Source organism: Paenibacillus sp. FSL H7-0703, assembly GCF_038003485.1.
Classification (GTDB): domain Bacteria; phylum Bacillota; class Bacilli; order Paenibacillales; family Paenibacillaceae; genus Paenibacillus; species Paenibacillus polymyxa_B.
Genome location: NZ_JBBOPF010000001.1, coordinates 3067501 through 3125171, shown reverse-complemented (window position 1 = coordinate 3125171; position 57671 = coordinate 3067501). Strand labels below are relative to the sequence as shown.

57 protein-coding genes, 1 other RNA gene and 1 riboswitch (1 of these 59 running past the window's edge) are annotated in these 57671 nt (G+C 46.4%); of the genes, 37 read left to right on the top strand and 21 right to left on the bottom strand.

Annotated features, from left to right (window positions below; translation table 11 throughout):
- Positions 1-24 precede the first annotated feature (24 nt).
- The 5 genes from MHB46_RS13785 to MHB46_RS13765 all read left to right on the top strand — a co-directional run bounded on the left by MHB46_RS13785 (position 25) and on the right by MHB46_RS13765 (position 3394).
- On the top strand, positions 25-972 hold the full coding sequence (locus tag MHB46_RS13785; RefSeq protein WP_341162606.1) for an NAD(P)-dependent oxidoreductase: 948 nt from the start codon (positions 25-27) through the stop codon (positions 970-972).
- A 379-nt stretch (positions 973-1351) separates the two neighbouring features.
- Complete coding sequence (locus tag MHB46_RS13780) at positions 1352-1693, top strand: hypothetical protein (protein ID WP_061831825.1); 342 nt, start codon at positions 1352-1354, stop codon at positions 1691-1693.
- Positions 1694-1721: 28 nt separating this feature from the next.
- Positions 1722-1892 (top strand): hypothetical protein, encoded by a 171-nt coding sequence (locus MHB46_RS13775; protein WP_007428073.1) that lies wholly within the window; start codon positions 1722-1724, stop codon positions 1890-1892.
- Between the two features lie 72 nt (positions 1893-1964).
- Positions 1965-2120: a small acid-soluble spore protein P gene (locus tag MHB46_RS13770; protein WP_029514956.1), complete on the top strand. Its 156-nt coding sequence runs from the start codon at positions 1965-1967 to the stop codon at positions 2118-2120.
- A gap of 197 nt (positions 2121-2317) precedes the next feature.
- Entirely contained in the window at positions 2318-3394 is a 1077-nt protein-coding gene (locus MHB46_RS13765; RefSeq protein ID WP_165179776.1) for a hypothetical protein, read from the top strand.
- A 115-nt stretch (positions 3395-3509) separates the two neighbouring features.
- Here MHB46_RS13765 and MHB46_RS13760 read toward each other — a convergent pair whose 3' ends face one another.
- Together MHB46_RS13760 and tadA are read right to left on the bottom strand one after the other, a co-directional pair.
- Positions 3510-4076 (bottom strand): GNAT family N-acetyltransferase, encoded by a 567-nt coding sequence (locus MHB46_RS13760; protein WP_165179777.1) that lies wholly within the window; start codon positions 4074-4076, stop codon positions 3510-3512.
- 60 nt (positions 4077-4136) lie between these two features.
- Entirely contained in the window at positions 4137-4637 is a 501-nt protein-coding gene (gene tadA / locus MHB46_RS13755) for a tRNA adenosine(34) deaminase TadA (protein ID WP_061831822.1), read from the bottom strand.
- 329 nt (positions 4638-4966) lie between these two features.
- Here tadA and MHB46_RS13750 point away from each other — a divergent pair, with 329 nt between their 5' ends.
- Together MHB46_RS13750 and rluF are read left to right on the top strand one after the other, a co-directional pair.
- Positions 4967-7243: a PAS domain S-box protein gene (locus tag MHB46_RS13750; RefSeq protein WP_061831821.1), complete on the top strand. Its 2277-nt coding sequence runs from the start codon at positions 4967-4969 to the stop codon at positions 7241-7243.
- A 50-nt stretch (positions 7244-7293) separates the two neighbouring features.
- Positions 7294-7995, top strand: coding sequence for a 23S rRNA pseudouridine(2604) synthase RluF (rluF, locus tag MHB46_RS13745; RefSeq protein ID WP_069290781.1), 702 nt, complete (start codon positions 7294-7296; stop codon positions 7993-7995).
- A 135-nt stretch (positions 7996-8130) separates the two neighbouring features.
- Here rluF and motB read toward each other — a convergent pair whose 3' ends face one another.
- Together motB and motA are read right to left on the bottom strand one after the other, a co-directional pair.
- Positions 8131-8958, bottom strand: coding sequence for a flagellar motor protein MotB (gene motB / locus MHB46_RS13740; protein WP_165179779.1), 828 nt, complete (start codon positions 8956-8958; stop codon positions 8131-8133).
- The gene (motA, locus tag MHB46_RS13735) at positions 8951-9745 is read right to left on the bottom strand and encodes a flagellar motor stator protein MotA (protein WP_025723780.1); all 795 of its coding nucleotides are present in this window, start codon (positions 9743-9745) and stop codon (positions 8951-8953) included. The genes motB and motA overlap by 8 nt, the downstream gene beginning before the upstream one ends.
- Before the next feature lie 187 nt (positions 9746-9932).
- On the opposite strand from motA, the gene MHB46_RS13730 reads away from it, so the two are divergent.
- Positions 9933-10226, top strand: coding sequence for a hypothetical protein (locus MHB46_RS13730; protein ID WP_341162605.1), 294 nt, complete (start codon positions 9933-9935; stop codon positions 10224-10226).
- Between the two features lie 117 nt (positions 10227-10343).
- Positions 10344-10643, top strand: a complete 300-nt coding sequence (locus MHB46_RS13725) for a 4a-hydroxytetrahydrobiopterin dehydratase (protein ID WP_007428083.1) — start codon at positions 10344-10346, stop codon at positions 10641-10643.
- A 78-nt stretch (positions 10644-10721) separates the two neighbouring features.
- Here MHB46_RS13725 and MHB46_RS13720 read toward each other — a convergent pair whose 3' ends face one another.
- The 4 genes from MHB46_RS13720 to MHB46_RS13705 all read right to left on the bottom strand — a co-directional run bounded on the left by MHB46_RS13720 (position 10722) and on the right by MHB46_RS13705 (position 15305).
- Complete coding sequence (locus MHB46_RS13720) at positions 10722-11228, bottom strand: GNAT family N-acetyltransferase (RefSeq protein WP_061831816.1); 507 nt, start codon at positions 11226-11228, stop codon at positions 10722-10724.
- 305 nt (positions 11229-11533) lie between these two features.
- Positions 11534-12034, bottom strand: coding sequence for a C40 family peptidase (locus MHB46_RS13715; RefSeq protein WP_061831815.1), 501 nt, complete (start codon positions 12032-12034; stop codon positions 11534-11536).
- Positions 12035-12039: 5 nt separating this feature from the next.
- Positions 12040-12177: riboswitch (cyclic di-AMP (ydaO/yuaA leader) on the bottom strand.
- Positions 12178-12453: 276 nt separating this feature from the next.
- Positions 12454-13281: a hypothetical protein gene (locus tag MHB46_RS13710; RefSeq protein WP_341162604.1), complete on the bottom strand. Its 828-nt coding sequence runs from the start codon at positions 13279-13281 to the stop codon at positions 12454-12456.
- An 11-nt stretch (positions 13282-13292) separates the two neighbouring features.
- Entirely contained in the window at positions 13293-15305 is a 2013-nt protein-coding gene (locus tag MHB46_RS13705; RefSeq protein ID WP_341162603.1) for a M1 family metallopeptidase, read from the bottom strand.
- A gap of 124 nt (positions 15306-15429) precedes the next feature.
- Between MHB46_RS13705 and MHB46_RS13700 the strand changes: the two genes are divergently transcribed.
- A complete protein-coding gene (locus tag MHB46_RS13700) occupies positions 15430-15936 on the top strand; it encodes a YwhD family protein (protein WP_010346553.1) in 507 nt (168 codons plus the stop codon).
- A gap of 409 nt (positions 15937-16345) precedes the next feature.
- Here the strand turns inward: MHB46_RS13700 and MHB46_RS13695 are convergent, their stop codons facing one another.
- On the bottom strand, positions 16346-16435 hold the full coding sequence (locus tag MHB46_RS13695) for a putative holin-like toxin (protein ID WP_341162602.1): 90 nt from the start codon (positions 16433-16435) through the stop codon (positions 16346-16348).
- A 328-nt stretch (positions 16436-16763) separates the two neighbouring features.
- On the opposite strand from MHB46_RS13695, the gene MHB46_RS13690 reads away from it, so the two are divergent.
- Positions 16764-17270 (top strand): PTS sugar transporter subunit IIA, encoded by a 507-nt coding sequence (locus tag MHB46_RS13690; RefSeq protein ID WP_165179784.1) that lies wholly within the window; start codon positions 16764-16766, stop codon positions 17268-17270.
- A 99-nt stretch (positions 17271-17369) separates the two neighbouring features.
- Here the strand turns inward: MHB46_RS13690 and MHB46_RS13685 are convergent, their stop codons facing one another.
- On the bottom strand, positions 17370-18119 hold the full coding sequence (locus tag MHB46_RS13685) for an MBL fold metallo-hydrolase (RefSeq protein WP_341162601.1): 750 nt from the start codon (positions 18117-18119) through the stop codon (positions 17370-17372).
- 141 nt (positions 18120-18260) lie between these two features.
- Here MHB46_RS13685 and MHB46_RS13680 point away from each other — a divergent pair, with 141 nt between their 5' ends.
- Entirely contained in the window at positions 18261-18806 is a 546-nt protein-coding gene (locus MHB46_RS13680; RefSeq protein ID WP_341162600.1) for a histidine phosphatase family protein, read from the top strand.
- A 55-nt stretch (positions 18807-18861) separates the two neighbouring features.
- Positions 18862-19215, top strand: coding sequence for a YunG family protein (locus tag MHB46_RS13675; RefSeq protein ID WP_165179802.1), 354 nt, complete (start codon positions 18862-18864; stop codon positions 19213-19215).
- 269 nt (positions 19216-19484) lie between these two features.
- On the opposite strand, the gene MHB46_RS26225 is transcribed toward MHB46_RS13675, so the two are convergent.
- The 3 genes from MHB46_RS26225 to MHB46_RS13665 all read right to left on the bottom strand — a co-directional run bounded on the left by MHB46_RS26225 (position 19485) and on the right by MHB46_RS13665 (position 20928).
- Positions 19485-19544 carry a putative holin-like toxin gene (locus MHB46_RS26225; RefSeq protein ID WP_445667611.1) on the bottom strand — a complete coding sequence of 20 codons (60 nt, stop codon included), beginning with the start codon at positions 19542-19544 and terminating at the stop codon, positions 19485-19487.
- A 60-nt stretch (positions 19545-19604) separates the two neighbouring features.
- Positions 19605-20417 (bottom strand): pentapeptide repeat-containing protein, encoded by an 813-nt coding sequence (locus MHB46_RS13670; RefSeq protein WP_341162599.1) that lies wholly within the window; start codon positions 20415-20417, stop codon positions 19605-19607.
- 118 nt (positions 20418-20535) lie between these two features.
- Complete coding sequence (locus MHB46_RS13665; RefSeq protein ID WP_165179787.1) at positions 20536-20928, bottom strand: VOC family protein; 393 nt, start codon at positions 20926-20928, stop codon at positions 20536-20538.
- A gap of 118 nt (positions 20929-21046) precedes the next feature.
- On the opposite strand from MHB46_RS13665, the gene MHB46_RS13660 reads away from it, so the two are divergent.
- Both MHB46_RS13660 and MHB46_RS13655 read left to right on the top strand, forming a co-directional pair.
- A complete protein-coding gene (locus MHB46_RS13660) occupies positions 21047-22096 on the top strand; it encodes a hypothetical protein (RefSeq protein ID WP_341163743.1) in 1050 nt (349 codons plus the stop codon).
- Between the two features lie 135 nt (positions 22097-22231).
- Positions 22232-22696, top strand: a complete 465-nt coding sequence (locus tag MHB46_RS13655) for a hypothetical protein (protein ID WP_028542587.1) — start codon at positions 22232-22234, stop codon at positions 22694-22696.
- A 145-nt stretch (positions 22697-22841) separates the two neighbouring features.
- On the opposite strand, the gene MHB46_RS13650 is transcribed toward MHB46_RS13655, so the two are convergent.
- Positions 22842-24899 carry a transglycosylase domain-containing protein gene (locus MHB46_RS13650; RefSeq protein ID WP_341163742.1) on the bottom strand — a complete coding sequence of 686 codons (2058 nt, stop codon included), beginning with the start codon at positions 24897-24899 and terminating at the stop codon, positions 22842-22844.
- 282 nt (positions 24900-25181) lie between these two features.
- Between MHB46_RS13650 and speE the strand changes: the two genes are divergently transcribed.
- The gene (gene speE / locus MHB46_RS13645) at positions 25182-26009 is read left to right on the top strand and encodes a polyamine aminopropyltransferase (RefSeq protein ID WP_341163741.1); all 828 of its coding nucleotides are present in this window, start codon (positions 25182-25184) and stop codon (positions 26007-26009) included.
- A 272-nt stretch (positions 26010-26281) separates the two neighbouring features.
- A complete protein-coding gene (locus MHB46_RS13640) occupies positions 26282-27574 on the top strand; it encodes an MFS transporter (protein ID WP_341162598.1) in 1293 nt (430 codons plus the stop codon).
- 214 nt (positions 27575-27788) lie between these two features.
- Here MHB46_RS13640 and MHB46_RS13635 read toward each other — a convergent pair whose 3' ends face one another.
- Together MHB46_RS13635 and MHB46_RS13630 are read right to left on the bottom strand one after the other, a co-directional pair.
- The gene (locus MHB46_RS13635) at positions 27789-28370 is read right to left on the bottom strand and encodes an LOG family protein (protein WP_341162597.1); all 582 of its coding nucleotides are present in this window, start codon (positions 28368-28370) and stop codon (positions 27789-27791) included.
- A 13-nt stretch (positions 28371-28383) separates the two neighbouring features.
- Positions 28384-28698 (bottom strand): MazG-like family protein, encoded by a 315-nt coding sequence (locus MHB46_RS13630; protein WP_341162596.1) that lies wholly within the window; start codon positions 28696-28698, stop codon positions 28384-28386.
- 267 nt (positions 28699-28965) lie between these two features.
- On the opposite strand from MHB46_RS13630, the gene MHB46_RS13625 reads away from it, so the two are divergent.
- Positions 28966-29445, top strand: coding sequence for a DinB family protein (locus tag MHB46_RS13625; RefSeq protein ID WP_341162595.1), 480 nt, complete (start codon positions 28966-28968; stop codon positions 29443-29445).
- A gap of 430 nt (positions 29446-29875) precedes the next feature.
- Here the strand turns inward: MHB46_RS13625 and MHB46_RS13620 are convergent, their stop codons facing one another.
- The gene (locus MHB46_RS13620) at positions 29876-31615 is read right to left on the bottom strand and encodes an ABC transporter ATP-binding protein (RefSeq protein WP_341162594.1); all 1740 of its coding nucleotides are present in this window, start codon (positions 31613-31615) and stop codon (positions 29876-29878) included.
- A complete protein-coding gene (locus tag MHB46_RS13615; protein ID WP_341162593.1) occupies positions 31612-33366 on the bottom strand; it encodes an ABC transporter ATP-binding protein in 1755 nt (584 codons plus the stop codon). The genes MHB46_RS13620 and MHB46_RS13615 overlap by 4 nt, the downstream gene beginning before the upstream one ends.
- 153 nt (positions 33367-33519) lie before the next feature.
- On the opposite strand from MHB46_RS13615, the gene MHB46_RS13610 reads away from it, so the two are divergent.
- From MHB46_RS13610 to argS, 3 genes are all read left to right on the top strand, one after another.
- Entirely contained in the window at positions 33520-34410 is an 891-nt protein-coding gene (locus MHB46_RS13610; protein ID WP_341163740.1) for a LysR family transcriptional regulator, read from the top strand.
- A gap of 92 nt (positions 34411-34502) precedes the next feature.
- Complete coding sequence (locus tag MHB46_RS13605) at positions 34503-34937, top strand: DUF1934 domain-containing protein (protein WP_013308207.1); 435 nt, start codon at positions 34503-34505, stop codon at positions 34935-34937.
- A gap of 2 nt (positions 34938-34939) precedes the next feature.
- Positions 34940-36619, top strand: a complete 1680-nt coding sequence (gene argS, locus MHB46_RS13600; RefSeq protein ID WP_028542578.1) for an arginine--tRNA ligase — start codon at positions 34940-34942, stop codon at positions 36617-36619.
- A gap of 111 nt (positions 36620-36730) precedes the next feature.
- On the opposite strand, the gene MHB46_RS13595 is transcribed toward argS, so the two are convergent.
- Positions 36731-37591, bottom strand: coding sequence for a hypothetical protein (locus MHB46_RS13595; protein WP_341162592.1), 861 nt, complete (start codon positions 37589-37591; stop codon positions 36731-36733).
- A 126-nt stretch (positions 37592-37717) separates the two neighbouring features.
- Complete coding sequence (locus tag MHB46_RS13590; protein WP_341162591.1) at positions 37718-38611, bottom strand: LysR family transcriptional regulator; 894 nt, start codon at positions 38609-38611, stop codon at positions 37718-37720.
- Positions 38612-38812: 201 nt separating this feature from the next.
- Here MHB46_RS13590 and MHB46_RS13585 point away from each other — a divergent pair, with 201 nt between their 5' ends.
- From MHB46_RS13585 to MHB46_RS13570, 4 genes are read left to right on the top strand one after another with little or no spacing between them, the layout of a single operon-like run.
- Positions 38813-39811 (top strand): ABC transporter ATP-binding protein, encoded by a 999-nt coding sequence (locus MHB46_RS13585; RefSeq protein WP_341162590.1) that lies wholly within the window; start codon positions 38813-38815, stop codon positions 39809-39811.
- Between the two features lie 20 nt (positions 39812-39831).
- Positions 39832-40902, top strand: a complete 1071-nt coding sequence (locus tag MHB46_RS13580) for an ABC transporter substrate-binding protein (protein ID WP_341162589.1) — start codon at positions 39832-39834, stop codon at positions 40900-40902.
- A 4-nt stretch (positions 40903-40906) separates the two neighbouring features.
- Positions 40907-42577, top strand: coding sequence for an ABC transporter permease (locus tag MHB46_RS13575; protein WP_341162588.1), 1671 nt, complete (start codon positions 40907-40909; stop codon positions 42575-42577).
- Positions 42574-43959, top strand: coding sequence for an MBL fold metallo-hydrolase (locus MHB46_RS13570; protein WP_341162587.1), 1386 nt, complete (start codon positions 42574-42576; stop codon positions 43957-43959). The genes MHB46_RS13575 and MHB46_RS13570 overlap by 4 nt, the downstream gene beginning before the upstream one ends.
- A 14-nt stretch (positions 43960-43973) precedes the next feature.
- Here MHB46_RS13570 and MHB46_RS13565 read toward each other — a convergent pair whose 3' ends face one another.
- Positions 43974-45134 carry a S8 family peptidase gene (locus MHB46_RS13565; protein WP_165179799.1) on the bottom strand — a complete coding sequence of 387 codons (1161 nt, stop codon included), beginning with the start codon at positions 45132-45134 and terminating at the stop codon, positions 43974-43976.
- Positions 45135-45539: 405 nt separating this feature from the next.
- On the opposite strand from MHB46_RS13565, the gene rpoE reads away from it, so the two are divergent.
- The 12 genes from rpoE to recR form a co-directional block, all read left to right on the top strand.
- On the top strand, positions 45540-46091 hold the full coding sequence (gene rpoE / locus MHB46_RS13560; protein ID WP_013308216.1) for a DNA-directed RNA polymerase subunit delta: 552 nt from the start codon (positions 45540-45542) through the stop codon (positions 46089-46091).
- Positions 46092-46493: 402 nt separating this feature from the next.
- Complete coding sequence (locus tag MHB46_RS13555) at positions 46494-48095, top strand: CTP synthase (protein ID WP_341162586.1); 1602 nt, start codon at positions 46494-46496, stop codon at positions 48093-48095.
- 213 nt (positions 48096-48308) lie between these two features.
- Positions 48309-48677 carry a response regulator gene (locus MHB46_RS13550; protein WP_013308218.1) on the top strand — a complete coding sequence of 123 codons (369 nt, stop codon included), beginning with the start codon at positions 48309-48311 and terminating at the stop codon, positions 48675-48677.
- Between the two features lie 247 nt (positions 48678-48924).
- On the top strand, positions 48925-49779 hold the full coding sequence (gene fba / locus MHB46_RS13545; protein WP_013308219.1) for a class II fructose-1,6-bisphosphate aldolase: 855 nt from the start codon (positions 48925-48927) through the stop codon (positions 49777-49779).
- Between the two features lie 227 nt (positions 49780-50006).
- Positions 50007-51260, top strand: a complete 1254-nt coding sequence (locus MHB46_RS13540; protein ID WP_250267150.1) for a UDP-N-acetylglucosamine 1-carboxyvinyltransferase — start codon at positions 50007-50009, stop codon at positions 51258-51260.
- Between the two features lie 259 nt (positions 51261-51519).
- A complete protein-coding gene (rho, locus tag MHB46_RS13535; protein WP_069290792.1) occupies positions 51520-52857 on the top strand; it encodes a transcription termination factor Rho in 1338 nt (445 codons plus the stop codon).
- 102 nt (positions 52858-52959) lie between these two features.
- Positions 52960-54231 (top strand): radical SAM protein, encoded by a 1272-nt coding sequence (locus MHB46_RS13530; protein ID WP_165179800.1) that lies wholly within the window; start codon positions 52960-52962, stop codon positions 54229-54231.
- Between the two features lie 157 nt (positions 54232-54388).
- Positions 54389-54586 carry a 50S ribosomal protein L31 gene (gene rpmE, locus MHB46_RS13525; RefSeq protein WP_165179801.1) on the top strand — a complete coding sequence of 66 codons (198 nt, stop codon included), beginning with the start codon at positions 54389-54391 and terminating at the stop codon, positions 54584-54586.
- A 111-nt stretch (positions 54587-54697) separates the two neighbouring features.
- Positions 54698-54964, top strand: an RNA gene (ffs, locus tag MHB46_RS13520) — signal recognition particle sRNA large type.
- Between the two features lie 158 nt (positions 54965-55122).
- Positions 55123-56874 carry a DNA polymerase III subunit gamma/tau gene (dnaX, locus tag MHB46_RS13515; RefSeq protein WP_134904825.1) on the top strand — a complete coding sequence of 584 codons (1752 nt, stop codon included), beginning with the start codon at positions 55123-55125 and terminating at the stop codon, positions 56872-56874.
- Positions 56875-56917: 43 nt separating this feature from the next.
- Positions 56918-57229: a YbaB/EbfC family nucleoid-associated protein gene (locus MHB46_RS13510; protein WP_013308226.1), complete on the top strand. Its 312-nt coding sequence runs from the start codon at positions 56918-56920 to the stop codon at positions 57227-57229.
- 27 nt (positions 57230-57256) lie between these two features.
- Positions 57257-57671, top strand: partial view of a recombination mediator RecR gene (recR, locus tag MHB46_RS13505; protein ID WP_103050204.1) — the 5' portion only. The gene runs 185 nt beyond the window's last position; the window shows 415 of its 600 coding nt (coding positions 1-415); its start codon is at positions 57257-57259; its stop codon lies off the right edge, out of view.

Below are 57671 nucleotides of genomic sequence, written 5' to 3'. Positions count from 1 at the left end.
TAGGTAATGAAAGGTGGTTTAGCAATGAAGATTCTCATAGTTGGCTATTTTAGCGAGACCTCGAAATCAAATATTGTAAGGTATTTTCCTCAAGAATGGAATGTTGTAATTGTCCCGCCCGGAAAAGAAATGCTGCATCATATTGAAGATTGCCAGGTAATCATCCCTGAACATATTAAAGTGGATCACAGCCTGCTTTCTATTGCGAAAAAATTAAGATTGGTACAGACGGGTGCAGGATTTGATAATGTAGATGTCCCTGCCTGTACACAGCTCGGCATTTGGGTGGCCAATGCTGCAGGAGTGAATGCACAGGCAGTGGCCGAGCACGTAATGGCACTGATATTGTCTTATTATAAAAACATACCGTTTCTTGATACTTTCATGAAAAACAGGATGGATGAAAATCAATTGGACTATACAGGGAGTGAATTAAAAGGCAAAACGATGGGGATTATCGGTTTGGGCGCTATCGGAAAAAAAGTAGCTGCATTTTGCAGGGTTTTTGATATGAATGTGCTGGCTTATGCGAGAAATGCTCTTGTACAATCTGACGGTTTTGTGAGAATGACGGATTTCGATACTCTTGTAAGCACATCGGATATAGTCAGTGTACATGTACCCTTGAATCAGCAAACCAAACAACTGATCAACAAAGCGGCATTCAAGAAAATGAAGAATACCGCTCTTTTTATCAATACAGCCCGCGGCGGGATTGTCAACGAAAGAGACTTGATTGATGCATTAAAAAACGGGGATATTTCAGGCGCATGCCTGGATGTGTTTGAATCTGAACCGCTTCCTATTGACAGTGAGCTCCGGAATCTGGGTAATGTGATACTTACTCCCCATACAGCAGGAATGCCTGATGGTCGAAAATTTCATAAAAAAAGATATGATTTCTTTATAAATAATATAAAACGTGTAGAAAATGGTGAAGAGCCTGAAAGCAAGCTCAATCAGTTATTATAGTTTTGGTGCAATAAAAATGAGCTATCGGGGCAGCTCCGTGCACCTGGTTTCCTCCAGATAATGGAAAGGAGGACACGGCAGCGTTGCAGACAGGCCAGCAGTTGTAGCGGTTCTTGCATTAGACTTCACAAACCCAGTCATACCAAGGCTCGGCGGCTTTTCATAGGTAGTAACGGTCTTGAAAACCGTTAGAGTGCAAGCCCACATGGGTTCGAATCCCATCCTCTCCGTCATATTCTAAAATAAACCAAGCCATTCAAATACGACTAGCTGGTACATTAGGTTTTATATACTAATGATCAGGAATCGTGAAGAATGGCTTTTTTGTTGTATAAAAAGCCTGTTTTTTTCACACGTTATCAGATGTGGAGGTGCTGGCATGAATCGAGAAATGACAGTAGATCAGCAAAAGCTGGTAGAGGCCTGGCAGGAACAACTGCCGATTCTTTTGAATTCAGGGGACAAATCACAGGTACAGGCAGATGAAGCTGACAACCGGGCTATACGGATCCATATCGAGGTAGAAGGCCGACAAATGTACTCCTTTGATTTTGCATGTACTTATGTAGACTCCCGGGAAGTACAGGTTACTTTAGTCGATGTAGAACGGGACGGACAGTCTGTGGATGAACGAACAGATATCATTCAGCAGTTAGTGTCCGATTATACTCGGCATATTCACCAATGTGCCCAAACATTACAGTCATTGACGCACTCGTAGGTCATGAAGGAATGAGGAGGAAGACTACATGACAAAAGCCAAAAACGGTCTGGATAAAAACCTGTCTAACATTGTTGATGATTTGGAGCAACGCCCAGTTAATAGTCATCAGGCACAGCAAGTGCAGCAGGATCGTAATGATCGCCGTCATCAGGATTCACTAAATCACGATAAAACGGAAGATCTACACCATCTATAGTCCTATTTTAAATGGTAATAAACGGATTCGTTGATGTACCACAAATATAGACTGAGAATGGAGGATGCATAAATGGGCAAGCCTAAAGCCATTCCTGTCCCCGAAGCACAGGATTCTGGTGGAAGTAACGAAAAGCGGGAGCGTAGTCATCAGCAGGAGCCGTTATCCGGTTCCAAGAAGGTGAAACAGCGGAATCACGTGGATCATCATAACAGAGAAGGCTCATAAGCAGGCAGACCTTTCTCCTAAAATATATTGCATAGTGTAAGACACCCTGGTAAGAGAGCCAGGGTGTCTTTGTGCTTATTGTAAGAAAATTTTCCAATAAGTGTTTCGCCGGTTGAGAATATGAGTTAAAATAGGAGGTGTGTATTTTTTTGTTAGCATAAAAAAGGGGTTAATTACGAGAGGAGAGAATCTACACAATGAGTAAAAAGTTATCCGTCTTGGTACTCACTATGGTGTTGCTTTTGACGGTAGCCCTGGTAGGTTGTAGCAAGAAGTTAGAACCGAAGGAAGCTGTTACGACTGGTACTGCAAATGCAATGAAGTTGAACTCTTATGAATCCAAAAGTCAATTCACGATTAAGGAACTGACCATTACATCCGCTTCTGTTCCAAGTGAGCAAAGTGCAATGGTAACTAGCATGCTGAAAAATGCTGATATTACGCTGGATGGTGTATACCAAAAAGAACCTTTCCAATCTGAAATGACGCTCGGCATTCATTTGAAAGGTGATCTTTCCACCAGCTTCACGATTCCAATGGTAATGACTAAAGATAAACTGTACGTTAAAATTCCTAATATTCCATTTTACCCACTTCCACAGGATGTTGTAGGTAAATTCCTGGTCATTGATCCACAAGAACTGGCTAAACAATCAGGACAAGAATTTAATCCTGCAGCCATGGATCAGGAAAAATCGCAGAAATTTGCGAATGAAGTGATTGCTGCTATTATGAACGAGTATGATCAAGCTACGTACTTCTTTGATATTGATCCTAAAGACGCTAAATTGCCACAAGGCGTTGAAGCTAAACAAGTCGTTCAATTCAAAATTACGAACGACAATGTGAAGCAAGCTACCAATACATTTATCACTAAGGCGCTTCCTAAAGTCCTTGATGTGATGTCTAAAGATGAATATGCTGGCATGCTTCAAGTGAAGAAAGAAGAACTGGCTGAAGCGAAGAAAGAATTGCAATCCAACACCAGCGAAGTTAGCAAAAAGCTGGATGAGTTGAAAAATTACTTGACAGTGAAACAGTTTGACATTAACACAGCTTTGAACAAGGATAACATTCCTGTGTATCAAGACCTGAATGCGAATGTAGAGATGAATGATCCGGCTACAAAAGACAATGTAAAATTGTCCGTAACAGGCTACACGCAATACAGCAAAATCAATGCTAAAGCAGCATTTAAAGTGGGTATTCCAACAGGTGATCAAGTCCTGACTATGGAACAGCTGCAACAAAAAATGCAAACTGTTGCTCCGTAAGTATGGGATGACATGATTGCAAAACATCATTTTTTTCGAATATGATGTAAGAAAACCGCTCGGCATAAGCCGGGCGGTTTTTTGTTTACTGTTAATGTTGTCCCTGTGCAGTCATTTAGCTCTGCCACACGTCATCCTCAGCTAAAAGTCCAAACATCTGGTGATCCTGCCATGCGCCCTGAATCTGTACAAGCTTGCGAGCAATGCCTTCTGGCTGGAAGCCGCACTTTTTTAATACACGTTGTGAGCGATCATTATGCAAAAGGGTACCCGCTTGGAGACGATGTAGAGATAAGGCACGAAAGGCATATTGTATGATCAACTTTAAGGCTGCGGTCATATGCCCTTTACCCTGTTCATGATGATCCATCATGTAGCCGATATCAGCGAATTGTCCAACTCCACGCACCAGATTGGAAATAGAGATATAACCGATGAGCCGTTCTTCCTTTAAGAGAAAGATACCAAACACGTAACCTTGATCCTCTTCGGCCTGACGCAATTTCTGACGGATATAATCCTGCTGTTTCTCTAATGTGAAAAATGAATCCTCGTAAAGCGGCTCATAAGGCGCATGGGAATCCCTATTACGTTGCCTAAGGGCGAGAAGGGCTTCACTATCCGCTAAGTTAAATGGCCGTAAAAAGATACCTTGAGGCGTATTATACAAGCTCATAGGCATGGGTTGGTCTCCTTCCATGGGGAATTAGCAATGAGATGAAGTGTTTTGGACTTTTCCCCCTCAGGATGAGGATGGGGGAGGAGACAATCTGGCTGCCGCTCTTTTTTGCCGGAGATGCCGAAAAAAGTTCGTTAACAGCGAGGCGCATTCCTCCTGCAGTACACCACTGGTTACTTCTGTACAATGATTGAACCGAGGCTCCTGTAATAAATTCATCAGCGTGCCTGCGCAGCCTGCCTTGGGATCTGTAGTTCCGTATATCAAATGGGGAACCCGTGATTGAACAATGGCTCCGGCGCACATTGGACACGGCTCCAAAGTGACATACAGCCTACAATCCAGCAGGCGCCAAGCACCTAAGTGTTCACTGGCCTGACGAATGGCAACCATCTCTGCATGTGCGGTTGGGTCAGCATCCGTCTCGCGCAAATTGTAGCCGCGACCGATGATTTCATTATCTTTTACGATGACAGCCCCGATGGGGACTTCACCTAACATTTCTGCCTTATACGCTTCCTGAATGGCTTCTTTCATCCAATAGGCGTGATCCATGGTGGTCACTGGGAAAATGCTCCTTTCAAAACGCGGAATTATCCAACGAACAAATATTCCGTTGTTAACATGATGTGAATAAAATTGTGGATAACACGGCACTTGTCCACAGGTTTATCCACAGTTTATAATAAAATCTGTGTATTTGTGGACTACTTGTGGATGATTATCTTCTTATATTGTAGGCAAACCCTTGTCTATTGACAATACTGTACACAAGGTGTGTATTTATGTATATCCGGTAAATGTAAATGCTGGTATCACAGGCGCTATTACGGTATCATTGAGTTAGCAATTGCCAGTAATCGCCAGCATACGGCAAGAGGTGAGAAATCAGTGTGTCGATAAAAATCAGAATAACGATCATTTTGTCGGGGTCCGTCCTGTTTATCCTTTTATTAAACATCGCCCTCAATTATTACACGACCCACGAAAATCTAAGAAGTGACAGTGAAACTAAAATGGTTCTGACGGCTAAAATTATCGGGGGAGCTATCGAACAAACCCAACATAGCTGGGAGGCCGTTGACAAGCAGCTCGGATATAATCTGTGGCTTTCTGCCACGTTGGCTGCTAATCAGCTAGGTCCTGACATTCGAAATATTCAGCAGGAACAGCTTCAAAAGGTGGCCTCACTCCACAGAGATACTAATATTTCTTTGATGATTCGAGATGGGCAGGGGTATAAGGTTGTTAAATCCTCGGATCCAAAAGAAGTAACGCCATCTGATCCATTGACAGGGTATTGGAAAAATGCAGTTGACCAATTATATGAGCACGGACAGGCTGCAATGGCGCAAGGTCAGAAACTGGATCATTTTTGGACCGGATCATTTGACTACACCGGTTCAGGCTCCTCACAGATTAACAAATGGGGATTTTATTATGACCAAAAACGTAACTATTTAATTCGAATTTCCTTTCAGGATACTTCAGTGCAAGATTTCATAACCATCCTGAGCCCAGATGAGATCGTAAAGCAAACCCAACAAGTGGATTATCGCATCATGGAGATTACAGGAATTAACCCTGCAACCTTTGGTGGCGCTTCGATGGACAAGAACGGGAACGATTCGAAATACTATTATATGTACAATAAACCGATCCAATTTGGCACGTATCAACTAACGAGGGTGCAGGAAGATCGTTTGGCCGTGTCCAGAGCTATCCTCTCCGGGGAGAGTATTGTACAAGACTGCTATATCAAAGGCGAACGGGTTCTCGTCAGTTACATACCTTTTTACCCGGCTAACCGCGAAGCCTATGTTATCCGTATTGTTATGAATTATGATACGATTACTTCTGTTATTTCCAAGCAATTGATAAGCTTAATTGCTATTTCTATTGTCCTTTTGGAGGTTGTAATCATTGGAAGCTATGTGCTGGCAAGTCTGTTTGTCCGCCCAATTCAGTCGATTCTGGGGAAAGTGAATGAGATGGCTGATGGTCATTTTGATACACGGCTAGAAATAAAAGGTGGTCATGAGCTTGCACAGTTGGGTGAACGCATCAATGCGATGGCCTACAACCTAGGGATGTACACGAGAAGACTGGAACAGATGTATGAAGAGAACCGTTCTGTAAAGGAGCATCTGGAATCGGTTATTAATCAGACAGCGGATGCGATTCATGTAACCGACGAGGAGGATCGCGTCGTTCGGGTCAATCATGCCTTCGAAGCTTTGTACGGCTGGACCAAGAAGGAATTGGTTGGTCGTAAGCTGGAGTTTGTACCTCCGCAGCAACAGGAGGAGTATGAATTTCAGAAGAAGAGCCTGCTTCAGGGAGAGAGCATCGTATCAAGTGAGACCCTTAGAATGCGTAAGGATGGAAGTACAGTAGAGATCAGTATGAGCACGTCACCTATTCTGGATGAAGAAGGCCAAATTTTGGGGTTTATCTGCGTGTCGCGTGATATTACGGGTCGCAACCGAATGGAGGAGTTGTTGCGCAGATCAGAGAAACTGACAACCGTCGGACAATTGGCGGCAGGCGTAGCGCATGAGATTCGTAATCCGCTAACTACGCTACGAGGCTTTCTCCAACTACAGCAGCAAAATCAAGTGTTGAATATGAAACACAACGATATTATGATGTCTGAGCTGGATCGCATTAATTTGATCGTTAGCGAGTTTTTAATACTGGCGAAGCCACAGGCAGTGCATTTTCAGAAAAAGGATGTTCGCTATATTGTGAGCGACGTGATTTCTTTACTAGATAGTCAGGCGCACCTGCTGGGCATTGTATTCAATCTTCAGGTCACGGACGAGCCTGCCCTGGTATACGCTGAAGAAAATCAGTTAAAACAGGTATTCATTAATTTACTTAAAAATAGCATGGAGGCTATGAGTAAAGGTGGTATCATCACGATTCATTTGTTCTTGGAGGGAGAAAGCGTTAAAATCTCTATACGGGATCAGGGAGCGGGTATTCCCGCAGAAATGCTGTCCAAGCTAGGAGAACCTTTTTTCACAAACAAAGAAACAGGAACAGGACTAGGACTTATGGTCAGTCAGCGTATTATACAGAGTCATAAAGGCACACTGGATATTGAAAGCACAGAGGGAGAGGGAACGACAGCCCTGGTGCAGCTTCCGATTGCCAAGCCGGAGTAACGGGTTGGGCGCAGGAGGAAGTGTGTTAGTAGAAATGGAGGGTACACAGGTTGCGCATTAACAAGTTTATCAGCGAAACCGGTTTTTGCTCGCGCCGCGAGGCGGACAAGCTGGTAGAGAGCGGCCGCGTGACGATTAACGGCGAAGTGGCTGTGCTGGGTAGTCAAGCGGAAGAAGGCGATGATGTTCGCGTGAATGGCAAGCCACTGCGCGAGAAGTCCGATCACGTCTACATTGCATTGAACAAGCCGGTGGGCATTACAAGTACAACCGAGAGCCATATTAGAGGCAATGTTGTTGATTTTGTGGGGCACCCACAGCGGATATTCCCGATTGGACGCCTGGATAAGGATTCGGAAGGTCTCATTTTACTTACCAATGATGGGGACATTGTAAATAAGATTTTACGGGCAGAAGGCAAGCATGAGAAAGAATATATCGTAACGGTGGATCGCCCTGTTATACCGTCTTTTGTGCAGGGCATGTCCAGCGGGGTGAAAATACTCGGCCAGCGGACGCTACCTTGTGAGGTGACGCGTGTATCTGAGTATGTATTCCGTATTATCCTGACTGAAGGCAAAAATCGTCAGATCCGGCGTATGTGTGCTGCCTTCGGTTATGAAGTTAAAAAACTGCAACGGCTGCGAATCATGAATATTCGGTTGGGGTCCCTTCAGAAAGGTGCCTGGCGTGACCTGACAGAGGCTGAGAAGCAGGAGCTTGGCCAGATGCTCGATTATACGCTTAGCTAGTGCCAGAGGGGCTTTGTATAGCCTACAGCGTATGATCCTCGTATATGAAAGTCCAGATTATAGGAAGCACTAAACAAAGAGGCACCAGCTGCATAAAAATGCGGCGGTGCCTTTGTTCATATAACATATGCATAATCAACCTTCATTCGAGCTTGAGGTAGGACTGATGACTTGTGTCCCGTTCTGATATTTGCGGAGAACAGATATTTCAACACGACGGTTTTTGGAGCGTCCTTGGCCATCTTGATTGCTTGCCAATGGACGATACTCGCCATAACCGATGGATACAAACTTGGTTGGATCGAGATCTGGATTGAGCAACAAGATACGCAAGAAATTCAGAGAGCGCTTGGCGCTCAAATCAAAGTTGGACGGGAACTGGCTGTTGGAGATCGGTACATTATCCGTATGACCCGATACGATAACATCATAGCCAGGGAACTGCTGAAGCATACTAGAAATAGACTTGGCCAGCTTTCTTGCTTCCGGCTTTACTTCGGCTTGCCCGGATGAAAACAAGGCATTATCGCTAATGGTGATCATTAGCTGGGATTGGTTTAGCTTGGTATTCAGCAACGGGGTCAGGCCGTTATTTTGAATATATTGATCCATCTGTTTTTTAAGCTTTTTTAAATCTTCTTCTTCCCGCTGGGCAAGCTGTTTTTGCAGTTCAGAGGTAGAAGTAGCCTTCGATTTTAAGGGTTGTGATACTTGTTCTTTATTTTTGCCCATATCCATGGATTGTGACGACGGATTCGCGGCCGAGTGATCCAGCACGCCAGTGCCGCCACTAAAAGCTGAACTCAGGGATTGAGCCATAGTTTCAAATTTTTTGGCGTCGAGCGAGCTCATACCGAATAAGACAATGAAAAGAGCCAACAGAAGGGTCATTAAGTCGGAATATGGCAACAGCCAGCTTTCGTCAGCATGCTCTTCATGCGGTTCATGTCTCTTTTTACTCACTGGAATCGCCATCCTTCTGGGTCATCGTAGCCCGTTCGGTCGGAGTCAGGAAGATCGTCAGTTTCTGACTGATGGCAATTGTCGATATCCCCGATTGAATGGAAAGCAGACCTTCGACCATCATTAATTTAAGCTCCACTTCTTTTTTGGATAACCGTTTCAGCTTGTTGGACATCGGATGCCACAGAACATAACCTGTAAAAATACCGAGCAACGTCGCAATGAAGGCTGCTGCAATGGCGTGAGAGAGCTTTTCCATATCACTAAGGTCAGCCAGAGCGGCGATCAGACCTACAACGGCACCGAGTACCCCGAGCGTTGGAGCGTACATACCGGCTTGGGAGAAGATCAGTGCGCCAGAGCGATGTCGATCCTCGGTAGCATTGATATCCTCCATCAGAACGTCCCGTACGAATTCCTGATCATTGCCGTCAATAATCATTCGCATGCCGCCACGCATAAAGGGATCGTCGATTTCCTCTACCTTAGACTCCAAGGCGAGCAGACCTTCACGACGGGTAATGGATGCCCACTCGGTAAACGTACCGATGAGCTCTTTGCGGTCTAACAGTTTTTGTTCGGTGAAAATAACCTTGAACAGCTTCGGAATCCGTTTGATTTCTGCCATCGGGAAGGCCATAAATATACTCGCTGCCGTTCCGACGAAAATAATCATGTAAGCAGCGGGATTATTGACCAAATTGACGACCGGAGCGCCTTTTAAGATCATCCCGACGACCAGTGACACAATCCCGAGCACAAGTCCGATAATGGTTGAAATTTGCATGATACACCTCATCCATGAGAATAGATTTTGAATCCTTTCATGCCGCCGGGGTCGTCCTTGCCCCAAGCGCGTCATTACAAGACGGATTATAGTATTTATCGACAAAACTCTCTTTTTTGTTAAGTGCGAATTTCCGGTATAATAAGGTGATTATGTATTGAATGGCGGAACCATTGGAGGAAATGGCATGGGAGTAAAGCATGGGCGTGAGTATGAACAAATTTTGAACGATTTTACAGAGGCTGTGGGGCGCATCCCAGATAGCTATGAATTTTTTGAGATGGAAGCAGAAGATTGGGACAGGCTGGACCCGGCGGGACGTCAGGAAGTCAATGAAGCTTTGGCAGAAGACTTATTTTATGCACTGGGTACAGAGCCCACAATCACTGTAGGGAGTAGCGTTGTGATCTATGAGCCGGAGCAGCATCGCATCTATGTACTTATTGGGGACGAGGAGCTGATGTCAGTCCCTTTGATTTGAGGTCCGTCTTATGGATTTATCAACGGGGCCGTGGTAATATGTACACCAATATATCGTAGTTTTGGCCGTATTTAAGCGGTCGAAAGGCTTCCGTATAAACGGGGAGGAGTTCGTAACATGCCTTTTACACAAGAAGAGATTGAAGCACATCTGGAGAAACTGGAGGGCTGGGAACTGGAGGAAGGACGTTGGATCGTTCGAAAATATAATTTTTCCAGTTTTATGAAAGGGATTGCATTCGTGGATGAAGTTGCCGCTATATCTGAAGCATTCAATCATCATCCATTTATTACGATTGATTATAAGACCGTGACTCTGCGTTTGACCTCTTGGGACGACGGCGGTATTATGGCCGTGGATATTAAGGAAGCCCAACAATATAATGAAGCTTTTGAAAAAATGCGCAGCAGTCATTGAGCTTGTAATGATCTGTCGTATGATGATAAAAGCGCCTTCGCTATACAACATCGTGGTTGTATGCCGAAGGCGCTTTTATCATAGAATCTGGGTTGGGTGCTCGGGACGATATACCATACAATAAAATGGTTTTTTGCCATCAGGAGTCTGGCGTTCATAGGTATCTGTAAGCTCAAATCCAGCCGCCTTGTAGGCCCGGATAGCGCGCCCATTCCAAGTGAGCACCTCTAGATCAATTTCATTCTTCGGGTTGCGTCGTTGAGCTTCCTCTGCAATGGCACGGACAAAATCAGAGCCTTTGCCATGTCCGCATCTGTCAGGATGCATTCCAAGACCTAGCCGGGTCACACCGATCATAGGAAAATATTGAGCAAATCCCGTCAGTTTGTTCTCTTTATCCAGTACGGCAACATATTGCTCTTGGCGAAGCGTGGGACTTCCGAATTCGACTTCAAGCGCCTTCATTTGTTCCCAGGGGAGCCAACCGTATATGTTATAAGGTGGATCATAGTGCCACTCACAAATTGCAGCCGCTTGATGCTCGTCCATCGGTACGATCCGATAGTTGGATATTGAGGCCGGCATGTGTTCCATCCTCCTTTTACACAGGTACTTCAATCATTAACAACAGATTGTAGACAAGTTGCAGAGGAATGGCAAGCGTGTTTATTTCATACCTAAGTCGGGTATACATTCAATAAGAAGGAATTACTGCTCATATGCTCCCCCAGCGGTGACGGTAAAACCGACGATGTTCGCTACAATTGAAACCTTTTGAGGTCTCAGTTCGTCAGTAAAGATAATAATTGCTGATGTTGTGGACATAAAAAACCGCAATTCGATTCCGGCCAGAATCAAATTGCGGCTAGGGTTAGCTTGCTGTGCGTTAGTTATTCTACGTTATCGTCATCAGGAATGTCTGAAGCTACAGAATGGTAAGCGTCTGTGCTCATAATTCTTTTTGCACCGACATAGCGGTTAGCGTAATAATTTTCGTTCAGTGAGCTAACTACTACACCACGTGAAGTCGAGGAGTGGGCAAATTTCCCTTCACCTACGAAGATACCTACATGGGAAATGCCTCTTCCTGTGGTGTTGAAGAACACCAGGTCCCCAGGTCTCATTTCATCGCGGGATACAGAAGATCCCATTTTGAATTGTGATCCGGATTGATGCGGAAGTTTAATTCCCAGTTTGTTGTATACGTACATTGTGAAGCCGGAGCAATCGAATCCCTCGAGTGTAGTGCCTCCGCTTCTGTAGTTCGTTCCTTTGGCATCTTGAATGACCTGGTCCATCTTAGAGTCTGCATATGCACTGCCGCCACCGAATGTAAAAGATGTAAAGGCAATGGCAAGACCCATAGCTGCGATCGTTAGCTTCTTCTTCAAAAAAAATATACCCCTTCCAATGCCTGCGAGGTTAGCTTAAGGATTCGGTAGAAGGTTCCCCTATGACCACTCTGTTGCGAGATCAATTCACCCAAACTGGTTCCCCCGCTTCCTAGGTGCCAGGAATTAGGCTTAACTTAAGATGTGCACCTTGGAGAGCAGTATTCACAATAACGTTATTTTTGAGATAAAGGTTACAATAAAGATTACAAAGTTGTTACTATCAGTTCACTGCGATTATTGTAACAAAGACGGCTGGCTTTGGCAAATGTTTCATTGCAAAAAGTTACAAAAAAAATCTGCTCCTAATGTCCCAGGAACAGATCTTGTTAACAGTATTCAGTTATGTGTCGTTTGCGCGAGTATGAATCAAGGTTTTTCGACAGACGGAAATGAAGTAAAAAACATAAAGGCAGGGCTTAGCTTCTACTAGAGATATCGGTATGCCATAGTCTGTACTGCGAACTGATATGCCACAGCCTGACCAGACTAGTAACAAAATGATACGATTGCTGGAGAATGAGCGCCAGCATGCCAGTCCAAATCATCGCCACGGTGCCAAATAGACCGAAGACCAGCAGCACACAAGCACCGAGCAAAAGGGATATACCGACAGCTGGGAGGAGCCGGCGAAAGAAGGCGAGCAGGGACGATAGTATGGCGTGACCACCGACAGTACCCAGTTGCATATACAGGATGCACTGCCGAATGAACCATCCGTATGCCATCCATCCAATGACATAGGGCAATAAATGCAGCAGATAAGAGGAAGATTGAAGTGCTCCTGCTACAATAGGGTAGAGTCTCGGTACTACCCAAAAGGCGGGAAGCAGCAGCAGTCCCAACTCGATGGTGTAATACAACAGCGACGACATGCCATGGCGTTTCATACCCTTGAAAAAGGACAGGCTTTGCGGTTCAGTCGCATCGGTATGCAGACTTTGATATATTCCGGCTCTAATGAAGGGAGTGATCAGTATGCGTAGTACAGTCGCCCCTAGTAGTATCCACAAATACACATGTACTTCCCGGCTGTCCATCAGAGCAATCTGACTCTCCATCCAAAATAAGGTCTGTCCCAGCTCGTTTTGACCCTGATCAGGATAACGGAGCAATAGCGGGATAACGGCAGACTGCACCAGCCGATAGATAAACACCCCCCACAGTAGTCGATACAGAAATAAAATGATAACGATATAGAATCGTATGCGCACCAGCGCCCAGCCCTCTTTTATAACAGTCCGCATCTATAGACACCTCACCATGACAGACTTCCAAGCAGTGTCTCCAACAGCTTGGTTACACTTACACTCCAACGGGTTTGTTGCTTTTCGTCCAATTCGGCTTTTAGGCTATTGTTAATATGCTTGTTCTCCAGTGCAATGGTATATAAGGGATCAAGGGTTACATAGGAAACGGGAGAAGTACTTTTGATCCGAAAAGTTGTGCTTTTGCCCGCGCCGTCCCAAGCCTTGAATATCGTGGTACCATCCTTGAAGGTAAATTGGACAGGGATCTTGGGATAATCCGCCCCTTTTTTGCTGACCGTCACGACTGCTTCATATCCATTCTCCAGCTTGTGGTTTGTGATGTGATCCACTGAAAAGTCCGCCATCTGGCCGTCATATACATACTGTTCAAAATAGTGGCTCCATGAGCGTCCGGTGACTCTCTCCACGATACGTTGAAAATCCATTGAGGACGGATGCTTAAATCGGTACGTCTGGACGTAGGTCCGCATAATGCGATCCATTTTTTTCATACCCACCTGACGTTCAATGCCCCGTAGGACCAGCTTGCCTCGAGAGTAGGCATTTTGCGCGTACTCAGCAGCTGAGCCGTACTTCCATGACTCACGGTTTAGCGGCTGTGGGGAGGCTACCTGTCCCGATTGTAATGGCAAGTTAGGGGTAAGCCCATATTCTTGCTCCATAAGCCGCTCCTCTGCATAGGAGGTGAAGCCTTCATCCAGCCACGGCTCCTCAAATTCATTATTGGCTACCATTCCGTAGAAATATTGATGTCCAATCTCATGAACTAATGTCCGTTCCAGACTATAGCCAGGATTCAGATTACCCGCAGCAGCGGCCGTGATGAGTGTCGGATACTCCATACCGCCGGCTCCATTGCCTGATTTGGGTGGAACCACGATGGATAGGGTGGAATATGGATAAGGCCCGTACCATTTGCTGTAGTACGAAAGGGCGGCCTTCGCTGCGCTCATATAGCGCCCTTTGAGCTCCTTGTGCGACGGGTCAAGGTAGAGCTTGATTTTGACACCAGGGACTTCAGCAGAAGAAAAGGGTTCTTCTACGGTTACAAAGTTGGGTGAAGCGGACCAGGCAAAATCGTGTACATCATCGGCATAAAATTGATATATTTTTTGGCCGTTCTGTCGGACGGCACCACGGGTGGGAAATCCGGTCGCTGCTACGATATGAGTTTCAGGCACCCGAATCCGTACGCTGTAAATTCCAAAATCGGCATAAAACTCGGAGTTACCATGATACTGGTGGAGGTTCCAGCCCTCCTCGGCGCGTCCACGCTGTCCTGCAGTCTCGTAGACGCTGAGCTTCGGGAACCACTGCCCTGCCATTACAAAATCATCTGTCGCACCCATACGAGCGAAGATGGCGGGCAGTTTTACCTCAAACTTCATATATAATGTGATTTCTTCGCCACCTCGTACCGGCTTGGGTAGACGCACCTTCACGAGCGAACGGTCGCCTGCGTTACCGTCATCTGGCTGCACATATTGGATGCGGTGCATGAGAGATAAACCGTCTTCTGTTTTTAGTTCAGTCAGCGTCATGGAGCCAAAGCCGTCTTTGGGCATGGTATCTCCGCGCAGCTTTCCACCGGATTCCTTCATAAAGGTAGTTTCCATGGAAGAGAAAGCATTCGGGTATAGATGAAGATACAGATCATTCACGGTTTTCTTGCCCGGATGCTTCCAGGTCAGTGTCTCAGTGCCTCGCAAAACCTGTCCTTTTTCCAGAGACACATCAATGTGGTACTCTACCACCCGTTTGCTGAGGATTTCTGTAGCGGGCTGTGGAAGGTTCTTGGGCAGGTCAGGCAGGATGTTTGCCCCTAGAGGCTTGCCCATATTTGGGGCAAGCGCAGACTCAGACAGGGAGCCGTATAGTGGTTGGCCTATGGACTGTGGGTCGGATTGCGATTGGGGTTGCCAGGCAAACCATAACGTCCCTGCGAGGAGACCGAGGGCTAGTGTAGACAATAAAACGATTTTAGTGCGTGCTGGGGTCATACAATGGATACCTCCCGTTGACAAGCATCTACAGCATGTATATGTTTGCTTTCAGGAGATTATTAGTTAAAATATTTATAGTGTAGAATGAGTGTGAAGACGGAAAATGGAGGTCTAGTGACGCATGAGTGAAAATCAGCCGGACGGCAAAAAACAGATTGCACTGAACATTGTCAGTGGCAAGAGTAAACATAAGGGTTTCGGCGCAGGCTCAATCGACCTGAACAGCATGTCTCCCGTTATCATTGACCGAGGAGAGGCGAAAATTGATATCGGTGCCATGCATGCCAAAAGTAAAGTAGAACGTGGTATCAAGTTCTCTACGAATAAAGAGGATGTACCGAACGGACGCCAAGTATGGCTCGTATGGGTAGCCGTGGATCGTACGCCCGAAGGGCGTATGTACGGCGGTGCCACCGCCTGCGAGATGCTGATTGACGACGAAGCCAAACGCGGCTGGAAAATCCTCGCCGATCACGTCAATCGTATGGATTATGCGCTCAAGCGTCGTTTCATGCTGGAGGATCTCGGAAGTGAGGATAAGGCAGCACTTAAAAGTCTGCTGATTTCTCATAACGAGGAATGGTGGGACGCTTCGCCTGAGGAATTGAAGCAGGCGCTGGAAGGGTAGGCCCAACCTTAACACAGTAATAATATTGTAAAAAAGCAGCCACATCTGTGGGCTGCTTTTTTTATTGCGAAGGGTGTTAAAGAGTTTTGAACTTACAATGAGTTATACTAAAGGTGCTTTTTCCTATGAGAAGCAACCAAATTAGAACCTCTATTTAAGCTTTGTGTTACCTTTAGTTGTAAGCTTTAAGACCTCATAGAATATGTACCGGACAAGTAAAATAGCAGAGGAAATCAGTAAAATATTTGAAGAAAAAAACTGTATTTACGTTATAAAATGAGCTATACTGAGGTAAGAATAGTAAAGGAGTCGTGCGTCAACACGGCTCCAGCATATAACAACTGCATAAAGAGCAGTCGGCCAGGTAAGATAAGGTCGGATATAGACCGTATTCCTTAGTCAGAGCGGTCTATTTCTTTTTCACGTAGGTAAGCAATGCCAGAATGAACATGCCAAACATGATCATCAAGGAAATCGCGTCTTTAACCTCCAAGGGCATCACCTCCCTTCGGGGAGACTAGCCGACCGCTCTTTTAGCCGTATGTTGTACTAGCAAAGTATACCATAGAACAATCGCTTTTAAGAGTGAAAATACTTAAATGCGTAATTGTGGTAACAAATGACCCGACTAAGATAGACATTATCTTAGCCGGGTTATTTTACGATGGTAGCACCTTGACATCCTGAACAGGCATTCACTATAATTCAGATAGAAATCGCTTCCACTTTTCTTTTTATTTATTTTGTGGAACCGGTTCCTTGAAAAATGTGTAGCTAAGTCCCATTCACTGTTTATGAATGTAATCTCTAAATAAGGTGGCATCGTTATGTTTAAATGGTTGAAAAAGAAGGCGGCTCCTCGTATTGAACAATTCGACATGGTAGCACCAATCAAAGGAAAAGTGGTTTCCCTTGAAGAGGTTCCAGATCCTGCGTTCTCTACGAAGGCTATGGGGGAAGGCATCGCTATTCATCCGACTGAAGGTAAAGTCACTGCTCCTTTTACGGGTAAAGTCGTTCACGTGATGGAGAAAAGTAAGCATGCTCTGATCATTGAGCATGAATCCGGTGTACAGATTTTGATACATGTCGGGATTAACACAGTTTCCCTCAAAGGACAAGGGTTTAACCCTCACGTTCAAACAGGAGATAACATTAAAGCAGGGCAATTACTGATGGAGTTTGATCTAGACGCGATTCAACAGGGTGGCTTGCCTGTAATTACTCCGGTAATCGTTCCAGACGGGCAAGAGATGATCAGTCATGTGGAAATCTTGGAAGGTACATCTGCCTCTCCAGAAGTCCCCGTATTAAGAGTTCACTTAAAAGCTTAGTTCTCATTCAGAAAAGACTAACCAGGAATTCCTGGTTAGTCTTTTCTTTAGATGATTCACTGACTGGTCAAGGATCGGGTATGACCATGTGATCAAAAGCTAGGATTCACATATTTCAGATATCCGCTGATTACAATTGCCTTCGTACAGCCCTCCATGAAAGCAAATCACTTTTTTAATATCATATGGCAGCAGGTTTTTAAGAGATTCTTTGGCCATATTGAAATCCCAGCAGTATTGCGGGTCTGGAGCCAATAATTTGCCGCTTAATACGCGTAGAGCATCTCCTGCAATCAGGGTTTGACTGGATTTATGATAGAAACTTAGGTGTCCTGGTGTATGTCCAGCAGTATCTATAACTACGATCCCCCCACAGAAGGGTAATTCCTCTCCGGCAACGATGGTGGAGTTTACAATAGCCTTTGGGGGATTTTCAAGTGTACGCCGGAATGCGTGTCTCCACTCTACCGGAACGGATTCGGGCATGGCGCTTACAGCTTGATCTATTGCTTCTGGAGTCAGCTTTATAAGCTGTTGTTCTCCCTGTATATAAGGCTTTTCGATAGAACTGGCTAATACTTGAACTGGGGATGAAGAAGCCCGGATTATATCTGCTAAACTGCCGATATGATCAAGATCCTGGTGTGTTATTAATATGAAGGTAAGTTTATGGATTGCTAATCCGGTGCCTAGAATAGCCTCATGCAAAAGTGAGAGTTGCCCGGGGTAAGCCGTATCGACTAAAATCATGTTATCTTCGTCCCACATTAAAGTGGGGTGAATACTCTCTATACTTCCCATAATGTTAGCAGAAACCTGGAGCATGTGTATTCCCTTGTCTAATTGCATCGAATCCCTCCCATAAGAGTTGATGTAATACAAAGGAATCGTATCATGAAATCTAAATATGTAAACCTATATTATATCATAAAAATAATTATTTGTAAATATGTAGAATTTTAAATTTGTGTGACAGTTAGGAGTGATGACGTGAAGAAAATTTATTTTGTCAGACATGCCCAAGCAACAGGACAGGAACCAGATGCCCGACTTACCGATGAGGGTACCCGACAAGCTGAGCAGTTAGTTGATTTTATGGAGAATGTAGGTGTGGAATATATTGTGTCCAGCCCGTGGAAACGGGCCGTGCGAACCATTCAGCCCTTGGCTGAACGGAAACAGTTGCAGGTGTATACTGATGTACGTCTTCAAGAACGGGTACTTAGCCATGAGCATTTGGATCATTGGCTGGACGTGCTGGAACAGACCTATTTGGACGAGGACTTGAAGCTGGAGGGAGGGGAATCATCCCGTGAAGCAGTAGATCGAGGAATCCAGCTTGTTCAGGAGCTTATAGAGCGGGCGGAAAAAACGGTTATCATTGTAACTCATGGAGCTTTACTATCTCTTCTCATTCGACATTACGATCCGCAGTTTGGGTTTGAGGACTGGAAAAAGCTTTCGAATCCCGACGTGTATTTGCTAGAACTGAAAGAAGCAGAAGCCAAGATTCACAGAGTGTGGAATACGGATTGAAATAAATAAAGCACGTTCATTAAGTGCAGAATGGAATCGAAAGGGGAGGCGCATGTTGAATGCAAACCGTTTTTTAGAATTAGAAAAGGCGTTGTTTCGAGCTTGGTCTTTGGAGTCTAGCTCTAAATGGACAGCAAATAATCCTGCGGCTGGACAATGTGGTGTCACAGCGCTTGTCGTTCAGGACAGGCTTGGCGGAGATATTTTGAGGACATGGCTGGATAGTGGCTGGCACTATTACAACCGCATTGGTGAGGATATTATGGATTTTACGAGGTCGCAATTTTCAAGCCTTCCTCAGTATCAGGATGTATACTCCAACCGGGAGGAGGCTTTTTCGGACACCAATGCAGAGCAGTATACAGCTTTAAGTCGGAGATTAAAGGAATTTTTTAACGAAGGAGAATAAGGGGATTTAAATCTGGATGCGTCATAAAGACGTGATTTTTGAACCTGATCCAATGGAAGGTACTTTTTGTTGCCAAATATACATTAAAGAGCTGAGTAATCAGTAAAATTTTTGAAGATAAAAGACGTATTTACGTTATAAAATGAGCTATACTGAGGTAAGAATAGTAAAGGAGTCGTGCGCTAACACGACTCCAGTATACAGCCACTGCTTAAAGAGCAGTCGGCAGTAGGGTCCAACAATAGACCGTTACCTTGGATCGGGGCGGTCTATTTCTTTTTCATGTAGGTAAGCAATGCCAGAATGAACTTGCCGAACATGATCATCAAGGAATTGAGATATTAATTACTTAATTACGTATTTTCTTGGAGAGTACTATAGAATAAACTCTAATGCAGCCAATGACCGGGAATGCTTAGAGAAGGGGGCAGTTTGGTTTTACAATTGCCCTTAGCCGAATTTAATTGCGCCTGTGTAAGAAAGATACTTCCTTCCAGATTAGCCCCACTTAAATCAGCATCTCTAAAATCCGTACCGATCAAGTCTGTCATTCTCAGATCAGCCTCTCGCAGATCAGCAGCAATAAGTAAAACTCCTCTCAGGTTGGTACCTCTAAGATTAGCGCCTCTCAAATTGGCCCCGATAAGGTCTCTACTCCTGATTTTTTTACTATATTTATTGTGCTCCACGTTTTTCTTAACTTTTTCTCGTACTAACTCACTTGTTTGTAAAAGTAAATCATTGACTAACGCCCTATGGGTTGGTACATGAAGATTTATGAGGGATTTTGGATCTTGATCCGTAAGCTGCTCGGTTTTCGCCATAGCTTTTTGTAAGTCTGTATAGATGGGATGAGTTTCTTTTAAGTTAAGGGCTTCATTGAGGTAATAAAGCATTTCATGAAGCTGTTGCATGATGGGAAATATATTGAACATTTCCTCAGCTATTGCCGGATCGTCTCGCCAGCTTTTTCCCTTGTATGTAACTTGGGAAACTTTTTGACCTGCTCCAAAGCAATCATATACCGTACAGCCTCGCAAGCCGTTGTTTCTTAGATTCTTATGAATATCACAACGATAATCCGCATTTAGGTTTTGACAAGGAGTTCCTCCATCCTTATTAAAAGCAAAATCAGCTGATTTTGCATAAGGCAAGGCTACACAGCATAAACCAAAACATTGTTCACAATTTGCACTATACAATAAACACACATCCTTTTACTGGCACCTATTAAACATAATATTACCAAAAAAAGATGAAACATGGTCTATTGTTTTTCTATAGACTTGTAGAGTCTGCTGGATCGTTTAGAGAAGAAATTTAGTCTTTTGCCAAATTCAATTGCCATGAAACACCGTATTTGTCTTCAACCCAGCCAAATTGTTGGCTTACGGGCGAGGCTTCAAGGGGCATTAGAACTCGGCCTTCCTGAGATAGCTGACCAAACACACGATGAATTTCTTCTTCCGATTCACAAGTGACGAATAGCGATAGAGCTGGGGTAAAAGGGTGTTTGTCCTGATGGTTATAGTCTATAGCCATAAAGGTTTGCCCTTTGAGGTTGAATACGGCATGTAACACGGTCCCATCTTCCTGATGAAAAATGCTCATGATACCAGACGGCTTAAATACAGAGGTATAATATTGCATGGCTTCTTCTGCTTGACCGGAGAACATGAAAAATGTTGTGATTTTTGGACTGGAATCATGCATGAGACCAACTCCTAGATTGTATCGTAGATGATAACATCTTTCCTCTTTTTTAATAGAAATATTCAGCATTAGAGAAGTGCTTCATGAAGACGTACACATGTGAAAGGAGAAAGACAGGATAATGGACGCGACAGCAAGACTTATGGATATGTTCGGCTCAGCTAAGAAGCTGGATGCCAGCATCATTTCTGCCTATACGGATGTGGTTGCCCAATATGGGACAGTGGAGGATGCGTGGGAGTTATATAGGCTTTTTGTAGAAGATCCCCATCATTATATCCGGGGGTTGCTCCTTCAGCCGATCATGAGATGCGGGGATGTTACTTTGGCGCAGGATATGTACGAGCGTTACGTCCGAAATCAGGCATCCCCAGAACATATACCTGACGGTGTGCTGTATGCGCTAGGTTATTTGGGTTATGTGGAGGCTGCTGCTGATCTCGTCGCTTTGGTGAACGGACCGTATGGAGCTGTGTCTGTGGATGCCTGTTTGGGACTGGTACATCTTCCATGCGAACCGTATCGTGAGAAACTGGCGGCTGAATTGGAAAAAGCGCTGGATCAGAATTTGTTTAATGAATTCTTACCTCTGTTAAGCTTCAAATGCACGACTGAAGATATGATTCCGCGATTGGTACATTGGGGAGAGCAACATGCTTCCGTAGACTGTAATGCAGGAATTATTGCTGGAATCGCATTGTTTGGAGAAGGGCAGAAGGATACGATTCGATCTATCCTGTGGAATCCGTTTTGGGAGGCTCATGGAACGGCTACAGGCAGTTGTGTGTGGTCTTATTTTGCTATGCAGCACGTAGGGCTAACCTTTAGGGAGCTTGTTCAGGATATAAAAAGCAACGATGCATCCAAAGAAGATGTACAGGCACTGGAATACCGTTTGGACGTGCTATGTGAGATGTTGGAACTCAAGCTAAGCTATACAGCCCGACCGATCCGGTTCGCTCGCAGCAATGAGGAATCATTTGGTCAGCTATATAGCGATTTGTTTAGCTGGTCTAACGAGCATCACGATGACTCTATTGTAGGCTGGATGAACGAACAGTTGGGGGTTGAGCACCGACTGTTGGATCAGTATGATGAGCTAAGGAAAAAAATCGAGATTAAAATGGTGCATGAAATTGAGCTGGAGCATGTTCGGACAGGGAGTTAATCGGGTCGGGATATAAGAGTTTTTGATGTAAAAGGACGAAATGGCGGAGTTTGGCGGCGATATGGGGATTCGCCCAGTCCGCGGGCTGATGTCCCGCATAGGATACATCAGCCTAGAACACAAGGAGTGAAACACATGTCTTTACTGCCACAAGTTCCTTTCGGAACGCAACCGGGTACTCCGGGTCCTTTCACGCCGTCAGGTCCTTCGATTCCACAGTTTCCTGATATGCAGGATTCCTTCCCATCTCCGATAGGTCCGCCACCAGGCCCAGGACCATTTTCGCCACAGCCGTTCTCACCGCCGCCGCAGGGGCCATTCGGTCCGCAAGGTGGGCAGCAAACTCAAGCACCAACTTCCCCACCACCGCAATTTACGCCACCGAAGCCGCTGGTTTCGGCGTATGCGGTTGACCCTGGAGCCATCTTCGGTTGTTTGTTCCGCAACACGTTTGTATGGCTGACGAATGGAGAGCGTTTCTGGATGTACCCTGTCTTTGTAGGCAGGACATCCGTAGCGGGTTTTCGGTGGAGTGGACGTTTTTGGTTTTATTATGGTGTAGACACTAACCGTATTGAGTCGTTTAGCTGTTATTGGTAATAGCGCAGCTTTAGGGAAGAGCGGGGCTTAACGGGATGATGGCTGATGGCACTGTCAAGAGAGGTAAATGGGCACATGAGGTAAGTGAAGCGAAAATTAAAAGACTGAGAGAGCGCTCATCGCGTTCCCCCAGTCTTTTTTTCTATTAATCCATCCACCAACGTTTAAAATTGCCCCACCATGATTTCTTTTCGGCTTGTCGCTCCGCTTGGTCAGTTGGTGTTGATGCCGGTGGGTTATCTTGCCCCGACAGCGTCTCCTTCGGCTCCGTGCCGCTGACAAATACCTCCAGCCGCTTATCCGGGCTGTCCGGTGCAGCCAGTTTGCCGCTGGCCGGATCAATATAAGCGCTGACTACGCCGTCGGGGATAGGAAAGATTTTGGGCGGCACATTCTCCAGCGCTTTCTCCGTATATTGCGCAAAAATCGGAGCCGCCCGTCGGGCATCCTGTGTGCTGATGTCCTTGCCCTTGTCATAGCCAACCCAGACAGCGGTGGATAGTTCGGGGGTAAAGCCGACCATCCACGCATCGGTGTTGGTCGTGCCGCTCTTGCCAGCAACCGGGCGCTTGATCAGCTTCGCGACCCGGTTGCCGGTGCCGCCTTCTTCGAACACGCCTTCCATGAGGCGTGTAAGGACATAGGCGGAGGCGGGCTTCACCACCTGCACGGGCGCGGCTTGGGGCGCTTCGTACAGCGACCGCCCGGCCGCATCGGTGATGCGCAGCACTGCCACCGGAGCCACCTTTTGCCCGCCGCTGCCGATGACCGAGAAGGCGGAGGCCATCTCGAACGGGCTGACGGGCGACACGCCCAGCGCCAGCGAGGGTACGGGCTTGAGCTCGCTTGTAATGCCCATTTTGCTGGCGAGATCCATGACCTTGTCCGTTCCCACCTTCAAAATGGTGCTAACGGCATAAATATTATCGGACGCCGCAATTGCGCGCCGAAGATCTATTTCGCCCAAGTATTTGTCTCCAAAATTTTTGGGCTTATAGGTCTTGCGGTTGTTATCGTAGTGGAACAACGTCGGTCGGCTTTCGAACTTGGACGTACTCGTCAATTCGCCGGAATCCAGCGCGCTCAGATACATAATCGGCTTGAAGGCTGAGCCCGGCTGCCGGGTTGTGGCCAGCGCATGATTATATTGATTTCCGACATAGTTCGTTCCGCCGACCATGGCCTTGACATGTCCGTTGCGCGGGTCCATGGAGATTAACGCGGTTTCCAGTCCGTTGCTGTTCTTCATGCCTTCGTTTACAGCCGCCTCGGCTGCCTGCTGCATGTGCATGTCCAGCGTGGTATAAATGCTCAGGCCGCCATGCTCAAGCACCCCTTCGCTAATCCCAAGTTGATGAGTAGCCAGCTGGCGAACGTAATCGCGGAACCAGGGAGCGGCTTCCACTGTCCGGCGCTGGCTCTCGGGCCGCAGGGCCAGCATTTCCTCATAGGCCTTGGTGGCTTCAGCCGGAGTAATCTTGCCAGTGAGCGCCATCGAGTCCAGTACAATTTTCTGCCGATCCTTTGCATTTTTCATATGATTATACGGTGAATAGTAGGTCGGTCCTTTCGGAATACCTGCTAACAGGGCGCTTTCGGCCAAATCCAGATCTTTTGCGGATTTACCGAAATACATTTGCGAAGCTGCTTCAATGCCATAGGCGCCGTGACCATAGTAAATTTCGTTCAAATACATTTGCAGCAGCTCATTTTTGTTGTACTTCATTTCAAGCTGTGCGGTATAAATGGCCTCCTTGGCTTTGCGCGTCCACGTTTTCTCATGAGATAAGTACAGATTGCGTGCAAGCTGCTGAGTCAGCGTGCTGGCCCCTTGCGACATATCCCAGCGGGTCAGATTAACGATTACCGCCCGGCCCAGACCTTTGAAATCAAAACCAAAATGATCGTAAAACTTCCGATCTTCCACAGCCAGGGTAGCTGCAATCAAATTGGGTGAAATGTGATCAAGCTGGACCGGAATGGATTCCTTGCCTCCGGCAGAGAAAGTGGCGATGACTTGCCCCTGACTATCAAGCAGACGTGAATTCCGATCCGTATCGGCGAGCGGAAGGCTGGTCGTGTACAAATAGGCGAGCAGGATGCAGGCGGCGATGACCGTCAGAATAGTGAGAGACATCATTCCTTGAAAGCATCGAAGCCAAAGCGGTTTACGCTTGGGGGATCGCCCGGTCGTATCGGTCATCATGCCACCTCCTTCCATAGTTGATGTTCTCAGTATAGTCAATCCGAAAGCGTCTATTCATCAGATGCACATACGTATCTACTTTAAACAAGATTAAATCTTCAAATTGCTTTTGCAGTCCATTCAGGTATCACTTATAATGCAAAAAGTGTGAAATTCCAATGTGTTTGGTACAATAAATATAGCAAACTCGGCGTTTGCGTGTTGCTGATATAAGGAAAGTCAACGTTTATGCTACCGGATTGCCGGACACATACTTTGATCAGAAAGAAGGTTGGAATGATGGACTTGTGGTTTACGGAGAAGCAGACTCCCTCTTTCGGCATTACAGCAAAAATCAAACAAACCTATGTCTCTGAGAAAACGGATTTTCAGGATCTGGCTATGATCGAGACAGAGGAATTCGGCAATATGCTTGTTCTGGATGGCATGGTGATGACAACGGTTAAAGATGAATTTGTGTATCACGAAATGGTAGCACATCCGGCCTTGAATACACATCCGAATCCGAAAAAAGTTTTGGTTGTGGGCGGTGGCGATGGCGGCGTTATTCGTGAGGTCATCAAGCACCCTGAAGTAGAAAAGGCGGTATTGGTTGAGATCGACGGTAAGGTGATTGAATATTCCAAAAAATATTTGCCTGAAATCGCAGGGAAGCTGGACGAGCCTAATGTAGAAGTGCTAGTCAATGACGGATATATGCACATTATTGAACACAAAAATGAATACGACGTCATTATGGTCGATTCGACGGAGCCGGTAGGTCCGGCAGCCCCTCTGTTCGAGCGCGGGTTTTACCAAGGTATTTTTGAAGCGTTGAAGGAAGATGGCATTTTCGTTGCGCAAACGGATAATCCTTGGTTCAAGGCAGACCTGATTCAAAAGGTCAACAAGGATGTGAAGGAAATTTTCCCGATTGTGCGTGTATATGGTGCGAACATTCCAACCTATCCGAGTGGTCTATGGACATTCACGTTGGGTAGTAAGAAGTATGATCCGCTCGAAGTAGACGAAACCCGAATTCCAGAGATGGAAACCCGATATTATAGTCCGCGTTTGCACAAAGCGGCGTTTGTACTACCTAAGTTTGTAGAGGATTTAACGAAGTAAACATTTTAAGAAAAAGCGTCTTAGTGGTCTTTATTGCCTGTTTTTGGGTGGAAAGGAGCGCTATAGGCGCTTTTTTGTGTTGAATAAGATTTAAAAATGGCCATGAAAGCATACTGGACACTGAATTTCCTTTTAAGATAAAAGAAGGAAATTTAAGGGTGTGTGTAGAATATACAAAAAACCAGACATTTAACAGATTTGTAATGTCAACAGGGACGGTTTGGTTATGGAAATACATAAATCGGCGATGTACCAAAGAGGGGGAAACTTTTTTGATCAGACGCTCTTTTTATTACCTGTGGGGGTCTCAGACGATCTCCAATGTAGCAGATATCATCTACATGTTGAGTGTAGTGGTATTGGTGTTCAGTTCAAGTAATTCCTTAATGACGACTATTTTAATTCCGTTGTTCCGATTGTCTGCTCAAGTGCTTAGTGGGCTCGTTGCACCAATAGTCCTCGGTCGATTTCGGCTGACACGAGTGTTGCTATTTTCCCAGTTTGGACAGTTTGTCATCTTTACGCTTCTGCTGCTTTATTTGTGGATCGTACCTGAGCAAAGGTCGTTTCTGTTTATTTTTGTGATGGTGTTCGGTATGTCTTTTCTAGATGGCTGGACAAATCCTGCGCGTAATGCGCTTGTACCCCGTTTGGCTACGGGGGAAGGACTAATGCGTGCCAACGGCATGGTAGCGGTCAGTGATCAGGTGGTCAGGTGTGCAGGCTGGGCGTTGAGCGGAATTATTGTGGCTTGGCTGGGTTCCCTGAATACGCTTGTGATTGCATCCTGTTGTTATCTGGTGGCTGTAACTGTCACGTCTTTCATTCGTGATCCGCTGGATCAGAAGGAATTAAGCCTTGAAGCTTCGGATTCCTCGACAAATCTAGTAGAACCTGCAAAGGGAAAGGAAAAAGGCTCTCATTGGAAAGAGCTTGGGGAAGGCTGGAAAATCATTTGGCACAACCGTCGTATTCGTTCTCTGATGATCGTCGATAGCGTGGATAGTATCGGGGGAGTCTCCTGGCTTGGGGTATTTATTTTGGCCTACGTCAGCCAAGTGCTGCATCGGGATGCGAGCTGGTGGGGCTTTATGAATGCGTCCTTTTTCTCGGGCACGATTTTGGGTGGATTGATTGTCGTTGGTTTGGTCAAGCGCTTGCAAAAGAACAGCTTTTTATACATGCTCGGAGCGTTGCTGGTGTATGTACTGATTACAATTGTATTTGCGCTGAATACAATCCCCGTTGCTGCACTTATTCTTTTTGCTGTATCAGGCTTACCTGTTCAAATGGCAGGGATTATTCGCCGCACCTTGCTGCAAACTAGTGCACCGGCAGCCCAGTTGCCCAAAGTGATGGCGGGAATTGATGTGCTTACAAATCTCGCTTTCGGTCTGTCCTTGTTATTTATGGGCTGGTATGCAGACCGTTTCGGTATGGTGCAGGTGTATTTGTTGGCTGCGATTATGACGACCATTGCTATCTTGATCGGCTGGTTGTACCGCAGGGATTTTCAGGAAAGTGAGCAAATGGACCATCCAACCGCTACGGGCGCTGGGATTTAAAATTGGGGTTCTCGTTAGGCGTGACAGCATTCATTGGATGAGTACATAATTAAATGCAGGTGTAAAAGTGAACGTGACGATTAGGTAGAATAAAAGCCTGCAATTCTCCTCAATTTTACAGGAACACCACTGGAATAACGTTGACGGTGGTGTTCCTTTCATATCATATTAAATTAAATGGTATGTCTGTTGAGCGGTATGTACCATTCTAATGTCAGGTCCGTTTGCTCGTGATATATGTTTTGACGGCAGGAGGAGTGTAGTTGGTAAATTGCCGCAGGATTCCTTCCGGAGTAGTGTCCGTAATTACCATCGCACGATATTTTTCCTGCATAAATTGCTCCTCAGCCATACGATCAAACAAGGAAATAAGAGGATCGTAATAATGGTTAATATTTAAAAGACCGCATGGCTTTTCATGCAAGCCTAATTGCGCCCATGTGAAGATTTCAAAGTATTCTTCCATTGTACCTGGGCCACCTGGTAAAACAATGAATCCGTCCGCAATCTCTGCCATTTTAGATTTTCGTTCGTGCATGGAATCAACAATGATTAATTCGCTCAGGCCATTATGTGCAATTTCACGGCTTTGCAAAAAGTGAGGGAGCACACCGATGACGCGACCTCCTGCATGAAGTGCCGCGTCAGCCACTGCACCCATTAAACCAACACTTGCTCCTCCATAAACCAGGCTTATTTCCTCTTCGGCAAGTGCCTTGCCCAGAGCAACAGCATGCTCTCGATAAATCTCAGACGCTCCATTACTGGAACCGCAAAAAACAGCAATGCTTTTCATATGAGATTCTCCTTTATGTATATCTTTTTGCAAGTTTTTGCTGGTGTGCTCGGAATATATCCTCCAAGGTGATGTCATACTTGTTGGCGATCACGATGAGATTACCCAGTACGTCTCCAAGTTCTTCGGTTAAATGTTCCTTGTTCTCCTCGAATGAACCATCGATCTCATCAGGCCGGTCTCTGCCGATCTCCAGGGCGCGAATAGCTCTCGCAACCTCCCCGGTTTCCTCTGCCAAGAAACCAATTCGGACGAAGATATCCAAATCCGACCAGTTTCTCTCCTGATAATATTGCTTGACCCACTTTTGAAATTCATTAATATCCATATTCAGCCTCCCAAGTGAAACCCATGCATAGGTGTTGGCTATACACAAACCATAAGGTTTAGATGGAACAGAAACGTTTGTTCGTGTTTATATTATATAATATGAGAGCGTATTTTTTCAAACCGCTATTCATCGTGGTTTCTATTTGTTTTCTCTAGGTTGTTTTCGTAAACTTTGTTGTTTTTGCGTTATATATAAGAGCATATTCTTGTTGAAATAAATTTGGTATAATTTATCTACGAATAGAAGCAAAGGGGTGGAGCTTTGATGAATTCAGTTGATTTAATGATTTTAAATTTTGAAGAAATTAGATGTAGAAGTATAAAAGTATGGAAATCTATACCTAAAGAAGTGTTAAATTGGAAGCCTGATGAAGATGCTCTTACTTGTGCTGAAATGATCAGACATTTATTACAAGGTGAGTTTCTCTTTCACCAAGTTCTTATAGGGAGAGGTAGTAAAGCACTATCTAATTTGTTTAATCCCTTTGAAGCAAAAAAATTCACATCAGTAGATGATGAACTTGAATTTGCACAGCCTTATCGTGAGGAATTCTTGAGATATGTTAAAACAATTAGTATAAACGACTTAGAAAATATAGAAATAGACCTTTCTGACACAGGTGGTTATGTTAAAACACTTGGGGGAATGTTATTACGCATTGCTTACCACGAATCTGTTCACACAGGTCAGTTGTTAAACTATATGAGAACAATGGGAATAGACCGCCCTAAGATATGGGATTGATATTGACTTTGTTAAAGTCTTGTTTTTATGTAACCCAGAAGCCTTTCGAACTGTTATATGTTTAGATTTTGGTACGCTGAAATAAGCATTTGTTCAACTTGATTTCCAAATATTTAGTTGCCACGCCTTGAAACATCTTTCCACATCCTCGGACACCTCCTTATACCCCACTATGTCAGCCATTTAAAAGTACGATCAACACTAAACGAGTACGCAAGCGAACTAATAAGAGGTACTTCAAAAAAAGGAGCCAAACTTATTATGGCTCCTTTTTTCGTTGTTCAGATATTGGGCAGGATAGTGGAATTGATCAGGAGAGGAACGGTCTGTTTCAAAGGCATTTTTTGCTCGTGTGTAGCCCTCAGGTGCTGAATGATACGTTCAGCCAAATCGCGTTTAAATTCACCTGCGACCGTACCCGATACGCCTGCTAGTCCATAGTGAACTGGCTGTTATAGAGCGAGGCATAATGGCCGCCGCTGGCAAGAAGTCCCTCATGGGTACCACTTTCGACGACATCGCCGTTTTTCATGTATAAAATCAAATCCGCTTCGCGGATGGTCGATAGTCTGTGGGCGATCACAAAGCTGGTGCGTCCGGCAATCATTTTCATAAATGCTTTTTGGATACGCGCTTCTGTCAGGGTGTCTATGCTGCTGGTCGCTTCATCCAGGATCAGCATAGGTGGATCGACCAGGATCACCCTCGCGATGGTAAGCAGCTGTTTTTGGCCTTGCGACAGGCTGTCGCCTGACCCGCTGATGACCGTATCGTAGCCATGAGGCAGTCGCTTGATGAAGCTATGCGCATTGGCAGCTGTTGCAGCCGCGATGACTTCTTCATCCGTGGCCTCTGGCTTCCCGTAAGCGATATTGTCCCGAATGGTCCCGCTGAACAGCCATGTATCTTGAAGCACCATACCAAAGTTAGTCCGTAGGCTGTCTCGGCTCATGTCGTTGATATTCACCCCATCGATGGATATCGAGCCGCTGTCCACATCGTAAAATCGCATGAGCAGATTGACGAGTGTGGTTTTGCCAGCTCCGGTCTGCCCGACAATGGCCACACGAGTGCCTGGCTTTACCTCCAAACTAAAGTTCGTAATGAGCGTACGTTCCGGGTTGTAGGAGAATTTGACATGATCAAAAAGAATCGTGCCTTTGCTGCGCTCCAGCTGTACGGCGTTCGATTTTTCCGGCTGCTCTGGCGGTGAGTCCAAAATAGCAAATATGCGCTGAGCAGAAGCCGTAGCTGCCTGGAACTGGGTCAGCACACCCGTAATTTCATTAAAAGGCTTGGCGAACAAATTGGTATAAATCAGAAAGCTCGACAATCCGCCTATCGAGATCCCACCCAAAATAATGGAGATACAGCCAATCATGGCGGTGACTGAAAAGGTCATGTTGTTCACCAATCGGGTAGAGGGGTTGGACAATGATCCGTAAAACTGCGATTTCACCCCGGCTTGATACAATTGTTCGTTTCTGGCGGAAAATTCCTCAAGTGAGCGGTTTTCATAATGAAAAGCGGTAACTACCCGTTGCCCGCCGATCATTTCTTCCACATAACCGTTCAGGCTTCCTAAAATTTTGGCCTGTTCGCGGAACATACGCTGTGACCTTGTAGTAATGAACCGTGCTACACCGTATGTGATCGGGGCAGATACTAATACGACCAACGTCATGATCGGACTGATATACAGCATGAGTGCAATGGAGCCTATAATCGTAATAATCCCGGTAATCAATGTGGAAAAGCCTTGCAGTAATCCATCCGACACAGCATCCATATCGTTCACAAAACGACTAATGCTGTCTCCTTGTGGATGAGTGTCATGAAAGCTTAACGGAAGGATATTAAAATGATCAAATAACTCCCGCCGCATATCATTTACGGTCTGAAAAGCAATGCGGTTCGTCAAATACGTGAGCAGCCAGCTAAATAGACTGCCTACAACATATACAATGCCTAATCCAGCTAGAATCTGCGCAATACCTTTAAAATCTACTACTCCCTTATCCACCATGTGGTCGATAGCTTGACCAATCATGTAGGGTCCGATCAGACTGGCAAGCACGCTGAGAACCGCACTGACGATGACCCAACATGTTGTTGTTTTATATTGACCCACATAGGTTAACAATCTTCTCCAGGTTTCCTTGCCACTCATTGGTCTACCTCCTGTGTTGAGAGCTGGGAATGATTAATTTCCTGATATACATCTGAGCTGCTCATCAACTGTTCATGTGTGCCGATACCGACAATTCGCCCCTCATCAAACACAATGATTTTATCAGCATGCTGTACGCTGCTTACTCGTTGCGAGACCAACAGGACGGTCATGCTGGTGCTATTTTCCCGTAGCGATTTACGGAGGGCGGCGTCAGTTGCAAAATCAAGTGCGCTTGAGGAGTCATCCAAAATGAGAATTTGCGGATTGCCGACAATAGCTCTGGCAATGGTAAGTCGCTGCTTTTGTCCTCCCGACAGGTTAAGCCCCCCTCGGGTGATCGGAGCATCGAATTTCTCCGGCAAGTTGGAAATGAACTCATCCGCCTGTGCGATCGCTGCGGCTTGAGCGACTTCCTCGTCGGTGGCGTGTTCATGCCCCCAACGGATATTATCCGCTATAGTTCCAGTGAACAGCAGCGCCTTCTGAGGGACAATTCCGATTTTCTGCCGCAATTGCTCGAGCTTATATTGCCGAACGTCGATGCCATCAACCTGCACACGACCCTCTACCGCATCATAGAAGCGGGGAATAAGATTCACAAAGGTGGATTTCCCAGAACCTGTTCCTCCGATGATGCCGACCGTTTCACCGGGATAGATGTTTACCACTACATCGCTCAGTGCCAGTTGTCCTGTCTTATTGTATCCAAAGGAAACATGATCAAAAGAGATGGCTGGTACAGCGCCATGCTCACTTGCTTCCTCCCTGTCTATAGATGTAGAAGTAGCAGCAGTGTCGGAAACCGAAGCTTGCGTGTCTAGGACCTCCTGAATACGCGCTGCTGAAGTGGCAGCTTTGGTGAACAAAATAATTAAATTGGTTACCACAATCAGAGCCAGTAAAATTTGCGTAATGTAATTAATAAAGGCAATAATCTCCCCTTGTGTAAGAGATCCATATTGGATATGGATGCCGCCGATCCACAGGATAGCAATAATAGCTCCGTTCACCACCAACAAGGTGGCGGGGCTTAGCAAAGCAGAAATACGTCCGACACGAATAGCAGTCTGGGTCAGGTCATCTGAGGCGGCATTGAACTTTACTCGTTCAGCTCCTCTTTTGGCAAATGCACGTATGACCCGTACACCTGTAAGATTTTCGCTAAGTACCAGAGCGATTTTATCGAGTTTTTTCTGGTATAGCCGGTACAGTGGAGAAGCCTTCGTAATGACTACATACAGAATCAAAGCCAGAATCGGTGTAGCCGCCAACAGCACCAAAGCAAGGCGGAAGTCCAGAATCATGGACATGATAATCGCCCCGATACAAATAAAAGGAGCACGAATGACCAAACGAATCAACATCGCTACAGCTGTTTGCAGCTGATTGACATCATTCGTAATCCGGTTGATGAGCGAGGGTGTACCGAATTTATCGAGATCAGCATAAGAAAACGAAGAAATATGCTTAAACATCGTATTGCGCAGCGTAGTTCCGAATCCTTGAGAGGCACGAGCTGCGTAAAACTGACACACTAATGAACTGCCAAAGCCCAGTATAGTCATGAGTAACATCAAAAGACCCATCTGCCAAACATAGTGGGTGTCTCCTTTACCTACGCCATGATTGATCATTAAAGCGACCATAGTAGGCAGCAATAGTTCCAAGATGGCCTCAATTAGTTTAAACAGAGGCCCAAGAATCGTTTCCTTTTTATAGGGTTTCAAAAAAACAGCAAATTTCAGCAAATAAACCATCACCTAACCTGAATAATGTATATAGCCTCATGCCGCAATAGCATAACTGAATTTGATTATGGCATATCCGAAACCATATGAATAATATTTAATATATATTAGAGGTATAGGTTTTACATATATCAGTACCGGAGGTCCAAAATGATGGAATTGAGACATCTCAAGTATTTTTTGGCGATCGCAGAGGCCGGACAGATTACAGCGGCAGCCAAAAAGCTGCAAATCGCGCAGCCTCCCTTAAGTCAGCAGCTCATGCAGCTAGAGGAAGAGCTTGGCGTAAAGCTCGTGCATCGAGGCTCACGAAGCATCCAATTGACGGAGGCCGGCATCATTTTACAGAACAGGGCCAAGCAGATATTGGAGCTGACAGATGCCACGACAAGAGAGATAAACGATTTTGCCATGGGGATGAAAGGTACGCTCACCATTGGAACGGTCTCCTCCTCTGGGGCAACGCTGATGAAAGACAGGCTTTCCGAATTTCATAAAACCTATGCGGGTGTAAAATTTGAAATTCATGAGGGAAATACGTTCATGATTCTCGATCTTTTGAACAAAGGAATTGTAGAGGTCGGTATCGTCAGAACCCCTTTTAATACCACCAATTTAGGGTGCAGATATGCGTCCTCCGAGCCGATGATAGCAGTGATGACAGAAGAACATGACTGGGACCCCGAACAGAAGACCATCCCGTTGTCTGATTTGAAAAACAGGCCGCTCATCGTATATCGCCGCTTTGAACAATTGATCCACGATACCTGTATGAAGCATGGCTTTGAGCCAAATTTCTTTTGCAAAAACGATGATGCTCGCACCACGCTTCACTGGGCTAATGAAGGGCTGGGGATCGGTATGATTTCGCGCTCTGCGTTGTCACTCGGAAGCAATAACCAGTTAATCATTAAGGAAATTATGTGTGAAGAATTACATACGCGTGTGGCAGCTGTCTGGCTGAAGGATAAATACATGTCTTCTCTAGCCTCTCGATTCATTGAAAGTTTTAGCCAAGCATCCGATGAAGCTGACTTAAGGTAGCTAAATTTTTTGGATGAAAGCATCTTTTTGTAAAAACTCATTTGAATTGCAATCGGGAACTGGATATAGTAGTACAGTAGGATAGCAATAGAATGGAGTTTGAATACATGCCACATAATGCAAAGGTCCGAATCCGTCTTCATAGTCATCATGACGGAGAAGATGTGGTACAGGAACTTCCCGGAGAAGCGATCGTGCGTGGGAAGCATCTATATATAAGGTACGATGAGCCGCAAGAAAGTCCTGAGGGCGGTACGACACGGAACACAGTCAAAATCGGACCGGATGAGCTAAAGCTGATTCGTCACGGTGAGGTACAATCAGAGCAGTCGTTTGCGCTGGGACGCAGGTTGCCTGGATTTTACCGCTCGCCTTATTTAAACCTGAACATGTCTGCGCATACGCAGAAGCTCGATATTCGGATGGATGGTTTCACCGGACATGTGAGCTGGACCTATGATCTGTACGTATTTGAGGATTTCTCGGGGCATTTTGCCATCAGTTTGCATATACAGGAGGAGCAATAATCATGACAAGCAATCCACTGGAACTTATTAATCAAAAGGTGACTTCAGCAATCGAGGCGGCGGTGCTGGCTACCGGAATCGTGAGCCGCGAAGAGCTGCCGACCATTACGCTGGAGGTGCCAAAGGACAAGTCACACGGTGATTTGGCTACCAACGCTGCGATGCAGCTCACCCGCATTGCGAAGAAGAACCCACGGCAAATCGCTGAAGATTTGATCGCGAATATGGATTTAGCTTCCGCTTCTATTGAAAGTGCGGAAATCGCTGGACCGGGCTTTATTAACTTTCGCCTGAACAAGAGCTACCTGTATGCAGTCATTGGACAAGTGCAGGAGCAGGGGGCAGATTACGGGCGTATACAGGAAGGTGCAGGCAAAAAGGTACAAATCGAGTTTGTCAGCGCCAATCCGACAGGTAGCCTTCACTTAGGTCATGCACGTGGTGCAGCCGTAGGGGATGCTCTCTGCAACGTGCTTGATTTTGCCGGATACAAAGTAACTCGTGAATACTACATTAATGATGCGGGCAACCAGATTTACAACATGAGCCGCTCTATTGAAGCGCGTTATTTGCAGGAGCTGGGACAGCCTGCGGAGATGCCGGAGGATGGTTACCATGGTGAGGATATCATCGGGTTTGCCAAGGAACTGGTGGCCGAAAAGGGCGATTCTCTGTTGTCCATGGAACCGGGAGATCGCGCAGCTTATTTCCGTGACTACGGTCTGGAAAAGGAACTGAACAAGATTAAGCGCGATCTGGAGCTGTTCCGTGTACCTTTTGACTCCTGGTTCAGCGAAACGTCACTGTATGAAAACGGTGAAGTGCTTAAAGCGCTGAATGAGCTGCGTGACCGTGAGGAGATTTACGAGAAGGACGGAGCTACATGGCTGAATACGACCAAGTACGGCGACGATAAAGACCGTGTCTTGATCAAAAATGACGGTACATATACGTACCTGACCCCAGATATCGCTTACCATCGCGATAAATATGCTCGTGGGTATGACACGATCATCAACATCTGGGGAGCGGATCACCACGGCTACATTCCACGGATGAAGGCAGCAATGGAAGCACTGGGCAATGATCCAGATAAGCTTAAAGTGCTGATTGCCCAAATGGTCAGCTTGTTCCAAAATGGGGAAAAAGTAAAAATGTCCAAACGTACCGGCAAGGCCGTGACGATGGAAGATCTGATGGAAGAAGTGGGTGTAGACGCGATCCGTTACTTCTTCACTATGCGCAGCATGGATTCGCATCTGGATTTTGACATGGATTTGGCGATTTCGACCTCCAATGAGAATCCGGTATTCTACGTACAATATGCACACGCACGTGCATGCAGCGTATATCGTCAAGCCGAAGAGCAAGGTATTGCTGTGCTGCCGTTGGCAGAAGTTGACTTGTCCAAGCTGACGGCTGAACATGAATACGATCTGCTCCGCAAAATCGGCGAGCTGCCGGAAGAAGTATCGGTAGCGGCTGCAAACTTTGCACCACACCGTATGATTCGCTATGTCTACGAGCTGGCTTCATTGTTCCACAGCTACTATAAGGCAGAGCGCGTCATCACAGAGGATGCCGCTCAAACGCAGGCACGCTTGGCGTTGTTTGGTGCGGTGCGCACGACCATTGCCAACGTACTGAAGCTGGTGGGCGTGTCTGCACCAGAACGTATGTAAGCAAGCAACTTTAACATCATGATCTTGTAGTCATATAATTAATAATAAAAGGAACCGTTCGTATCACCCTCAACAGGGTGGCGCTTCGGTTCCTTTTTATGTTGGATTAGCTTAGTAGCGTTCCAGTACCAAATTCGTTTTCAGGGAATCGGCGGGAACCAGCCATCCTTTGGATTGCAGCAGGTTCATCAGCTTGGTGCGGTTGCTGGCGGCAACACTGTAATCCGTGGTTTTGAAGGAGATTTCGATAATAGAATCTGTACCTGATCCGTTTGCGCTGCGAATAGGCCATATTTCAACGTCAGTATCCAATCCCTGAAAGCTACCCTCGTATTTACTGACCTGTACAGGACCGCGTACTCTGGAGTCTGCCAAGGTTTGTTTGCCCCAATTGCTATTTTTCCAGTTTTGCAGCTTGCCCGGAAGATTATCCTGCAATTGCTTTAATGCTTGATCTGGGGAAGGCAGAGCCAATCCTTTGGAGGCGTTTGTTTTTTTATCATTGGAAAAGCTTAGTGTTTGCTTGCTGTATCCCCAATCTATCTCAGCCTCATAATTATCATCAGATGCGCTGAACCCTTCTTTATTCGCTTGGGTGAGCGCCGCGTCAATATTTCCATTTGTGACCGTATAGCGCTTTTTGTAGGTTAATTCATAATTTTTTTTGTCCTCTTTTTTGCGAAATCTCACGTTCCAGCCCTCGTCATTTAATTGCAATGAATTTGTATCAAAATACTCGACGCTTAATCTTTGTGCATCGTTGCTAATTTGAAACTCGTTCACGATGCCACTTTTTAATGAGCCATCCGCATTGAGGACCTGAGCCGTATCCAGTAGCAGCTTCACCTCATAGCTTGGTGTGGCATTGGCGGCAGCTTGTACCGGCTCTGCTCCTTTCCATCCTGTTACGAGCAGCACTGCACTTAGAGTTACTACCGACATCAATTTGGTGATACGAAGGCCTGTTTTCATTTCATCCTCTCCTGTTCGTCCGAATAGGTTACACGCTACACTTTACGGGTGTATTGTCAGTCGTATGTCAAAGCAAGAGGGTACTCCGGTTAAAAAATTACATAATTTCTATATGACAGGTAAGATTTAATCTTGGTTCCATGATAAATATTCGGTGAATCTGTGAATGAGCGCCGAGCGATGGCGGTCTTTGTTGCTGACCATATAGATGTACCGCTCAACAGACTGCCCCGGAATAGGTCTTACAACCAGTAAGCCCCGCTCAACCTCTGACTGAACGGCAATGCGAGAGACAAAGGAGATGTGTTCTCCCAGCATAACCGCCTGTTTGATGGCTTCCAGTGAATCCAGCTCCAGATAGGAAGGAAGTCGCCGACTCCCACGCTCCAGCCATTTGTCGGTCACGTGGCGTGTGCTGGATTCCTTGCCATGTAATACGAAGGAGGAAGAAGCGATAAGCTCGGGTGTCAAATCGGTTTCGTTGGCGAGCGGATGAGTGGGTGAGCAGATGAGCATCAATTCATCTTCGCCCAAGGATTCGGAGAGTAGCGTTGGGGATTGAAACGGCTCTGCCGAAATGATGCCAAGGTCAATTTCGTGGCGAGCGAGCATGTCCTTGATCACGGGCGCTGTTTTCACGGACAAGGCGATGTGAATGCCCGGATGCTCACGGGCAAAACGGTGCAGCACAGCAGGAAGCAGGTAGGTAGCGGGTACATAGCTTGCGCCAATACGTATACTTCCCCGCTGGAGCGTATGGAACTCGCGGACGACTCGCTCAGCTTCAGCAGCCAGTGCATTAATTTTGGTGGCATAGTGCAGCAGCGCATTTCCAGCATCCGTCAGGATGATTTTGCCCATACGTGTGTCAAACAGCTTTACTCCGAATTCACGCTCGAGATTTTTCATATGAAAAGTAACGGTGGGTTGCTTTAGGCCAAGAAGCTCGGCTACCGTGGTAATTTTATGATGCTTATTCAGCAGCTCTACAATATGTAACTTTAGAAGACTTAAGTTCACTTAGAATGCCTCGCTTTCAGGTTAATCGAATAATCACCTTATTTCTATGGGTAGCAGCATCAATCCCCTCTATATAGATTAAATCTATGAGTGTTAACACAATTCATTGAAATAATTAATTTTGTTTTAACTTTCCAATAACACAGGTTGCGAATTCAAGTTTTACACTGGGGTCAGTCAGAAGAACAGGCAGGTAATGCGATGAATCAGGATCTATATATTCACGGATTAAGTAAAACCTTCAGCCAAATAACCGCGCTGCATGAGACGAATCTGGTAGTACGACGGGGCAAATTCACAACACTGCTCGGACCGTCCGGCTGTGGGAAAACAACGCTCTTGCGCTTGATTGCTGGTCTGGAGACACCGGATACCGGCACAATCACGATGGGAGAGGAAATTCTTTTTTCGGCAGAACGCAAAAAGGATATTCCCGCCCATCTCCGCCACTTTGGCATGGTCTTTCAGGATTTCGCGTTATGGCCGCATATGACAGTGTTTGAAAATGTGGCCTTCGGCCTGCGTGCGGGCAAGCGAGGGAAAGGGTTCGCCAGCGTACGAGACAAGGAACTGCGGATCGCGGTGCTGGAGGCGCTCGATATGGTCAGATTGTCAGGGATGGAGGATCGGTATCCTCATCAGCTGTCCGGTGGCCAGCAGCAGCGGGTTGCCTTTGCAAGAGCGGTTGCTATCCGGCCTCGACTTGTGTTGTTCGACGAGCCACTCAGTGCGCTGGATGCGGTGCTACGGGAGGAGATGCGCATTGAGATGCTATCGCTTGTGCGCGATCTGGGGCTGACCGCCCTATATGTCACCCATGATCAGATCGAGGCCATGTCCATGTCTGATGAAGTGGTTGTTATGAAAAGTGGGCATATTTTGCAGACCGGAACACCGGAGGTGATCTACGGTTGCCCAGCTCATCCAGAGGTGGCGAGGTTTATTGGAAAATCCAACTGGCTGGAGCCGGAACGGACACTATTTCGTCCTGAACATGTGCGTTGGGAACAGGAGCAAGCGGATCAGCATGCTTTTACAGTAGAGATCCTGCATGTCAGCTATGTCGGCGATCGTTATGAAATTCGTATACTAGCCGAGAACGGCGAGCAATGGACTGCATATCATTCCATCCGCTTGCCCATAGGTCAGCAAATGCACATTTGGGTATCACCGCAACACATCCACCAACTTGAAGCATAGGGAAAAGGGGTATATATAAGATGATGAATAGGCATGTTTTTCGTACAGGATGGAAAAAAGGGACGATGCTCGCATTAACATTGACTTTTGGACTCGCTGTGGCGGGTTGCGGAACAGCAACGCCATCCAAGGATGGGGTGCCAGCTAATGGATCAGCAGGACAAGCTGAGGCGGCATCCACCGATCAGAAGCTGGTGGTCTACAGCGCAGGCCCGGATGGACTGGCGAAAAAGCTGGTAGCAGGGTATGAGGCGCAGAGCGGAGTTAAGGTAGAGTTGTTCCAGGGAACGACAGGAAAAATTTTGGCCCGCATGGAAGCCGAGAAGACGAATCCGGTAGCGGACGTGGTTGTGCTAGCATCTCTTCCGTCTGTACAAGGCTTGAAAAAGGAAGGACTTACGCTGCCTTACCCGGATGCCAAGAACGCAGACAAGCTAAATCCAGACTGGTCCGATAAGGAGGGCAACTACTTCAGTACCAGTGCTTCTGCTCTGGGCATTGCGTATAACACGAAGCTGGTGAAAACACCACCAACCTCATGGGCTGATTTGGCGAAGCCTGAGTACAAGGATCAGGTTAATATTCCCGATCCATCCCTGTCCGGCTCAGCGTTGGATTTTATGACTGGCTATCTGAGCGCCAAGGGCGATGGAGGCTGGACGTTGTTCGAGCAGTACAAGGCTAACGGTGTTGCTATGGCTGGTGCCAATCAGGAAGCGCTGGACCCCGTGATTACCGGAGCTAAAGGTGTAGTCGTCGCTGCGGTCGATTACATGACCTACAAGGCTAAAGCCAAAGGTGAGCCGATTGATATCGTCTATCCGACAGAGGGGACAGTCATCAGCCCACGTCCTGCCGCAATTCTTAAGTCAACGCAGCATGAGCAGAATGCCAAGGCATTTATTGACTATCTGTTGTCGGACGAGGCACAGAAACTAGTAGCTGATGCCTCTTTACTCCCGGGCCGCACGGATATCAAAGCCGACAAGCGTGCCAACCTGGACGAGATCCCATTGCTGAAGACCAATTGGGAATGGATGGGCGAGCACGGATCAGACGTGACAGAGAAGTTCACGCAAATGTTCAAATAAGCCGATGGGAGGCTTATCCGTTAAAAACATCAGAGCGTGGTGTTTGACGCTGGCTCTAATCGCGCTTCTTTTCCTAATTGTGATGCCGTTGCTGCAAATCTTTATCCAAAGTGTATATGTTGATGAAAAATTTCAATGGGATGCACCTTTTCGAACGTTAGCTGCTTCACCATTTGCGGGAGTGCTGTTCAGCTCGATTTGGCTAGGCATCTGTGTGATTGCAGGAACGACGGTACTTGCACTTCCGCTAGCCTGGATCATGTCCAACACTCGTCTTGCACACTGGCGCTGGTTGGATGTTGTTCTTCTGATTCCGTTTATGACCCCGCCCTATATCGGGTCCATGGGCTGGATTTTGTTTATGCAAAAAAACGGATATCTGGAGCAATTGTTCCCGGACCTGCATTTCTTAACGCCGTCCTTCTTTAGTCTTGGTGGCATGGTGATGATTATGAGTCTGCATCTGTTTCCATTCCTGTATCTGCTGCTGCGCGGGGCGCTGGTGAGGATTGGCGGGAGCCTGGAAGAGGCGGGAGCCGTAATGGGCGGCGGCTTTCTGTACAGGTTCCGTCGAATCATTTTACCGCTGCTGCTTTCAGCTTACGGAATGGGTGCGTTGCTCATTTTCGTTAAAACAATTGCCGAGTTTGGCACCCCCGCTACCTTTGGGCGACGTATCGGGTATGAGGTCATGACTTCGGAAATTCACAAATATATTTCCAGCTGGCCCATAGATTTTGGCAAAGCGACGTCAATGGCCTCGGTGCTGTTAACCGCCTGCCTGCTCATGTGGTATGCGCAATCGGTGATCAACCGAAAGTTTACGTACAGGCTGGTAGGTGGTAAAGGTTCGCGTCCGTCCCGTCTTCGTATATCCGGCTGGACTACGGGGCTGAGTGTTGCATTCATTCTATTGTTGCTCATTGCGTCCATTGGCATTCCTTATTTTTCAATTCTTTCAGCCTCGACGATGAAGCTGAGGGGAATTGGGCTTGCCTGGGATAATTTGACGCTCGACTCTTACAAGGAACTGCTGTCTTGGGGATCAGAGAGCATGGAGGCGCTCCTGAACAGCGTGTTTCTCTCTTTGGGCGCATCGACGCTTGCTGTGGCGCTGGGCACTTGGTATGCGCTTGTCATTGGCGGCTCACGCACAAGAATCCAACGGACGGTTGATGCATTTAGCTTGCTTCCGAATACGGTGCCGGGAATTGTTATGGTGGTCGGCCTAATTTTATGGTGGAACTCGCCATGGATGCCGATCCCTTTATATAACACATACGGCATGGTCATTCTGACGTATGTTATCTTGTTTGTTCCTTATACGGTGCAGTATGTCAAAAGCGCCTTTACACAGGTGGACACGGGCCTTTTTCAGGCGGGACAGGTATTTGGCGGCCGACCGTCTTACATATTCCGCCGGATTGTACTGCCGCTGATTGTACCGGGAATGCTCGCTGGTTGGATGATGACATTTACGATCGCTTCACGCGAGCTGGTAGGATCGTTGCTGATTTTGCCGCCATCCGTTCAGACGTCTGCAACCTACATATTTGCACAATTTGAGCAGGGACAGGTGTCACTTGGGATGGCGATGGCCGTCATATCGGTCGGAATGACCACACTGCTGCTGATCTTAATCGAAAGCTTAAACTCGCAAAGAAAGTGGAAATGATCATGACCAAGCTTAGGATTTGGGGAGGAGCGGGCGAACATGGCCGCTCCTGCTATGTTTTTGAAGGAACGCAGCATCGCGTCATGCTGGATTGTGGCGTGAAAAAGGAAGGAACCGGACAATATCCGGTTTTTCCGCCGCAAAATGCGGAGACACTGACCACTGTATTGCTGTCACATGCACATGAGGATCATTCCATGGCGCTCCCCTTACTGTACAAGTATGGATACCAGGGGGAGGTCTGGACGACCAAGGCCACCGCTGAGCAGTTAGGCTCCTATTTTCGCTCCTGGCATACTTATGTTGAATCGAGAGGAGCCGACTTGCCATACGACGAACAGGATATCCAATCCATTGCTTATCGCTATCTAGAAGATGAAGCGCCAGCAGGAGAATGGATTGAGGCTTGTCTGGGTGTGAGAATCATGTGGGGACGCAGTGGACATTTGGCTGGTGCAGTGTGGTATGTGGTAGAAATGGAAGGGAAGCGGTTGTTTTTTTCTGGAGATTACAGCCGCGAATCTGAGCTTCTTGCTGCCGATGCGCCAGACTTGGGTGTTGGGGAGGGGCTGCATGACCTACCTGAATGGAAGTCAGAGCCCAATCTAGCGGACATATCCATTATGGACAATGCCTATGGCATGGATATAGACCCGCAGCCTGTTAAGCTGGAGCGGCTGAGGGTCGAGATGGAGCGGATATTATGGTCTGGAGGTCATGTGTTGTTGCCGGTGCCTGCCTTTGGCAGAGGACAGGACATGATCGTATGGGCTAGCGAGCAATTCCCTGAACAGGCAATGATTGTAGAGCACGACATATGGCAGGGATTGAAACAGTTAAACCGCTGGAAAGAATGGCTGCGTCCAGAAGCCCCGGCGCGAATAAAACATGTGCTAAACAGTGACAGGGTCTTCGTGCCTCGTGATGCTGCGGAACGAGTGAGTCTGCTGGAACAGAACCCAACGGCTATTATCATAACAAGAGACGGCATGATGGATTCCCCACAGGCGCGTTGGTACTATCAGTATCTTTCGGATAACCGCAACATGGGGGAGGGTGAAGATAGCGGAGAAAGCATTAGCAACAGTGTTATATTGACCGGACATGCTCCACAGGGCTCTTTTGGCAAACATCTGTTGGAACGTGCGGATGAAAATAACAACTGTGTAGCTCGGCATTTGATTTATAAGGTGCATCAGGGATTATCAGATGTGCGGCAAATGCTGAAGGAGCTGCCTAGCAAACAGGTTGTACTCGTTCATGCGCCGAAGCTGCAGACCGACCTGGTACGAGATGAGTTGATAAGAGAAGGAAATAGTGGATGTGAAGGTCCTGCCAGAAAAGTTCACTCTCTGGAGCCGGGCGCTACACTAGAGGTTTAGCATCACAATATCATTCACTTTGTGCCCTCCTGCATCAATCGGAAGGCATCGACTTCTCCAAGTTTGGTCGAGATAGAGCTCCGTCCGGCGCTTTTACGCAGACGAAGCGGTGTGGCGGTACGCTTAAGCAACGCCTTGATTTCTCCAGGCCCCAGTTCCGGCCTCAGTGAAAGGAGAAGTGCGATGCTTCCGGTCACATGGGAAGTAGCCATAGAGGTACCGCTCATTTCGTGATGCTTGCCATGGATCCAGGAGGATGTGATCTTTTCGCCAGGTGCGTACACGTCTACAAATTGCCCCCGGTTGCTGAAAGGCGCGATGCGTCTGTATTTGTCGGTAGCCCCCACTGAAATCGTCTGAGAATAGCGGGCTGGATAGTCAATACTTCGGCGCTTGCCCTCATTTCCCGAGGACGCTACAATCACAATGCCGTTATGATATGCTTTATTCACCATATCAAGTAGTGCCTTGCTGCGCGACTTCATACCAAAGCTCATATTGATGATATCGACACGATTTAATACACACCAGTCGATACCAAGGATGATATCGGAGACGTAGGCGGCTCCATTATGATCAAATGCTTTTACGGGATGAATTAAAGCCCGTGGTGCTACGCCGACCATACCTTCGTCATAGTTGGACGCCGCGATAGTTCCAGCAATATGAGTACCATGGCCGTTATCGTCATAGGGTAGCATGGTTCGGTTAAGCAAATTAATACCTCTGGCGAGAGAATGACGAAGATCAGGATGTTGAAAATCCGCTCCTGTGTCGATCACACCGATTCTGACCCGATTCCCTGTCGAGGAAGGCCAAGCCTTGTATGCACGTACCTGTTTGACTCCCCATGGCATGGAAAGGTTCTTTTCTGCTTTTGGTATATGAGCAGTTTCAGCGTGGACCTTCATGCGGGTATCTTCTTCAACGGTGACACCGTTGTGATATTTGCCCAGCCTGTCTCCCCCTGAAAGCGGAGCGATTAAAGCACGGATTAGTCGGGCCGGTTGTACTTGCCGTAATCCCGCAAGCTCGGGTTTCAGCTTCCTGAGATAGGACAGGCATTCCCGGTATTGGTGAGGCTTATCGAACGTGATGATCTGTTTGTTCCGTCCACTGCCGGACGGCTCCGAAATACCCTCATGCAAACGCTGCAAAAAATCCGGATAGTCCATTTGAGACGGTCCCCCTCCGATGAGCCATGCTGAGGTATTGTATGAGCAAGCGTCAACTGCGGCATGGGAAACCTGCCCCTTTTTTATGGAAATAGGCCTGCTTGTCGTGTCAAAGTGGCCGTGGACACATACGATACATGGAGGGCATAAAGCTCTTGTGCAACAACTTTGGGGGGTTCTCCCGGAGCGGGTACAGTCGAAGACGGGGGGAACCCCGTCTTTTTATGTATGCCGTCTTGTTTAGAGGGATATTCCTGGAAATTATGATGATACCCATCTTTAACTTGCAATTTGCTTCCAAATAGGTTTTACTTAGTTTTGATAATGGATATGTTAGTATTGCATGTATCGTGTATGCTCTGAAACATGTTCTTGTGAATTACGTGTGAGAGGAAGTGTCCCTAGGTGAGTACCCCACTCAACTTGAAGATTGACCCGGAGAAAGTCCACGAGACTCCAATGGTGGATTTGGCATTTATGGTATTGAAAGCAGCCAATACTCCGTATTATTACCGTGACCTGATGAAGGAAGTCGCCAAATTGCGTGGCTTTTCCGACGAAGAAATTAATGACGTTATTGCTCAGCTATATACTGAAATCAACATTGACGGGCGTTTTGCCTGTGTCGGTACGAATCTGTGGGGCTTGAAACGTTGGTATCCGGTAGATAAATCCGAAGATGCCCTGACAGGCGCCAAGCGTCCTCGTATTATTAACGACGAAGACGATGACGATGAAGATGACTATCATGAGGAAGAAGAAACATACAACTCTGATGACGACTTCGATGCAGATAGCGAAGACGAGGATGGCGAAGATGAGCTGTTCGACGGAGAAGAAGATGATGATGATAGTGATGAAGACGTGGTTATAGACGATGAAGACCTCAGTGATGAGGAAGATTCAGAAGATGAAAACGACGATGAGTCGACGGAAGACGACGATTCGCTTCGTTAGGAACAGGCTGCAAGGGGAGATGCGTTCTCCCCTTTTTCATGACCGTTTTCTTGAAAACATCTTCTGATTTAAAGCTTTCAGGTGGATTCTCTCCAATCTGGTTCAATGGACAAATTAACACGGATAACTTCCTTGACAGCGGATTGGACACGGGGTAAACTATTGCTTGGGCTTATGATTGATTCACTTATATGTTTGCTTTTTGTATAAAAGTGCCCCGTACTACGGGAGTGCTTTTTTGTTTTTTATAGGGGTGTTTTCACTCATGAAAGAGGGCTAAGGGCGGCGGACATGGAAAATGATTCCGCTGCCTTCTTCATGGATGATAATCCGTGCAAACGGGTTACGATAACATCATAATGTCGCCTGAATTTTGCATCTTATCTAGGAGGGTTTTGAACAGTGACAAAGTATATTTTTGTGACAGGCGGGGTTGTGTCTTCCTTGGGCAAAGGGATTACGGCAGCTTCACTGGGGAGGCTTTTGAAGAACAGGGGACTGAAGGTAACGATTCAAAAATTTGATCCTTACCTGAATGTCGATCCGGGTACGATGAGTCCTTACCAGCACGGTGAAGTGTTTGTAACGGATGATGGTGCGGAAACGGACCTTGACTTGGGACACTATGAGCGCTTTATTGATATTAATCTGTCCAAGAACAGCAATGTCACAACAGGCAAGGTATATTCCAGCGTAATCAGCAAAGAGCGTCGCGGAGAATATTTGGGCGGTACGGTGCAGGTTATCCCTCATATTACGAACGAAATCAAGGAACGCGTGTACCGTGCAGGCCGTGAAGCAGGTTCGGACGTAATTATTACAGAAATCGGCGGTACTGTGGGCGATATTGAAAGCTTGCCATTTTTGGAAGCTATTCGTCAGCTCAAAAGCGAAGTTGGGCGCGAGAATGTGATGTACATTCACGTAACACTCATTCCTTATATTAAAGCTGCTGGTGAGGTTAAAACCAAACCAACTCAGCACAGTGTAAAAGAACTGCGCAGTATCGGTATCCAACCGAATGTCATTGTTTGCCGTACAGAGCATGAACTGTCCTCCGATATGAAGGCTAAAATTGCATTGTTCTGCGATATTGATGCGAATGCAGTGGTAGAATGCCGCGATGCTTCAACCCTCTACGAGGTTCCGTTGAACCTGCGTGAAGAAGGCTTGGACGAAATCGTAGTTAACCACCTCAAGCTGACAACACCTGCACCAGATATGGCCGAATGGGAAGGGTTAGTTGATCGAATCAGCAAGCTGGATAAAAAGGTTGAGATTGCCATTGTTGGTAAATATGTTGCGTTACATGATGCGTACTTAAGTGTGGTTGAATCGCTTTCTCACGCTGGATTTGATGCGAATGCAGACGTGAAAATCCGTTGGGTGAACGCTGAAGAAGTGACGGACGAGAACGTAGCTGACATGCTGGGCGGCATTGGCGGCATTCTCGTACCGGGTGGCTTCGGCGATCGCGGAATTGAAGGCAAAATTAGTACCATTCGTTATGCACGGGAGCAAAAAATTCCGTTCTTCGGCATTTGTCTGGGTATGCAGGTATCTGTCATTGAGGTTGCCCGTTCTCTGGCTGGTCTCGAAGGAGCCAACAGCTCGGAAATTAACCCGGCTACTGATTATCCTGTCATCGATTTGCTTCCTGACCAAAAAGACATCGAAGATTTGGGCGGTACGATGCGTCTTGGCTTGTATCCATGCAAACTGGTGGAAGGTTCCCTGGCTTCGGCTTGCTACAACGACGAGCTGGTGTACGAAAGACACCGTCATCGGTACGAATTCAATAACGAATATCGTGAAGTTATTGAAAAAGCGGGTCTTCGTATTTCCGGTACTTCACCGGATGGACGCTTGGTGGAAATTGTGGAGCTCCCTGAGCATCCGTGGTTCCTGGCGGTACAATTCCATCCAGAATTTACTTCCCGTCCGAATCGTCCACAGCCTTTGTTCCGTGAATTTGTAAAGGCAGCATTGCAGCTTCAAGGTTAATGCTATGGCTTGTAAGACCTCCTCAGGGAGGTCTTTTTTTATCCCATGCTTCCTGATTATGAAAGAATATTCCACAATTATGTATAAGAGCAGGATTTTCTTTTTGCAGGAGCGAATATAGTTTTAGGTATGGGACGGATATTGTACGTCATCGGACGCTGTTATGGCAATAGCTGCATGATCCTCGTTTTAAGATCTTAGGAGGTTAAAACATTGGAAAAGAAGAAAGTATTAATCGTCGATGACCAGAATGGAATACGGATTTTACTGATGGAAGTGTTCGGAAGTGAGGGTTATGAGACCTTTCAGGCGGCGAACGGGAAAATTGCACTTGAAATTGTTGAGAAGGAACCACCTGATCTGGTTCTGCTCGATATGAAAATTCCAGGTATGGACGGACTCGAAATTCTGAAGCATCTAAAAACCATGAATCCTGATATCAAGGTTATTATGATGACAGCATATGGAGAACTGGACATGATTAAAGAGGCGACGGAGCTAGGTGCGCTAATGCATTTTACCAAGCCCTTTGATATTGACGAAATGCGGATCGCTGTGAACAAGCAACTCAGAGGTGATTAGGTGAGTCACTATGGTTGAGAACTCTGTTAACACAACAGGGTTTTTTGTTTGTGATTATGGGAAATACTGAAAGTAAATCCTCTCCTTATACAATTCTATGGAAAAACGGCGTCCTGGGCGTGATTTTTGTATGTGTTGATATGCAAAAGCTTGTTTAGTATTTAACATGGGTTGTGGTATAATAAGCCCGTATGTGATGTCGGCTAAAATATAGACAAACCCAAACACCTTTAGGAGGACTGTAACCATGCCATTGGTATCTATGAAAGACATGTTGAACAAAGCACTCGAAGGAAAATATGCAGTAGGTCAATACAACATTAATAACCTGGAGTGGACTCAAGCTATTTTGGGCGCTGCTGAAGAAGAAAAATCCCCAGTAATCTTGGGCGTTTCTGAAGGCGCAGCACGTCACATGGGCGGATTCTACACTGTTGTTAAAATGGTAGAAGGTCTTATTCATGACATGAAAATCACCGTTCCAGTTGCGATCCATTTGGACCACGGTTCCAGCTTTGAAAAATGTAAAGAAGCTATCGACGCTGGTTTCACATCCGTTATGATTGACGATTCCCACAGCCCGATCGACACAAACATTGCTACAACGAAAAAAGTGGTTGAATATGCTCATTCCAAAGGCGTTTCTGTTGAAGCTGAAGTTGGAATGGTTGGCGGTCAAGAGGATGATGTTGTCGGCGACGTAATGTATGCTAAGCTGGACGACTGTCTGCGTATCGTTAATGAAACAGGTATCGATACACTGGCACCTGCACTGGGTTCCGTACACGGACCTTACAAAGGCGAGCCAAACCTCGGATTTAAAGAAATGGAAGAGATCTGCAATGCAATCAAACTTCCACTCGTTCTGCACGGTGGTACTGGTATCCCAACACATGACATTAAAAAAGCAATCTCTCTGGGAACTTCCAAAATCAATGTAAACACTGAGAACCAAATCGTATTTGCGAAAGTAGTTCGTGAAGTGCTTGCTGAGAAACCGGATGCTTATGACCCACGTACATTCATCGCTCCAGGTCGTGAAGCGATTAAACAAACCGTTATCGGTAAAATTCGTGAGTTCGGTTCCAACAACAAAGCGTAATAATGAATCAAACTGGTCGTGCGTCTGCACGGGCTAGATGTATTTCTTAGTTGTAGCTGTAGTTCTGCTGCACAAAATATTTAAATCTGTACAGTTGAATAGTTTGGTATGGAAAGCACACCGCTTAGCCGGTGTCTTTCCATTTTCACCACTAAAAAAGTTAAAAGTTTATGATTTGAGATTATTGTTTGACCGACTGCAAAACACGTAGGGGGACCCTCAAGCTTATGGAAAAATTGATGATCACCGGTGGACGGCCGCTTCAAGGTACAGTTTCCATCAGCGGTGCCAAAAACAGTGCCATCGCCTTGATTCCCGCAGCCATTCTGGCAGAGTCGGAAGTCATTTTGGACAATTTGCCACTGTTGAGTGATGTGGCGGTGTATTCCGAAATACTGGAGGAACTTGGTGCAACGGTTACCTGGGAAGGTAGCCAGATGAAAATAGATCCATCCTCCATTAAATCCATTCCTATGCCGAATGGGCCTGTTAAGAAATTACGAGCCTCTTATTATATGATGGGAGCCATGCTGGGCAGATTCAAGGAAGCGATCATCGGTTTGCCAGGAGGGTGCAATTTCGAACCCCGGCCCATTGATCAGCATATCAAAGGTTTCGAAGCGCTGGGTGCCACGGTAACGAACGAGCACGGCGCTATTCATTTGCACGCCAAAGAACTGCGCGGAACTAAGATTTATTTGGATGTTAGCAGCGTAGGCGCTACCATTAATATTATGCTGGCGGCTGCACGTGCCAAAGGCGCCACAATTATCGAAAATGCGGCTAAAGAGCCTGAGATTATAGATGTAGCAACTCTTTTAAACTCGATGGGGGCTATTATTAAAGGTGCCGGTACGGAAACGATTCGAATTGAAGGTGTGTCGGAGCTGCATGGCTGCCGTCATTCCATCATACCTGACCGTATACAAGCGGGCACATATATGATTGCTGCTGCGGCAACCCGTGGAAATGTACTGATTGACAATGTAATCCCCAAACATATGGAGGCTCTCACTGCAAAAATGCAGGAAATGGGCATCGGCATCGAGGAATATGATGAAAGTATTCGCGTACTGGGTACACCTTCCTATGAACATGTCGACGTTAAAGCCTTGATATACCCCGGATTCGCTACAGATTTACAATCTCCCATGACCAGCTTGCTTACGCAAGCGCAGGGTGTCAGTGTATTGAGCGATTTTGTGTACAGCAATCGTTTTAAGCACGTCCCTGAGCTGGTGCGTATGGGGGCTAAAATTCGCGTAGAGGGTCGGTCTGCCATTATAGAGGGTGGTCAACTGAATGCAGCTAAAGTAAAAGCGGCAGATCTGCGCGCCGGAGCGGCCCTTGTCATTGCTGGACTTACAGTAAGCGAAGGTGTAACTGAGGTGACGGGTGTCGAGTACATTGACCGTGGTTATGATCACCTTGTTTCCAACCTGCGTCTTTTAGGTGCGGATGTATGGCGGCAGACTGAATAATTAAACCATGCAATTTTTTCGAACTCCCGGAACGAAAGCAATAGAACGGGCAACACCTATGCAGCCGCTGCTTGATACAAGATTGTGGTTCATACCTAACAATCTTTTATCGGAAAACCGGAATAATTCGGTATAATTCAGGCAGATGGCTGCATAACTTTATTTGTTTTGGTTAAAATTATGTTAATGGTGTTTATGATATCATTGTCTATCATTTAGATGTATGAATGGACTTAATAATTGAATAGGTGGTTATTATATGGATCTGCAAATTTCCGATCTGGAAGAAATGAAGCTGACCGACCTGTACAAGCTGGCCAAGCAATACCAGATCCCGTACTACGGAACGCTCAAAAAGAAAGAATTAATATTCGCGATCCTGCGCGCACAAGCTGAGAAAAGCGGATTGATGTTTATGCAGGGGGTTCTGGAAATCCTTCCCGAAGGTTACGGCTTTCTGAGGCCGATCAATTATCTCCCGAGTACCGAAGATATTTACATCTCTGCTTCACAAATCCGCAAGTTTGACTTGAGAACAGGCGATCTTGTTTCCGGTAAATGCCGAACGCCAAAAGAGAATGAACGATATTTTGGATTGCTTCAAGTTAACGCCGTCAATGGAAGAAGTCCTGAGCAAGCTGCTGAGCGGCTACATTTTCCTGCACTGACTCCACTGTATCCGCAAACCAAATTAGTCCTTGAAACTTCCCCCAACCATTTGTCTACGAGAATTATGGATGTACTGGCCCCTGTCGGACTTGGACAGCGCGGACTCATTGTAGCACCTCCCAAAGCTGGGAAGACGCTTCTCCTCAAAGAAATTGCCAATAGCATTTCTACTAACAATCCCGAGATCGAGCTTTTTGTCTTGTTGATTGATGAACGCCCCGAAGAAGTGACTGACATGCAGCGTTCTGTTAAAGGTGAAGTTGTGGCCTCTACATTTGACGAACTTCCTGAAAATCACATTAAAGTGGCAGAACTCGTGTTGGAGCGTGCGCTGCGTCTCGTAGAACATAAAAAGGATGTTGTCATCCTGTTGGATAGCATCACACGTTTGGCTCGTGCGTACAATCTCGTTATCCCTCCTTCTGGTCGTACTTTGAGCGGGGGTATTGATCCGGCGGCATTTCACCGTCCAAAGCGCTTTTTTGGTGCGGCTCGGAATGTGGAGGAAGGCGGTAGCTTGACGATTCTTGCTACAGCGCTGATTGATACGGGATCACGCATGGACGATATCATTTATGAAGAGTTTAAAGGTACAGGCAACATGGAGTTGCATTTGGACCGCAAGCTGGCAGAACGTCGTATCTTTCCTGCGATTGATATTCGTCGTTCCGGCACACGCCGTGAGGAAGTGTTGTTGAACAAGGAAGAATTGGATACCATCTGGGCCATTCGTAAAAACATGACGGAAAGCCATGATTTTGTGGAAGGCTTCCTCAAAAAGCTGCGTAATAGCAAAACTAATGCTGAGTTTTTGGCTTCGTTTGATTTGACGGCACCTTCTTCCAGTAGCTCGCAAAGCAGTTCTGGTGGGCAACAACGGAGAACTGCGCGTTCTACCACAGCGTCAGTCCCGGCCACAACCAACTAAAACCCATTCATGTATTTTATCTGTTCCGTAAGTACACAGTCGTTACCATTCATTTTGTTTTTGTTAATGGCGTAGGCTTAACGGAGCGAAAGGAGCTCCATAATGTATTTGGTGTATGCCGACGAAAAAGGCAATGTATATGATCATGCTTCTTTGTATGGGCTTGCCCGTAGTGCAGACATGATTGTTGAAATCATGGAGGATGAGCTTATTCCGTTACCGGAAGGAGCTACATTGGTAAGCCTGCCCAGCACTCGCCCGGTCGGTATGAACCCTGAAACAGGGGAAATGGTTTCTCTTCCCGGAGATATGCAAGCAGTAGGGGCTTTATTGCCGCAAGGTTTTACGCGCTTGTGCCTGCCGGGATATGTGAAGACCGATAAGGAGTACAAACTTCCCTTGTTCGGTTATTCGGCCGTAGTCTGGAAAGACGGGGCATTTTATGTAACGGCAGAGCAGAGTGACAGTCCATCCAAGTGGAATCCGGAAAACTGTGACCGTCATCAAGTTAAACTGGGTGTTCAGCGGATGACGGAGCAATATCCCGAAAATAGGCTGTACCAACATTTGTCTAACTGTGCGCTGGGCTACGAATGTCTTACTTCCTCGAACACATTCCTGAATCGCTGGGAAGGGGGAGTTCCGGTATCCTATTCGTGTAATGCGGGTTGCTTTGGCTGTATATCTGAACAGCCGGATGACAGTGGCTTTGTATCTCCGCAGACAAGAATGAACTTCCGTCCCCGTGTCGAAGAAATTGTAGAAGTTATGCTGGAACATTTGAAGACACCGGAGTCCATTATCAGTTTTGGCCAGGGTTGCGAAGGTGAGCCTTCCACACAAGCCAAACTGATTATTGATTCGATCAAAGAGGTGCGCTCCATTACCGATATGGGATACATCAATATCAATACGAATGCGGGATTGAGCGATCATATCCGGGGAATCGTGGATGCGGGTCTTGATCTGATGCGCGTTAGTACCATTAGTGCACTGGACGATCACTACAATGCGTATTACAAGCCGCGCGGCTACACGTTGGCTAATGTGGAAAAATCACTTCGTTATGCTTCTGAGCAGGGAGTATATACGTCGATTAACTATTTGATTTTTCCGGGTGTAACAGACCGAGAGGAAGAAATTGAGGCAATGATTGAATTTGCCAAACGTACTAAGCTCAAGCTGATTCAAATGCGTAACTTGAATATCGATCCTGAAAGCTATCTGGAGTTGATTCCGCCTGCTCAAGGTGAGATTCTTGGCATGAAGCAAATGCTTGAGATTTATCGTGAGGAACTGCCTGATGTAGTCATCGGTTCTTACACTCATGTACCGCCACAAGGGCTGGCACGTCCCAAATTTGCCAGGGCCTAAAATGATCAATAGCAACTTGAAACTCACCTATTTTACGCCATCATTGAATGCGGAAAAGAGTTGTTGAAACGCTCATATTCAAGTGCTATAATGTGAACATGTGTTCATACAACTCTGGACTGATAGGACGTTCAGGGCGGAAAGAGGTGAAAGTTCAATGCAACAAGCTATTCAACCAAAATTTAACGTAACTACTGTCACTTGTGCTTGCGGAAATTCGTTTGAAACGGGTTCTGTGAAAGGATCTCTGCGTGTAGAGATTTGTTCCGCCTGCCACCCATTCTTCACAGGCAAGCAGAAATTTATTGATGCTGGTGGACGTGTGGATCGTTTCAAAAAGAAATACGGTATCTAATGGATTACCGCAGGTTATAAAGTTATTAGAGCCCTCTGCAACTTGCAGAGGGCTCTTTTTGTAATAATGTGTATTTGCTTTTTATGCGGCCTTAAGATATACTTATTTTCACCGTGCTAGATGGGGAGGTAGCGGTGCCCTGTAACTCGCAATCCGCTATAGCGAGGTTGAATTCCTGTTAGAGGTGTTGTTGATGTGAGGCTGGTCCCTGCGCACAATGTTGACGGCTGGGTCCTCCGCAATGAGTACTTGTGAACCTGGTCAGGTCCGGAAGGAAGCAGCCATAAGCAAGCCCACTCTTGTGCCGGAGGGTTGCCTAGCCCGAGTTGTTGTTCAGGATTGCCGCTCGGATCACAACGATCAATAACAGGTGCACGGTATATATTAGTAATTAGAACATCTTGGCAATCATTGCGAAGATGTTTTTTTGCGTTTTATAAATTGGAAGGTGTCTGGTTTAGATTCGGACGGGAGTATAGTATAATGAAGTGACCATGAATGGTCATGAAAGTGAATGGGAAAGAGGGTAACGCGCATTGGAACATATAGCGTTGTACCGTGCTTGGCGGCCGCAGGCTTTCAAGGACATGGTAGGACAACAGCATATTATCCAGACATTGCAGAATGCCATCCGCGAAAATCGCACGTCCCATGCCTACCTGTTCAGCGGTCCACGAGGAACAGGTAAGACGAGTGCGGCCAAAATTTTGGCCAAGGCTATCAACTGTGAGCATGGACCTGCGCCGGAACCTTGCAACGAATGCGAAGCCTGTAAACGGATCACGGCCGGAGCGGTCATGGATGTACAGGAGATTGATGCAGCCTCCAACCGGGGCGTTGAAGAGATTCGTGATTTGCGCGATAAAGTCAAATATGCGCCCACAGAAGTGCGGCACAAGGTTTATATCATTGATGAAGTGCACATGCTGACGACGGAAGCGTTCAATGCGCTGCTCAAGACACTAGAAGAGCCGCCGCCACACGTGATGTTCATATTGGCTACGACTGAACCACATCGGATTCCGGCGACAATTATTTCGCGTTGTCAGCGGTTTGACTTCCGGCGGGTATCGCTGGAAGAACAGACGGAGCGGCTTGACCTGATATGTCAACAGGAGAACATACAGGCTGATTCAGATGCACTGCAGTACATTGCGCGTCTTTCAGATGGCGGGATGCGAGATGCAGTTAGCGTTTTGGACCAGATATCCTCGTTTACAGATGGTCGGGTTACTTATCAGCAGGTGCTGGATATGACGGGAGGTATTGCGTCCGAGCAATTCGGTAAGCTTGCCTTGGCATTGCTGAAAGAAGATGTGGGCACGGTGCTCCAAATGATCGAGAACTTTATGCAGGAAGGTAAAAGTGCGGATAAGTGCATGGAGAATCTTCTGTACTATTTCCGAGACCTGCTAATGATCAAGATGGTGCCTCAGGCAACCAAAATGACGGAGCGAGTGCTAGATCCAGAGCGATTTAAGGAAGTGGCAGATGCTTTTACCAAGGAGCAGCTCTTTGCGATGATTGACACCCTTAATCGTTATCAGAGCGAGATGAAGTATGCTGTTCAGCCGCAAACTTTGTTTGAGGTAGCTCTGTTGAAACTATGCAGTATTCCGGGGGAAGCAGGAGCTGTTGTTCAGCCGGCCGCACAGCGCTCTGGTGCTGCAGCTGAGCAGGAAGATGTGGTAATGTTGAAGCGCCAGCTTGCTGAGTTGGAAAAGAAACTGGAGCGCGCGCTGCAAGGTGGATTGGGCGCTGGAGCTGGACAGGAAGCATCGTCGGGCGGCCGTCAGGCTTCGGGGGGTCGTGCCCCTGCTCCGCGGATTTCAGCGCCGGCCAAACTCCCCTCTCAGTTGGATCGCTATATCGCTGAGAAGTCGAGCGAAGCATTTGCAGCAGCGGGGCGTAAGTGGAGTCAGATTTTACAAGGGGTAAAAGAGGCGAAAGTTACGGTTCATGCCTGGTTTATGGACGGTGAGCCAGTTTCTGTGTTAGAGGACAGTGTACTGGTCGCATTTAAGAACAATATTCATCGTGAAACTACCGAAAAGCCTGCCAATAAGCAGGTCATCGAGAAAGTATTGCATGAGCAGTTGGGTCATCCTTATCGTTTAGTAACGATGATGCAAAAGGATTGGAATGCTGCGATTGAAGGAGTTTCCGACCAGCCTGCCGAAGAATTGCAACTGGAGCCGGAGCATGATACGCCGGGAAAGTCCAAGGAGCCCTGGATTGATGAAGCTATTCAACTTTTCGGGGAAGATCTGGTAGTCATTAAAGATTAAATCAAGTGTCTAGATGTATACTTCATTAAAGGAGATGATTGAAATGAACAATATGAACCAAATGATGAAGCAAGTGAAGAAAATGCAGGAACAAATGCTGAAAGCCCAAGAGGAACTTGGCGGAAAAGTAATCGAAGGTACTTCTGGCGGCGGTGTTGTGACGGTGGAGGTAAATGGACATAAAAAAGTGTTGTCCATCACGATCAAACCGGAAGCCGTAGATCCTGATGATGTAGAAATGCTGCAAGATCTTGTGCTGACTGCAGTCAATGATGCTTTGTCCAAAGCAGATGAACTGGCTAATGATGATATGGGTAAATTTACAGGCGGCATGAAAATTCCGGGCTTGTTCTAGTCTGCTGCATAAAGGAGAAACGCGCTATTGTACTATCCGGAGCCGATTGCAAAGCTAATTGATGCTTTTACGCGCCTGCCGGGAGTAGGGCCGAAGACGGCTGCCCGGTTGGCCTTTCACGTACTGAAAATGAAGGAAGATGATGTGATTGACTTTGCGAAAGCGCTGGTCAATGTAAAACGCAATCTGCACTTCTGTTCAGTCTGCGGCAACATTACGGATACGGACCCTTGTCGGATCTGTCAGGATAAGACGAGGGATGCTTCCGTCATTTGTGTTGTTCAGGATTCCAAGGATTTGGTGGCTATGGAGCGTACCAAGGAGTTTAATGGTTTTTACCATGTGCTTCACGGGGCGATATCTCCTATGGAGGGAATTGGCCCTGAGGATATCAAACTCAAGGAATTGCTGAATAGACTCAGTGATGAACGCGTCAAGGAGC

Excerpts from the sequence above, each read along its gene's own strand:
- MHB46_RS13770 (WP_029514956.1), top strand. The coding sequence starts at position 1,965 with ATGGGCAAGCCTAAAGCCATTCCTGTCCCCGAAGCACAGGATTCTGGT.
- MHB46_RS13530 (WP_165179800.1), top strand. The coding sequence starts at position 52,960 with ATGTATTTGGTGTATGCCGACGAAAAAGGCAATGTATATGATCATGCT.
- MHB46_RS13650 (WP_341163742.1), bottom strand. The coding sequence starts at position 24,899 with ATGACCGATACGACCGGGCGATCCCCCAAGCGTAAACCGCTTTGGCTT.
- MHB46_RS13720 (WP_061831816.1), bottom strand. The coding sequence starts at position 11,228 with ATGCCGGCCTCAATATCCAACTATCGGATCGTACCGATGGACGAGCAT.
- MHB46_RS13725 (WP_007428083.1), top strand. The coding sequence starts at position 10,344 with ATGCCTTTTACACAAGAAGAGATTGAAGCACATCTGGAGAAACTGGAG.
- MHB46_RS13780 (WP_061831825.1), top strand. The coding sequence starts at position 1,352 with ATGAATCGAGAAATGACAGTAGATCAGCAAAAGCTGGTAGAGGCCTGG.
- MHB46_RS13705 (WP_341162603.1), bottom strand. The coding sequence starts at position 15,305 with ATGACCCCAGCACGCACTAAAATCGTTTTATTGTCTACACTAGCCCTC.
- MHB46_RS13605 (WP_013308207.1), top strand. The coding sequence starts at position 34,503 with ATGGAGTTTGAATACATGCCACATAATGCAAAGGTCCGAATCCGTCTT.
- MHB46_RS13665 (WP_165179787.1), bottom strand. The coding sequence starts at position 20,928 with ATGCATGATTCCAGTCCAAAAATCACAACATTTTTCATGTTCTCCGGT.
- MHB46_RS13630 (WP_341162596.1), bottom strand. The coding sequence starts at position 28,698 with ATGGATATTAATGAATTTCAAAAGTGGGTCAAGCAATATTATCAGGAG.
- MHB46_RS13610 (WP_341163740.1), top strand. The coding sequence starts at position 33,520 with ATGGAATTGAGACATCTCAAGTATTTTTTGGCGATCGCAGAGGCCGGA.
- MHB46_RS13570 (WP_341162587.1), top strand. The coding sequence starts at position 42,574 with ATGATCATGACCAAGCTTAGGATTTGGGGAGGAGCGGGCGAACATGGC.
- MHB46_RS13510 (WP_013308226.1), top strand. The coding sequence starts at position 56,918 with ATGAACAATATGAACCAAATGATGAAGCAAGTGAAGAAAATGCAGGAA.
- MHB46_RS13765 (WP_165179776.1), top strand. The coding sequence starts at position 2,318 with ATGAGTAAAAAGTTATCCGTCTTGGTACTCACTATGGTGTTGCTTTTG.
- MHB46_RS13710 (WP_341162604.1), bottom strand. The coding sequence starts at position 13,281 with ATGCGGACTGTTATAAAAGAGGGCTGGGCGCTGGTGCGCATACGATTC.
- MHB46_RS13580 (WP_341162589.1), top strand. The coding sequence starts at position 39,832 with ATGATGAATAGGCATGTTTTTCGTACAGGATGGAAAAAAGGGACGATG.
- MHB46_RS13690 (WP_165179784.1), top strand. The coding sequence starts at position 16,764 with ATGTTTAAATGGTTGAAAAAGAAGGCGGCTCCTCGTATTGAACAATTC.
- rho (WP_069290792.1), top strand. The coding sequence starts at position 51,520 with ATGGATCTGCAAATTTCCGATCTGGAAGAAATGAAGCTGACCGACCTG.
- motA (WP_025723780.1), bottom strand. The coding sequence starts at position 9,745 with ATGCAAATTTCAACCATTATCGGACTTGTGCTCGGGATTGTGTCACTG.
- MHB46_RS13730 (WP_341162605.1), top strand. The coding sequence starts at position 9,933 with ATGGGAGTAAAGCATGGGCGTGAGTATGAACAAATTTTGAACGATTTT.
- MHB46_RS13695 (WP_341162602.1), bottom strand. The coding sequence starts at position 16,435 with ATGCCCTTGGAGGTTAAAGACGCGATTTCCTTGATGATCATGTTTGGC.
- MHB46_RS13625 (WP_341162595.1), top strand. The coding sequence starts at position 28,966 with ATGAATTCAGTTGATTTAATGATTTTAAATTTTGAAGAAATTAGATGT.
- MHB46_RS13685 (WP_341162601.1), bottom strand. The coding sequence starts at position 18,119 with ATGCAATTAGACAAGGGAATACACATGCTCCAGGTTTCTGCTAACATT.
- MHB46_RS13620 (WP_341162594.1), bottom strand. The coding sequence starts at position 31,615 with ATGAGTGGCAAGGAAACCTGGAGAAGATTGTTAACCTATGTGGGTCAA.
- rpmE (WP_165179801.1), top strand. The coding sequence starts at position 54,389 with ATGCAACAAGCTATTCAACCAAAATTTAACGTAACTACTGTCACTTGT.
- MHB46_RS13565 (WP_165179799.1), bottom strand. The coding sequence starts at position 45,134 with ATGGACTATCCGGATTTTTTGCAGCGTTTGCATGAGGGTATTTCGGAG.
- MHB46_RS13655 (WP_028542587.1), top strand. The coding sequence starts at position 22,232 with ATGTCTTTACTGCCACAAGTTCCTTTCGGAACGCAACCGGGTACTCCG.
- speE (WP_341163741.1), top strand. The coding sequence starts at position 25,182 with ATGGACTTGTGGTTTACGGAGAAGCAGACTCCCTCTTTCGGCATTACA.
- MHB46_RS13540 (WP_250267150.1), top strand. The coding sequence starts at position 50,007 with ATGGAAAAATTGATGATCACCGGTGGACGGCCGCTTCAAGGTACAGTT.
- MHB46_RS13785 (WP_341162606.1), top strand. The coding sequence starts at position 25 with ATGAAGATTCTCATAGTTGGCTATTTTAGCGAGACCTCGAAATCAAAT.
- MHB46_RS13775 (WP_007428073.1), top strand. The coding sequence starts at position 1,722 with ATGACAAAAGCCAAAAACGGTCTGGATAAAAACCTGTCTAACATTGTT.
- MHB46_RS13595 (WP_341162592.1), bottom strand. The coding sequence starts at position 37,591 with ATGAAAACAGGCCTTCGTATCACCAAATTGATGTCGGTAGTAACTCTA.
- argS (WP_028542578.1), top strand. The coding sequence starts at position 34,940 with ATGACAAGCAATCCACTGGAACTTATTAATCAAAAGGTGACTTCAGCA.
- fba (WP_013308219.1), top strand. The coding sequence starts at position 48,925 with ATGCCATTGGTATCTATGAAAGACATGTTGAACAAAGCACTCGAAGGA.
- MHB46_RS13760 (WP_165179777.1), bottom strand. The coding sequence starts at position 4,076 with ATGCCTATGAGCTTGTATAATACGCCTCAAGGTATCTTTTTACGGCCA.
- MHB46_RS13700 (WP_010346553.1), top strand. The coding sequence starts at position 15,430 with ATGAGTGAAAATCAGCCGGACGGCAAAAAACAGATTGCACTGAACATT.
- MHB46_RS13635 (WP_341162597.1), bottom strand. The coding sequence starts at position 28,370 with ATGAAAAGCATTGCTGTTTTTTGCGGTTCCAGTAATGGAGCGTCTGAG.
- MHB46_RS13575 (WP_341162588.1), top strand. The coding sequence starts at position 40,907 with ATGGGAGGCTTATCCGTTAAAAACATCAGAGCGTGGTGTTTGACGCTG.
- MHB46_RS13585 (WP_341162590.1), top strand. The coding sequence starts at position 38,813 with ATGAATCAGGATCTATATATTCACGGATTAAGTAAAACCTTCAGCCAA.